This is a genomic window from Mesorhizobium sp. WSM4836 (assembly GCF_055811815.1).
This window is the reverse complement of the sequence record NZ_JBVVQF010000026.1, coordinates 1-57,671: the sequence shown is the minus strand read 5'-3', so window position 1 is coordinate 57,671 and position 57,671 is coordinate 1. Positions and strand designations below refer to the sequence as shown.

Genomic DNA, 57,671 nt, shown 5'->3' with positions numbered 1-57,671 from the left:
GATGCCGTCCGACTATCTGGGTGATGGGCTTCGGTTTCAGAAGTTCGCCTTCGAAGGCGTTGGCGAAATCGACTTCATCGTTGCCGGAGCGCTGACAACGACGCCTTTCGAGACCCGTGTGGTGGAAGGCAGGACGGTGCGTCTCGAGACCATTCCGGAAATTGTCGCCAAGAAGGTCTATTACCGGGGATCGGAAGCCAAACCGCGCGACATCTTCGACATCGCCGCCGCAGCCCGGTCGCAACTGGACGAGGTCGTCAACGCTCTGCGTGCGCTTCCAGAACAGGTCGCTCGCACCAGACAGCGAATGGAAAAACTCAACCCGGAATTCGTCGGCCGCGCGATCGCGCAGCTGATGATCATGCCTGACTACGAAGCGTCGGCCGCCGACAGTCTGGACGCAGCGCTCGCTGTGCTCGACGAGGCGTTGTCATCACCTCAAAGAACCTGACCGCCTCACCAGTTCAACCGGCGAGGGGAGGGGGCTTTTTAGAGCCCGGACGCTTTGGTGAGGTTGACCCGGAAGCGGTCACGCCGCCGCTGATACCTGCGGGTCATCTCGGCGCTGGTATGGCCGAGTTGCTTTTGCACATAGCGCTCATCGACTTCGGCTGAGGAGGCGAGGCCGGCGCGCAGCGAATGGCCGGCAAACAGCTTTCCGCGTTCGCCTTCCGGCAGGTCGCCGCGCACGCCCGCCGCCAGCGCAGTCCGCTTGACGAGGCGCGCGACCTCCTGGTCGTTGAGCCGATTGGCGCCGACCGCCTTACCCTGGCCGGCAACGCGCCGGAACAGCGGTCCGTGTGCGATGCGGGCGAGCTTGAGCCAGGTCTGCACCGCGACAACCGGGCAGGTGGCATCGGACGAGCCGCGCCCGACTTCGACCTCCCGCCAGCCGGTCTTGCCGCGAAGGGAAACGAGCATGCCCTTGTCGAGGATCTCGATCCAGCCGCGGCCGTCCTCGGTCTGGTCGCGGCCGATGTCCAAAGCCACGATCTCGGAGCGGCGCAGGCCGCCGGCAAAGCCAAGCAGCAGCATGGCGCGGTCGCGCAGGCCGCGTAAACTTCCGCGTTCGAGTGTCTCCAGCATGGCTATCAGATCCTCGGGCAGGATCGCCTCCTTCTGCCGCGGCGGGGCGGCGTGCTTGTTGCGGATGCCGGCCATGACGGTGGCGATATGGCGGTCTTTTCTGTCCAGCGATTGACCGCGCTGGGCGTAGTTCCAGGTCAGCGAGGACAGCCGGCGTTCGATCGTCGACACGGAGTTTGGCGTCTTATCCCCGGTGGCCGTGCCGGACGCGCAAGCGGTGATGTATAGCCCGACGACTTGCGGATCGGGCGGAAACACCTCGACGCTTTGGCGTCGGCACCAGCTCCCGAAATGCTTCCAGTCACCGGCATAGGCGCGGCGGGTGTTGGCCGCGCTCGCCGCCTCGACATAGTCGCGGGCGCGGCCGGCAAGCGCGTCGAGATGCGCCGGCAGGCGGGGATTGGCGACGGCCGGGAGAGGGGGGGACGCTTCGGCCGCCGGTTCGTCCGGCGTCCTGCCCATCTCCAGGACGACGTCGATGATGTCAGGGAGATCGCCGGCATCAAGCGCGGCGGTTTCGGCCGACGGCTGCGCGGCCAGAATGTCATCCCCGGTGCCCGTGCTGTGTGGCGGTCCGCAAGCTTGCTCGGCGTGATTTTTGGGCTTCTGCTCGACGAAAACGGCCATTTCTTCTATAAAGGGCAAAATGAACGATAATGCAACATTATCATTCGTTGTATGTTGCCGACAGGCGCGGCGGATTTTACGCAATTAAATTGCCACAAGCGCCGTCATGATTCATCGTGTTGTCGATGATTCTGCGCCCCACACTCGCCCTTCGCCACCATGGCACGCCAGCCGGCGTTGCCACAGCCGCCCCGTTGGCGTCTGTGCCGAGCTGGCTGCGCCGCGCGATGCTAGACGCGCAAAGCCTTACCAGCCAGAGCATTGAAGATGTGGCGATCACTACAGGCGCCGCCATCGGCGCGCTCGATGCGGTGGTTCGCCAGCAGGAGCGGTGGGCCGGCGCCTGGCGGCAGCGCCTGGCGCTTGTCGCTGCTGCGGTAACGGCAAAGCAGGCAGGCCGCGTCGAGGATGAAAATGCGCTGCGCGACGCCGTGCTGCTCACACGCCCGGGCGATTTTTTGTCCGTCGGCCCAGCCGGATCAATGCTGCTTGCCTGGCGCCGGCTGGCCGGCACGCCTGCCGAGAAACTGCTGACCGAGGCGAGCATCGGCGCGGCGCTGGATGACCTCGGTCTCCGCCGCGACGACGACGCAGTCAGCGATCTGGCGGACGATCTTCGACAGCTTTCCGCGGGCATCGGAATGGTCGGCATGCTGACCGGCGCGTTCACGGCTGCCGAAAGATATGGCTTCGCACGAGCCTTCGGATGCTGGCTCGCCGACGCCCTGCTGGCGCAACGACTGGGTTGGGCCCACGCGGTGCCGCTGCTGGGCGGCGAGGCAGCCTTAGGGACCAGCGCCCGCCCGCGTCGATCGGCAGCCAGCTCTGTGGCGACAGGCATTGAGACAGATCCTGACCGTGCCAAAAGCCTGCTGGCCGCACAGGCGCGCGCCGCGCTGCGCGCCATTGATCTTTGCACCGAGCTTGAGCGCCGCGCGGGCCGGCTGCTTGCTGTTGCCCCGAAACTCAGGGCCAAGGCGGCGGATGCTGTTGTCGACAAGCTCTTGTCCGACGACGCGGTCGTTGCCTCGGAAAAGATCGCCGGCATGAGCGACCGCGGCCTGCGCCGCCTGTTCGACCGGCTGGTCGAGCTCGGTGCCGTGCGCGAACTCTCCGGCCGCGCTACCTTCCGCATCTACGGGCTGTGAAGACAATGGCGGAGAGTGCACGTAGGCGAGGAGGGAGCCGGCCAGATGACCGTCGATCAGCTGACCAGCTGTTTGACCGGGAGCTGGATCACCTGCCGCCGGAGGCGAGATGGCGCGAATGGATGCAGCGCGTCGAGGCGACCATCTTTGCCGCCAGCGAGCCGGTCGGCCGCGAGACGCTGGCACGGATCGTCGGCAAGACCTGCAGCATTGACCTTCTGATCGACGACATCCGCGAGGAGCTGCGCGGCCGCCCTTACGATCTGGTTTCGGTCGCCGGCGGCTGGAAACATTTGACCCGGCCTGCCTATGCAGACGCCATCCGTGCTGCTGTAGGTGGAAGTGGGAAGACAGCCGACCTTACGCAGTCGGAGATTTTGGTGCTGATGTGCATCGGCTACTTCCAGCCGATCACCCGCGCCGAACTGTCGTCTTTCTTCGGCAAGGAGATCAGTCGCGATTTTATTGGTCATCTGCGCGGTGCCGGCCTGATCGCTTCCGGTCCGCGCAGCCCAACGCCGGGCGCGCCCTACACCTATGTGACGACAAAAGAATTCCTGCTGGAGTTCGGGCTCGACACGCTGCGCGACCTGCCGGATTTCGAAGCGCTCGAGGACGCGGGGCTACTTTCCAAGGAGAGGCTGCTGGCAGGCGATATTCCGGCCGGGTTGGGAAGCGGGGAGCACGACGAGGGCGAGGAAGAGGAAGAGCCAAAAGGACAGATCGTCGAAGATGAAATATCTCTGAGCGGCGGTCTGGGTAGGGACTCGCTTTAGGGGTCAGAACGAGAGCAGTTCAAAAATTGATGGGATGGAAGGCTCTCTCCCGGTGCTAGGTGAGCGAGCTTGGCGTCCGCGAAACGACGGGTAGGGACGGTATAGAGGATGGGGAGTTCTTGAGGCAATGGGGCAGGCAAAACAGCGAGCTGTGGCGAAGAAACAGTGGTACGAAACATTGACGGCGAGTGAGTGCGTCATCGCTGATGTGGCAGAGCGTCTTTTCAATAGATTCATCAAGCCGGCCGAGTCGACCGGCATGTGCTATCGGATGACGTTCTTCCTGCACCTGTATCTTGCTGACAAAGGCGTTCAGACGGTTCCAGTTGTGGGCTACATCAACGATGGGTCCGATGACGTTATGATATCGCACGCATGGCTTGAGTTTGGCGGCAAGAAAACCGATCTGACACTTGGCATAACCGAGGACCCCGATCTCAATCCGGTCGGAAACGTCATCATTCTGGATCAAATCTTGTTCCCCGGTCTGACCTACACCTATCACCTGGAGAAGTCGGCTGAGGGCGCCGCGATTGAGGCCCAGTGGTCACAGGATGCGAAAATAGGTCCTCTCGTCCGACGGAAGGAGATTGAACATGCTGCGATGAGCGGCAGGGCAAATAATCCCGAGCATATGCGCAGCTTTTTAGACGCGGCGCCAGATGGCCTTGATTACAATAAGCTGCGGGCAATCATCGACATTCAAGGGCTCGTGTCCCCCTAGGCACCGTAGAAATACGGGTTTGCGAACGTAGGTGCCACGAAGTGGATCCGACTCGTTTAGAGTGCTGAAGCGCCAGGGGAGGCTGATAGTGCAGAACTACTCGTTGTATGCACGCATGCGAGAGCATGGAACTCTCGCCGAGAAGGCCACCGACGTACCCGACGTGCGTTTCGCACTGCCTTCAACAATTAACTGGATTCGCTCGCTGGCGATTCTCGTTGACAGCCTGAAGCTCGATTTCCAAGCCGCCCGACGATTCTATGGCAATGTACAACGCAGGTCGATTACTGAAAGAGAGCTCAACTCGATTTTTGAGCAGCTCCTTTTTTCGCTGCATCAAATCGCTGCTTTGCAGGCAATCGCAGATGTTCCGAACAAGGCGGATGTCGCTCGGGTAGGAATAGTGACTTGGTACTACGGCGTCTATGGAGCGGCATCGGCGATGATCGCGGCATGCGATGGATCGTTCCCAGATAATCACGCCGCAACCGCACAACAGTGGGATCGCCAGTTTCCAGCAAACGGTCTCGCTATGGCGCCTTTCGGAGACCGCCTCTCCAACCTGTTGGAAAGCACGTTGAAGCGCGAGCTCGCACCTATCAGGGCTCGCGGAAAGCATTCGTTGACAACAGTACCGGCCACGCCTGAGCAAGCCTGGGGCTGCTGCGCCGAGTACCTATCTGGCACCGCGGGTTGGGAACAGTGGAATATTCAAGAGAGGTTAGTGGACGATCGTGAGTTCAAGGCGCTGGGCGTCGACAACTTTCGGACCCTCCCCGCCAGGCAGATACGTGATGCGTGGTACGCGAAACGGGGCCTAGCATTCCTGCACCAGGCCTCTCGATATCGTGGAAAAGCAAATTACCGCGACGCCATATTTCTCGCTTACGGCAAATCCGTAGCGCGGCTTCTGGAAGGCTTCATCCACGACCTAGCGGATGTGTTGAAGTCATTCTCCGCCATGGCGGCCGGCTATGCCTCAATGAGGATGGGACGGGAACGATGGTCAGCGTTTATCGACGATTTGGATGAGAAAAGGTCCATCTCGATATCGCCCAAGACAATTTGGATGTAGCTGATGGCTCTCTTTTCAGCGACCGGGAAGCCTGATGGATCGGATCGGACCCAGAACACTGAACTGGAGGCGATGGCCAAAGCCCTGAATTCGAGTGGCCGATATCGTGTGCTTCGTCGGCTCGAGCCGAGATTGGCCGCAGTCCCTCCAGAAGGCACTGAAACGCGAATCGGGCTGTTCGTGGACGTCGAGACAACGGGCCTCGATCCGACCAGTGACGAGATTATCGAACTCGCCATGTTGCCCTTCACCTATGGGCTCGACGGAACGATATTCAATGTTGGGATGCCATTTCAGCAGTTCGGCGAGCCGAGCCAACCTATCCCAGCGGCGATTTCGGCGCTGACGGGAATTACCGACGAGATGGTGGCTGGGAATGCGATTGCTGCAGCGGAGGTGGCCGCGTTCGTGAGCCCGGCATCGCTTGTAATTGCACACAATGCTGCCTTCGATCGCAGATTTCTCGAACGACTGAGCGACGCCTTCATCACCAAACCGTGGGCCTGCTCAATGACCCAAATTGATTGGGCAGGGGAAGGGTTCGAAGGTACGAAGCTGGCTTACCTGGCGACGGGTGCCGGCTTTTTCTACGAGCGCCACCGCGCCTTTCAGGACTGTGCGGCCGCGGTTGAGCTGCTCTCACTATCGTTGCCAAAGGCGGCAATGCCCGCAATGAGCCGCTTGTTGGAGCGCGCGCGCCTTTCAAACTGGAGGATATGGGCCGACAATTCTCCATTCGGTCTGAAGGACGTGCTGAAAGCGCGGGGCTATCGGTGGAATGCCGAGGGCAGCCAGAGCCCACGCTCTTGGTACATCGATGTCGATGACGATGCGAAGGAGTCGGAACTCTCGTATTTGCGTACGGAGATTTACCGGCGTGAAGTTGATATAAAGACACGCAAAATTACCGCCTACGATAGGTTCTCCGACCGGTCATAAGGCAGAGCAAAAACAAGTCCGGGGGGCACTGTGCACATATCTAAACTTCAGCTCGTGAACTATCGCAATTTTCAGAGGGCAAACATCGTCTTCAGGAAAGGCATCAACACGATCATAGGGGAGAACGGGTCGGGAAAGACCAATCTCTTTCGGGCTATTCGGCTTCTTCTCGACGAAAGTATGCTGCGCTCTGCGCTGCGGCTAGAGGAGCGAGATTTTCATCGAGGTTTGGCCAACTGGCGTGGCCACTGGATTATTGTCAGTCTAGAATTCGACGAAGTCTCCGACGACGAGACGATACAAACCCTCTTCTTACATGGATCGGGGAATATCGAAGACGGAGCGATCGGTCGGGCAACCTACAATTTGATATTTCGGCCGAAGGCCGTGGTTCGCAGCCGACTGTCTCAGCTTGATGAGGGGGATAAAGCCGGCCTGGACGCCATTCTTTTGACCCTCACAACCGATGACTATGAGACCGTCCTTACCGGCAAAAGCACGGCCGATTTTACCGATCCCGCTGTTTACACCGCCCTGGTCGGTGATTTTGAAAACGTCAGATTCAGCGCGGATCTCGATCCACCAGAAATCGGCGGCAAGATCCCGGGCATTTTCTCGATAACGAGAGAAGTCTCTTTTACCTTCGTGCAGGCCTTGCGCGATGTCGTCGCCGACTTCCACAACAATAGAACGAACCCCCTGCTGACGTTGCTGAAGAGCAAGAGCGGGGAGATTAATCCCGCAGAGTTTGCGCCCATCACCACGCAGGTGAAGGGTCTCAACACAGCAATCGAGGGCCTCTCGGACGTAAGGGAGGTTCGCTCCGATATCCGCAAGACGATAAACGACACGGTCGGCGATACGTATTCGCCAACATCCCTCTCTATCCGCTCCGATCTATCTGACGAAGCGGATCGGCTCTTTCAATCCCTGAAACTGTTCGTTGGCGAATCTGAAGAGGGTTACGAGGGCGGGATCCAGGAGCTCAGTCTGGGCGGCGCCAATCTTATCTACCTGACCCTCAAGCTGCTTGAATTCAAATACCAGAGGGTCAAGCAGTCGATTGCAAACTTTCTGCTCATCGAAGAACCGGAAGCGCATATCCACACGCATATTCAGAAGACATTGTTCGACAAGCTCAATTATCCCAACACACAGGTGATTTACTCGACCCATTCGCCGCATATCTCCGAAGTCAGCAACGTCGAGAACATTAACATCCTCGGCCGGGTAGGCGGCCGATGCGAGGCATTTCAGCCTGCCACAAGGTTGACGCCTTTGGAGGTGGGAAACATCCAACGGTATCTCGATGCGGTTCGCAGCAACCTGCTTTTTGCCAAGAGCGTGATCTTAGTCGAAGGCGATGCCGAAGAACTCTTGATGCCGATCATCATCAAAAAGGTGCTGGGCGTCAGTCTGGACGAGCTTGGAGTGAGCCTGATCAATATCCGCAGCACCGGGTTCGAAAACGTCGCCGTTCTGTTCCATGATCAGCGCATCCGCAAGCGATGTAGTATTGTGACCGACCTCGATGCTGCTTTCATCGACACGGATCCGAATCCGGATGATGCTCCAGCATTGGCCACAGCTAAGAAGCGAGCTCTGGGATCGCAAAAAGCCGGCATTGCGAGGAAAGCTGGTCTCGGCGAGTTCACCAAAGACAATCCTTGGGTCAAGCCCTTCTTCGCCTCGCATACCTTTGAGGTCGACTTTGTTGCCGCCGGCAACGGTGCCAAGGTCGTCTCGGTGGTGAACGAAGTCTACAAAGACCCCGCAACGATCACGCTAGCCAAGGCAGAACTTGAATCAAATGACATCGCGGCATTTGGCTCGCGCGTTTTGACGATGGCTGGAAACGCTGGCAAAGGCTGGTTTGCCATTCGCGTCGGCAGGGTGATCGATCACCACACAATTATCCCGGACTATCTTCTAAAGGCACTTTTCTTCGCACAAGGTTCGCTCAGCCAGCCTGTGGCTTTCAATATTCTCAGCCATCGGATCGATCACATCGCGAAGAGTGACGGCGTTGATGCGGCCGCTGTCGCAACGTTCCGGGACAATCTCCAGGCATTCCGCGACGGGGGGCTGGACTTCCCAGGCGTTCGCGCTGCCATGCTGCAAGCTTTTCCGGCTGACGAGATCAACAACATTCTTGCCGGGGTGTGAATCGTGTTCGTCTGGAACAAAGGCGATCTTAACGACGAGCAGGAAGCTGCGGTCAACGAAGAGAAGAATGTCTTTCTGGTCGCGTGTCCGGGCAGCGGGAAAACGCGGGCGCTTACCTATAAGATTGCCAGCCAGCTGTCAAAACTCGAATCCGAAAAGCAATGGGTCGTGGCGATCACCTATACTCATCGAGCGGCGGATGAAATTCACGAACGCATCGAGAACCTTGGGGTCGACACTAGTCAGCTTTGGATCGGAACGATTCACTCGTTCTGCCTGGAGTGGATCCTGAAACCCTACGCCATCTATCACGATGCGTTGAAGTATGGGTTTCGGGTGATAAACTCGCACGATACGGAACGAATTCTGTCCGAGGTCTGTTCCCCCTATCGTTACCCGAACATCACCCATTGGGATTGCAATCACTACTACACTCCCGCGGGCCGTGTTCTGACGTGCCACGCCCCCAGGCGCGTAAACGTGGCCTCGGCGCTCGATCAGTATCACGCGCTGCTTCTGCAAAATCGCCAGATAGATTTCGAACTTATCCTGCACTTTGCGCACGAGCTGATCATAAGTCAGCCGACAATCAGCAAGCTCCTGAGTTCACTTTTCTCGTACATCCTGGTCGACGAGTATCAGGACACGAAAGAAATCCAGTACGCAATTCTCGCCTCGATCCTGAGGGCTGGCGGAGGCAAGGTCGGGGCCTTCATCGTTGGGGATCCAAACCAGGCGATCTACGGATCGCTTGGAGGATACGCAATTACTGCCGCTGAATTTAGCGAGATGGCGGGGGTCGATTTCAAAGAGATGGATCTGTCGCGCAATTATCGAAGTTCGGAGCGGATCGTTGGATATTTCGGCAACTACAATGTCTACGCCACGAAAATCTCCGCTGAGGGCAAGGATAGGCAATATGCCAGTCTGATATCGTTCGACCCGGTGACGGCCCGAGATGGTCTGGAAGAGGAGCTGGTCCGGCTGGTCCGATACAGTATTGAAACGGCGGGAATCGCGCCGAACGAGATTTGCATTCTCGCGCCTCAATGGGTCCATCTAGCCAGCATGACCAGGCGACTCGTCGCGGCCTTGCCGGAGTATGGGTTCGATGGACCGGGTATGGTGCCATTCGCGCGCGACATCGACAATTTTTGGTACAAGCTCTCGAAGATCGTCCTAACCCAAGCATCGCCTCACATGTATGTCCGCCGTTTTCGCTGGATTGGCGACGTGTTGGGCGCGTTGGGCGATGCCGGAGTAGACATTGGAAAGCTTACCCGAAAATCCCTGCTGAGGACGTGTAATTCAATCACGATTGGCGAGCAGGACGGGCTCGCTTATCTGGAACAGTTTTTTGACGCCTTGTTCGCCACTATCGGCGTTGATTTCAGGGCATTTCCGGCCCTGGCTGAGCATCATGATGCGTTTTTTGAGAGCTCGCGCGCTCGCATTCAACGACTTCAGACGGAAGGCGCGGAATATATCGGCGAGATTGCAACGTTCAAGCGGGTATTTGAAGGGCGGAAAGGCATCACTGTCTCGACGATCCACGGCGTAAAGGGAGCGGAGTACGACACTGTGATCAGTTATGCGCTGCTTGAGGGCATGGTGCCAAACTTTAACGACCCGACTCCCGCTGAGAGCGCCTGCAAGCTACTTTATGTCATCGGCTCCAGAGCAAGAAAAAACCTGCATTTGCTCTCCGAGCGCGGTCGGCAGCGGGGCGGCGGATGGGGAGAGTATCAACCGACGACCGTGCTTGCCGATTGCCAGTTTGCCTATGACAAGGTGCCATGACGTGCCGCACGGCTGTCGTCTCCGGTGCGAGCCCAGGCAGCCCCAGGTATCAACTCGATAAATTTGGTAAACACGTCTCGGAATGAGGTCCTGGTCGAGTCGTCTGTCAAAAGCGCGGGTTTGCGAGTTTGGCGAGCATACGCTCCTCTGCCTGAGCCCGAGAAATCGCCTGAGCAGACGACCCAAGGTATTGGCCTAAGAGCTCGATAGCATGCTTGGCATCCAGCCCTTCAAATGTTCCCAGCGCATGAGCAAGGTTGTATAGATCGCGACACTTGTCGCGCTGGAGCAGCGCTCGCAGTTTCGTCGCCAGGATTTCCTCTCGCGAGAATGTTGGCACATTGGTCTTGCCGGTGAACCAAGGGTCGAACTCGCGCTGATGCATGCAAGCCAAAGGCTAGGGAAGCTGGGCATGTCCGGATACACAAGCTGCCGCCAACGCCATCCGTGGAAGCAGTTGACATAGACGAGCTGATCTCGCAGCTTCTTCGCCAATGAAGCGTGAAATGACTGTCGTCATCGCAGGGCTGGAGACCGAGAGCGAGAAGATCCGCGCGCTGTTGCACGAAGGCTACATGCGGACGGAGGTCGCGGACTTCCTCAACATCCGGTACCAACACGTCCGCAAGGTGGCCGTCGACGCCGGCATCGAAGGCGGCCTCCAGCGCGGCCTCGTCGTTGTTCCCAAGTCAAAGCCTATCCCGAAGGTTCGCGCCGATGTCGCGATCGACGTGCTCGCGGACGCCGGATTCGAGCGTCTGGGTATGTGGGTGGCCGACGGCGCAGGCGGCATCGGGCTCGACACCTCCGCACCGCGTGACGCCGGCGTCTACGTGTTCGTGGTCGACGGTCTCATCAAGTACATCGGCGTGAGTCGGGCTGGCATCCGCAGCCGCATGTCAAACTACCGGCTCGGCCAGGCCGGACAAAAAACCAGCGCCCGCGTGAACCAGATCATCAACGAACACGTAACAGCCGGCACAGTCGTCGAGATCTACATCGCGATGCCCCCTGCGCTCGAGTGGAACGGCTTGCCGGTGATCACGGCCGCTGGGCTAGAAGCCGGGCTGATCAAAATGATCCAGCCACCGTGGAACAAGATGGGTGTGGAGAGTTAGATGGCTAGGCGGTGGCGACGCGTCGCTATGGATGCGGACATTATGGATTTCGGCGGCTCGGCTATCATCAGGATTTCGCGCGGGACGAACGGCGATCCCATGGCGAGCGTCGAACGCATGGAATGGTTCGAACCTGACGGCCATGAACACACAGGTTACGCGGATGCGGTGACGGACCGGCGACGGCCGGCAGCGGAGGTGCTCGCCGAATATCGAAAAACGACGGCTGTGGTTGCGGTCGAGAGCGAGGACTTGTGGGACGCGGCCTGGGGAGAATTGGACAGCGAGCATCGCTAGAGGACGTTCAAGCTTCCGCGAATGAAGGCATCAGCATGCCTTGGTTTGCGAGGTCGGGCTCAGTTCTCTTGGCGTGAGGCTTTCTTGGCGTACCAGGTGCGAGGTTCGGCTGCGTCGGTCCTGAGGCCGACGAACACCGCCGTGACACCTGTTGTTTCATCATACTCCTGCGTCGATCCGTATTTTGAAAACTTGATTGAGTAAACGAGCCGCTTGCCAAGCAGGGAAAGTGTGCGGTCGAGCCACGCGGGCGCGGCCCACAGAATCTCGCCGTCATTGTGATGGTCGACCTGCCGTTGCCCTGGAGCCGGCTCCCAATTGCCCCACACCTGACTTCTGAGCGCGAGGTATCCATCCCTATCGTACCATTCTCGGGCATCGGAATTGAGCCTTAACCCAAGCTGTTCGGTGAGCTCGATGCCAAGCCGCGGCCTTCCGGCAGGGCCTTGAGCCGCGATTTTGTCTCCGACGTCGATGCCAAGGCCATGGGCGTCCGGTGCCCAGACAAATGGAAAAAAGGGATTTGTATGGCTGCGCCGGCGCTCGTACCGGCCCTGGTCCCAGAACATTGGCAGCCAGAGTTCATGGTCGCTCAGCTTGGAAAACGCCTTGCATCTGCCGATGGATCCTCGGCGCGGCGACAGTGCAGATACGATGCGCACGTACACGCCGTCTGACGAGACCCAGCTCCCATAGATAGGAACGAGACCTTCAACCCTTTCGGTAACGAGTCCCAGACCCTGCAGCAGGGTGCCCTGGTCTTTAAGCGTTTCCTGCTGGCCAATCCTGCGGCCGAGCAGCTTCGCTTTCGCAGCGGCTGGGACTGTATCCTTTCGATCCGAAAGCCAGGATCCGTCCGCAAAGGTGATGTCGTAGCGATGTAGCCAGTCTGCCCAAGGTGAGCCATCATCTGCGTCATCGTAACGATGCTTCACAATCGGCAAAGTCGCGACAAGGGTGGTAGCCGCACTAAATAAGGCATGTCTTTGGATATGCTCCCGGTAGAACTCATACCGCTCGTCTCCGTCCCGGCCATATCGGTCGCGACCTGGGAAATAGTTCAGGCTCGTCGCCTTCGGCCATCGCTTCGTTATCTCTGCCGCGATAGCGTCGGTGACTGCCTCGTTTGCCAACCCGAAAAGCCTGGCCAGACGGGCAACCTCCGACTTGGCAAAGTCATAGTCGAATGAAAATCCCGACTTGGACTCCACGGCGGCGGGCCAGTCATCCCTCTCGATGAAGCCGTGTGAGGGTCCGTCTATCGCCTCCCTTAGCGCGTCGAGTTCCAGGTCCTGTGCCCCTTTGTCCCGAATGTGCTCCAGACATCTGGCGATATGGAGTTTATGCACCACATGGATGTCGGGCCGCATGGCAAGCGCCACTAACTTGGGTCGAAGATGGCGGAGCTTCACTGGATGGGAGAGAGTCGCTCGCGCCAAACCCATCAGGAACCATTGCTGGGAATTCTGAAACGATAGTCTGGTTTCCGGGGAAACCAGTGCCGCGACCTCGGTTTGATCAAAGCCGTCGAGAAGAACGTTGAACTCCTCGATTAGGCCCAGATCGGCCAACGTTCCCAGGCTTCTCGCCACTGCCCACCTGATATAGGCGTCGTCATCCCCGAGCAGATGCCAGATGATCCCGCCAATGAATTTTGCCTGGTTGTTTCCTGACTCGAATTCCTCTCGCCAAGCGCCCTCGCCAATCTCATCCGCCATCCGCGCCGACGATCCGGACAAGAGGGTCTCCAGTGCTTCCAGACTTGCCTTGGCGGAGGCCTCCCGGCAGAGACCGGTTGCCAGTTGAAGCCATTCATCGCCGTCAAGTTCGAGCTGCTCCCGGGCCACGGTGCGCAGAACCTGACCCAAGACGAACCCAGGGTCCTTGCAGAAGTTCGAAAGTGTGCTGATATGGCGGGTGACATTCGAGAATCTAAGATCAAAAAGCTCCGATCCTTTGTACTCGAATAGCTTCTCGACAACGTGCTTTGCACTTGTGCGCAGGTGAGCAACGGCTTCGTCCCATAAGGCGACGGACGCCACGATCAAATCGGTCGTGCGGTCAAACTCGAGTTCAGAGCACTCGCAAAGGGCGAGCACAAAGCTCAAACGGTCGTCAAACGGGCACTGCTCAACAAGGCCATCGAGAAAGCGCTTCCTCGCATAGTAGGGCAGCGACTTGTCGTCCGCGACTTTTCGTAAGGCTTCATCGATCGCGAGCGCGGAAGTCGGATCGCAGGCGTCGACGAGCTGGGCGATACGGCTATCGACTTCAGCGTCCGAGCTCTTGCCCCTTGCAACTGCCAGTACCGATCTCTCTTCAGAGCTGTTCCGGCTATTGAATTCGTCCTGCTTGCGTGCGTCGTCGGACTTGAGAAGTAACAGCGCCGCCCGATCTACTTCATCGAGGCTGCCGGGGAACCGGTCACCAGCCTTTAGAATACTCTCCCAGAGAGATGGCCAGGCGCCAAAGGGCCGTTCTGCCTTGAGTTTGTTGAGAATGGTCAGCAGGATTGGTCGCCGATCACCTGGCTCGGCGACACCAAGGAGGTCACCGAGGCCGTCGCCAACCTGCCACTCATGCCACCCGTGATCCTCGCAGATCGAAACAAGGACCGCGCCCCGTCGTGCGTCGAGAGCCCCATTCTTGGCAAGGAAGCACGCCAGTTGCGGCAGGCCGTACGAGTAGTCGGCAACGTCTTGATCGTCCCACCGCAAGAGTTTGTGTGCCGCCGCGAGCCCGATCGACTTCGCTGCCGCGCGCGCGAATAGTGGCCACCCAAATTTACCAGAGTCTTGATGCACCACCGTCTGGCACAGATTCATCATGCGCTGCGCCAGGTCCGGTCGAACGAACCCTCCCGGTTGGACAGAGGCATAGTGCAGCAGCGAGTAGATTCTGTCGTGGTCTTCGCCACCCATCTGGTCGAGCTGCGCTAGACCCTGGCGGTAGTAATGCCGCGCTTCTCCCAGACTCATTGGAACCAGCGACGAGGCGAGCTCGGCGTAGGATTCCCCTCGCTGCTCCACATTGTCATCTTTGCCAATGTGCTCGGCTATGTGGCGCGCGAACCGGCCGGCGAGATCGTGCAGATTAGAACGCTCAGCGAGAAGGCTCAGCACTCCAGTCTTCTGACCAATGAAAAAGCGGTCATTGGAAATCAGCTCGATCAGTGCTTGGGCATCGTCGGCCAGCACGTCGTCGGCATGCCTAAGCAAGAGTCGAGCGCACCCAATCCCAATTGTACGGGACAAGAAGTCCGTCGGGCGCTCGGCCATGCGATGCACATCGGTGCGGAGCCGTTCCTTCCAGATCGCGATGAAGCTACTGACACTTTTGGCCGAGACACCCGTCCTCGTCAGTACCGCATCCTCGATCGGCCCTATCAGCGCGAGCACGAGCCCGATGCCGCTGCCGATCCCGTCACGCTCCTGGTCGGTGAAACGCGACTTCGCACGTTGTTTGGCCCGACCGCGCCGGGCGTCTGGGGGCTGCGCCGCACGAAGCTGACCGAGGAAGGCAACCAGATCCTTTTGGCTCTCAATGGCCTTGGCCTGGCGCGTTACCTTTACCTCGGAGGGCAGAAGGTGGTGGTAGCGAACGCGCTTGCCGCCTGACCACGCCCGCACACAGGCTCGCAGGATAGGCCCCCATGCTTTCGAAGGCCCGTAGCGTTCCCTGTAGTCGTAACTTGACGGGCGCGCCGCGATCGACGAACTGAGAATGCGCCCAGCGGCTGCGCGAGAACTAAACAATAGCGCGGTCAAGGCGGCCTGGACTGCATCGTTCTCAATCGCCTGCCCAGGTTCATCCTCCACCTCGCTGATTGTCACCTCCAGTTGTTTGGGGGTAGGGGCAGCAGCTCGCGCGAGCAACTTCGCCTGTGCTGCGCTCAGCCGATTCTGTCTAGCCAATAGCGAGACCTTGAGCGCGAACGCGTTGCACTTCTCGCTCGATGCGAACCCTATGAAGTTGTCCAATACAACGCCGCTGTGGCGCTCGTACAGGTTCAGCAACTCTATAATCTCGCGGGACACCGACACGGAGAAGCTGCTGTCCCACCGTGACAGGTTGCGGTCGACGACACCGTATTCACCGGCGAGCACGCATTGAAAAAAGACCGCAGCGAGATCAGCGGCGGAAGGGGCCTGACGATCCCTGTTCCCCTCTTCTTGGGCCTGTTCCCAGTGCCATCTAATCCATCGGATCGTGCTCTCCCGTTGAATGAGCGCCTCTGCCTCTTCGCCAGCAAAACCATGCGCGACCGTCAGCCGTGCATTTCTGGCACCACGCCAGCCCGATCGGTCGTTGAACAGCCTGCGATAGGCGTCCGGGTCGCCCAGCATCGTCGCGAGCGCCGGCGAACGGCGAATAAATTGGTCACCCCGGACATTGGCCGCGGCAATTTGCGACAAGCGCATGGTCAGTCCCAATACGCGATCGATGTCGTTCGCGTTCACCGCAAGTCGAAAAGCAGCATTGAGTCTTGCGAGCGTCAGCCGCCGACGGCCAAAATCGGATTGTATTGTGGTCGGGAACTGGTTGGAATCCGCTAGCGCAAAAGCCCGATCGCTATCGTCGATGACGACGAGGAAGTGCGGAAGCGCCTCCGCGGCGTAGGCTGATGTGCTCTGCGCTCCTAGCAGCCGCTCGGCGATTGCCTGTTGTGCGGCCGTTTCACGCGAATATTGCTCTCGCACATAGGATTCGGTCGGCTCGTCGCGAAATATGGCACCGTGCGGGACGAGTTCCAGCATCGGCACCAAATCGCCTGCCGCCGTACTCACCTGAGACTTTGGCCACCCGAGCGCGGTCGCGAGCTCTTCCAAGGGGATGGGTGGGGGCAGAAGCGAGAGTGCAGCAAAGAACTCGACCACCTCGGCGTCCCGCCAACCAGCGATCCTCAGGTCGGCGAAGATCTTGTCGCATCGCTGCGCGATAATTTCTCGCACGGTAATCGGGGTTTTGGGCGCGTTGCCGCGCACATTGCTCTCCCAGGTTTGCACAAGGTAGTCGAGGACCCGTGCGTTGCGGCCCGATCGCGCCACGGCGGTTATGAATTCGATATTGGAGAGGGTCTTACGCCGGTCCTCGAGGAACTGGCGCGCCTCAGCCTCGGAGAACGGCCCCAACTCAAATGGCTCGACCTTTGTCCGACCCACGACATCGGGCATACGGTGCGTCCGCGCCGTGAGGAGCAATTTCACGCCTTCGAGTGCCTCGTTGTCGAGTGATGACAGCAGTAGTTTCGGAAAGGCATCCTGCTTTCGGTTGTCTGCCTCCAGCTGTGCGTTGTCGGCGGCGTCGATAACGATCAGAATCCCGCTCTTGTTGGATTGTTCCCTCACTGCCTTCGCGGCCTGAGCGAAGCGCTTACGCGCAGCCTTGACGAGGCCGATGCGGTCACTATCGCCGGGCAACAACGGATCACACAGGCCCCGCGAGGCCAACTCATTGGCAATCTGCACCAGTCCGACAGTGGGCAGATGCCGTGCCTGATCTTCCGACCGGTAGGCGCCGCCCCCGAAGCAGTCGAAAACGACGACTTCGAATTGCCTTGTCAGCCTTGCCGCCAAGCCTTGGATGAACACTGTCTTTCCAACACCACCCTCGGCGTGGACAAAGACCGGCAGCGTCGAATTTCTGACCAGCTCTCCTACGACGCGGAGCTCGGCGCGCTCGACAACGGCACCCACATCAATGAAGCGCGTATCGGCCGGGAACAGATCCTCTGGGTCGCAGTCCAGGGCATCGAGAACGTCCTCACGCCGAATAAGATTGTTGTTCTGTCCGCCCGGGCCAGCCTTTTTCAGGATGAGTTCCTGCAGGCCAAACAATCGCAATCTTGCAGGCCCGTCGGCTCCGCTGGACCAATCCGTCAGGATCCGGCGCAGGGTGTTGCTCTGTCCCGGCAGGCTCTTCTCACCCGCCCGGAAGTCGATTCTCGAGAACAGACGACGAGAATCTTCCACCTTGTGAGCCTTGCACAGCGACATCAGGTACCGGATTGGCTCAGCATCGGTGCTATCGGCTGACGTCCGCCCCACCTTCAGAGCCTCGATCGCCTCCCATAAGCCGTCTGAGAATTCAGCCGTCGTGACGAAGGAAAACGAAAGCTTCGCCTCGACCTCGTCGCGTGAGAATTTTTTCTCGTAGCCGACAAGGGTGCCGCAGAACTTCACGATGGTCTTTTTGAGATAGGACGCCGTAACCGGGGCCCCCTCTCCTTGTACTTGAACTGGACGGTCTCCTGCCTATCGCACGAGGCGAACTCGTTTCCCTCGCCGTAGTAGAGGACCAGGTCCGCTACATCTTCGGCCTCGGCACCGGGGTTCGCTGTTTCGGTTGACGAAATGCCTTCAACGGCAATTGCGAAGAGCCGGTCCTTAGGAAAAATCAGCTGCAGGGCACGCCGTGCGGCCCAACGTTCGTGGAACGTATGGCCGGCCCTCGAGGAGCGGACCTTGTCGATGCTGTCGTCTATTTTCGGCATTCTGCCCCAGTGAAAGGTCTAGACAAAGATGTTCCAGGAACGCAGACGGACTTGGAATAGCAAGTCTTGTTGATATGCGCTGCAATCAGCGCGGCCGACAAGCGCAGGATCGCGATATCCGCTCCACCATAGCCTGCCACTGCCGGAGGTGCTCAAGAATGGCCCCTCCGCGCAACATTTCGTCGATTAAGCCCCAAGAGCGGCGGAGACCTCGACGCTTCACCGTCCGCTGTTTGTTGCAAGACCGGTCGTGCCGGAGGATGTTCTGTGCTCGAAGCGAAACAATGGAAAACCAATGAGAAGCGCTTGAGCAAGCTGTGGCAACGAACGCTGATCGAGTGGAAGCGACCGGCCTCATATGTGTCGCCGCTCTCGACTTGGTTGCGTCCCGGACTAAACAAGAAGGGCATCCGCCATCTGCAGAAGCTCGGTGAAAAGGATCTGGCGTGGGATGATTCCGATTGGCTGAAGCTCACCCAGCGGGTGCTCGATGACGACGTCGATGACGTCACCGCTATCCTCTCGGACGCCTTGTCCTTCGCCCGAGTGAGGGCTTTCCATGGCTGCCGCACTGCCGATCCCGGGTCGTACCATCAAAACGGCCTTCGGCTTAACGATCCAAGCGTGCTCGCGGCAAATCTGAGGGCCTTGGTCTTCACCGAGGAAGGGCTGGCGTTCTATCAGCCGAATATTGACCGGATGATTGCCCAGTTCGAAAATCGCGACCGCGACAGCGGCCAGGTCCATCTCGCGCTCGACGACCGGACGCAGACAAATGATGCGGGGCACTACCTGCTCTATGGCAGCGAATGGATGCAATGCATCCTGGGCTTCGGCGCCCACAATGCGCTGCTGAAGTGGGGCTACCCGACCATTGTCCTGGTGGATCTCCCCCTCAACATGGTGACCTCCGGCACCCGGAACGAACTCGCCCGAGCGCTCCTGCAAGAGTGGACCCGGATCAAGGTCAATCGCCCGGATTGGGTGCCTGAGCGCGATTTCACATTCACCCTCGCCACGGCAATCCCTCCTGATCTCGTCGTCGGTCACGAACATCCCGCTTGGATCCGCGATCCCTACTACGGCGGCACCAGGAGGCAGAACGACAGGCTGGTCTGTCCATCCTGCAGCACCGGGGTCACTGCGGAATAGCCTTCCAAACGACCTTCCCCTCGGCCTCGTCTAGCCGGCAATGGGCAACGGTCCCAATGGTCACCTAGAATGGTCCGAGCGCCTGTATCGGACCCACCTTCACTATGAAAACGAAGCCGAAGTTGCCGAACAGGTTGACTCAGCGCTCGGATGCACCGCGGTTCGAGGATAGGTGATGCAATCCAGTGAGACCACTCAATGAGCGATGAATATCCCGGCGCGAACCGCACCGTTGCAGACGATGAGGCGCGTCAACTAATCATGGCTCAGATCGAGGCGCACAACGGTGGCCTTTTGGAAGTGCTGCGCAAATACGAGCGGGGCAACGCCATACGCGTCTGGCACGGCACTGTTCGTGCCATCGAGGAATTCATCAACGTCCCGTTGTTTGCGATCGACGATGACGATGTCGTTCAATGGTTGCTGTCGGTGAGGCTCGACGAGTCACTTCTTCGAAACCCCGCCCGGGTCTGGGTGCAAGTGAAGGCAGCTCTTGATATCCATGTCGATGGCGGAACGGTGGACCGCATATGTCAACTGATGGTTCAGCTGGCCGCCATCAGGTCAGGCTTCCTCATGCACGGTCAACGCAGTTTTGAGCCTGGCATCACGCTCGATACAGTCGGGAATGCCGTCGAATACCTGCAGTCCCGCCGTCGCCATTTTGTGGCCCTGCTTTACCTCATGCCCAGCGCCTGCCAGGGAACAGAAAAGCTGGTAGCCCTCGACACCCTTAACGTCTTTCTCCCCCATGTCGAGCACAGCTGCACCACGATCACCGGCCTCTATCTGCAGCTCGCGCTCATCGACGCACTTCCCGAATTCACCCTTCAGGTCGATGACACGGGCGCGCTCGGAAGCCATTGGCTACAGACGCTCGATGCGGGGTACCTCGATCCCGAACGCGCCTCAATCATGACCATAAATGAGCTTCGCCGCGACCAGATCGCTCCGGCCGAGCTCGAGGTCATCAATCCCAGGAAGGTGTTTTCCGCTGCAGAACTGCGGAACAGCGTCAAGCTGCTCAGCGCGACCTATGAAGCATTCGGATTGAAGGATTCGGACTTTGCGGCGATGGCTGCGGTGGTCACCAGCCTCTCGCGCCGGTGCCAGGATGACTACGTCATTGCCATCGGCAAGGACAAGCTACGGGCGCTCCTGACGTCCCAAGGCGGCATTGCTCCCAACGAGTTCCAGCGGCTGCTGGTAAACCGGTCGGCCAGCGACTACGCGCCCAATACCAATGCCTTCGAGCCTTTCATCGATGTGGGCAACGCCGTCGTCTCAAACGTCAATCTGCTGTCCCGCTTTCTCTACGCCTTCAAAAACATCCATCTAGGGAGCCGCCGGCGTTTCCAGATCCATGCCGGTTTCATCTTCGAGGACATGGTGAAACGAGACGTTGAGAGGCTCGGCCTTACCGTTACCGAAATCAAGCGGATCAATCGCAAGGAGTTCGACGTCGTAGCGACCCGTCACGACGTCATCTACAACCTCCAGTGCAAGAATAATTGGATCGACCTGGGCAAGGTCGAGTCAAACCGTGGCCTCTATGTCCGTTACAATCGCAAGCTTACCAACTACTACATTAGAGCCTTGGCTAAGGAGGAGCGGCGAGAACAGCTTCTCAAAGACAGGCTCGGGCTCGACAGAATCGAGCATCGCGTCATCAGCAGGTTCCCCGTGATCACGACTGATAGCCGGATCGTCAACTACAATCGGATCAGCGATTTGGCCGTGGTTCTTGGCAGCGCTTAGTGCGGGCACGGCTCGGGAAGAGCCTGGTCGAGCCCGTAAAGCCGATCTCAAGCGGCGACAGGTATTACACGCGTAAGCGGGCAAGACTTGTCGTCGCGGCCTTGATCGGCCAGGCCGTAGACATAACGCCACGGTCGCGATCGGTCGGCCGGTACGGCATACAGCCAGAACGCATCGCGCACCACACGTCAGGGGCGATGAAGCTCACCATGGTGGACCCGGCTTAGATCCACGCAGCGTGACGAAGAGCTTCAGGCCGGGCGATCTCGTCGACCCGACATTGACGGCGGAGCCGATTGATGTGAATACACCCGATATTAAATAGCTTGCATTCATATAAATTGTTGTGTATTTAAAAAAATGTAAATCTAAACTACGTTGGCGGAAGACATGAGCGATGCCGCTTAGCCTGACGAACGCCGAAGCCCGCGGCCGAACCTATGCCGCAGCCCGCATGTTGGCCGGGCTAGACCAAGCCGCGCTTGCAGCAGACGCTGGCGTGTCCGCGGCGACGGTTTCCAATGTGGAGCGAGGACGGGAAGGCCGGCCTGCAACACTTAAGGCTATCAGGAAGGCCCTGACACGCCAGGGCGTGCTTGTCGGCTTCAGTCCAATCAACGGACTTGCGTCCGTATCCATCTCGTTTGCCACCGATGACGAAGAGGAAGAGTGAGAGATGAGGTACTTCGGAGAATTCAACCGGGTCATCCGCGACAACATCCGCATCGCGGCGAGAATGTTGCGCAGGCTGGGGCTTAAGGCGCAAGTCCTGCCGCACAAGACCTCGCTCGTGATCGAGCGTCCGCGTGGCATGTCATGGTCCGATTTTACGGCGGCTGTAGCGGCTGTCCTTCAGCCCCGGCGCGGCTCGGTCATGCTGTCGAGCCAAGCTACCGGGAACACCTACATCTGCAACAATCGTGGCAATCGCCCGGGTCGCTTCATCCGCCAGTAGACGCTGACGTTGACGGCGCGCCAATCGACCACGCTGACCGAACGGGAGGACATATTGGCCATCACTGCCAAAGACGTCGAGGAACTGCATACCTACGCCGAGGGCGTCATGGGCCGCGCCGACCATCATGCCGGTGCGGTGAAGGGCATCGCGCTCGCCATCCTGGGCGGGATCATCTGGCGCGGCGAACCCGATTCCATCCGAATTCGCAGCTTCGCCGGCACCCCCGCCAATATGCTCTGGGCCAAGATCGGCGGGAATACCTACGTGTTTGCCTACAACCACGAGACAGAGAAGATCGAGATCAGAGACCGCACCCAGACTGGCGCCGTCCTTCATAGTTTCGACAACGGCACGCCTGTCGCTGACGTCGAATCCGCCTTCAGGGCCTTGTGACCATGTTGGTTGCCCGCGCACAACTCGATTTCATCAAGACCCTCGTCGCGCAGTTCGAGCGGTCGAGCAATATCATGCAGCCCATCATCGTGTTCCAGTCGCAGTACATCGCCATCATCACCCTTCTGAGGTCCGTCGGGCATGTCTTCGAGAAGGTCGACTGCAACACCCCCAAACGCAAAACATGGGCCGATGCCAAGTGGAAAGAGTGGAAACGGGCTCCGATCTTCGAAACTTTCATTGAACCCACGCGCAACGACTTGGTCAAGCAGTTCAAAGGCGGCCTTGAGCTACGCGATGACGCCTTCGAGTCGCCGGCCGTTGTGGCTGATCCTTCGATGCCCGATATGGTATCGATTGTGACGACCATGGATGCCCGGAGGCTCAGGAACGCCGAGGGCCGTCTCGTGATGCCGGACATTCACGAGGCGATCGCATTTTGGAACCTCCGCCTCCTTGATGCCGAGGCGGTTTTCCAAGAGCCGCTCAACTAGCCGCTGTCACAAGTCGCTTTGAGGAATCCAACATGTCGGGCGAAGAACGCGCGCAAACACCGATGACGCTGACGCAACGGCTCAGCGCCATCGAGAAGCTGGAGACAGAGCTCGTCGAAAAGGCGCATGCCATCCTTCCGAAGGGTGCAGTCAACGTCGTGGATTTCTTCATCCTCGGTGCCACGCAGCGCACGCTTTCGCAGTCGACCGCCTTCCGGACCTTGATCAAGGCGCGCAACTTTCCTTCGGCAACGGTCCTCCTGCGTACGCAGATCGATACCGCCATGCGGATCAATGGCCTCAGGATGATGAGCAACGTCGACGAGGATGTTCAGCGGATCTTCAAGGGCGAACGCACCTTCGACCGCCTGATGTCGCGTCCCGTCGTCCCGGGCGGTAAGGCCGAGCGCCTCACCGATGCCTTCCTCAAGAAGAAACTCGCCGAGGATAATCCCTGGATCGAGCCGCTCTACGAGCAGACGTCCGACTTCGTTCACCTCAGCTTTCGCCATCTGTTTACAGCGATCACCGAGACCGATGCGGCAACACAGATGGCGACTATGGCGATCAGCGGCACCGATCCCAAGCAGGATGAGAGCGTGTACTACGAAGTGTGCGATGCATTCTTCCGCGTCTCTCGACTGACCTCCATGACCATTCTCGCCGTGATGATGGCTAGGCATCAGGGGGAGAGGGTCATGGCCGCCGGCGCCGCGCTGGAAGCCAACGGGAATGAGTGACGCTCGACGCCCGACGATCGAACTCGATCGGCCCGAGGCGTGGCCCTCCGATCTCCTTGACGTGCTCACTTCCAATCGCGATGCGCTCCGCTCGCGTGAGAGGGGTCCGTTGAGTGACCGTTTCGATGCTGCGGTCTACGCGGTGGTTGAGGCGTTGCAGCCTTACAGCGTCGTCGGTTGGCATTGCACGCGTCTCGCCGATCACGAGATCGAAGACATCAGAGCCGACGGCATGGCACTGCTCGATGTCGATCTCGTGTCCCGTCGAATCGATGCGGCAATCCGGCACGAACTGATCTCGTCGAACCATGGCGAGCGCCTAAAGGCAGTCAACCAAGCCGCTGAGCGACACCGTGCTGGTATGCTGTGGTTCTGCTTCTTCATCCCAGCTCGCGCGGGCGAGGGTGGTATCGGAGATCTTGTCCGCTATTGGGGTGGCGAAGCGGTCTACAATTCGCATGACCGTCACCCGGAAATGGGCAAGGTCATCGCGGGGATCGGGCGGCCCGCAATCGTCGAAGCGGAAATCCCCATCGCGTGGTGTGGTCGCAATCGCGGCCTGCGGCTGGCGATGAACATTGGGCAAAGATACATCATCGCCCAGGGAACGCGGAGTCCGAACTCGATCGATGTCGAAGACAACATCAAGTGGCCGCTCCCTGCAGAGTTGGTCCGGGCGGTACATGTCTTCCCATCCCCCGAATTCCTGCAGCTGTCTGGCTGCTTGGATTGGCATCATCCTCTCTGATCTGATGGCTCGGCGATGAGCGATCCAGCCCGGAACGGACGCAGCAGCTCTCCCTGCGGCTTGGTGAGATAGAGCCAGGCGGCCAAGTACGCAGCTGCAGCACGACCACCTATCGTCAGCCGCGACATTTTGGGGTCAGAATATGCCCTCGTGGTCCAGCCCCGCGGGTTACTCCCCCGGCAGGGCAAGGTGCCGCTCGCCATCACCACGGTAGATAGCCGCCGTGTGCGCCGGCAGGTTCAGATGAGCGTGCGAGGGCGCATCTCGATGGCAAACCAACTGACCGGCAGGCTCGCAATAGGCCTCCCCATTTGCTTACCCTTTCGGTTGAGCGGGGCGCCTGGCCGCCGCCATTGCATCGCGGAACGCGAGCGTCACGGAATCCCGTCCCTGATCGCTCCTCTGTCCTCTCTCCGTTAGGACGGCTCTCATCTCATTGGTAGTGGTCAGGATATTGGACATCGAACTGGCGTGCGCGATTGCTGGTTCGCTTCCCACGAATTTCATGTCCTTTTGCAACAAATAGCCTTGGTAACGATACACTTGCGCCACGATATCGCCAGCGCTGCCGTTGTTAACAGCATCCACGCCCTCGAACTCGATCGGCTCGTCGAGATTGCGGATGGGAAGAACTCTCCCATCGAGTTGCCGGAAGAGGATTCCCGCTCCACGTGCCGGGTCGGACATATGCCCAATGTGATAGCTTTCGTTCTGCCGAAGCGGCCCAAAGAACTGACCATCCTCGCCGCGTTGAGCAATCGGCTGGATGACGCGAACGGCCGCCTTTAGGAGAGGGTAGTTCACAATCGGGTGCGCAATTTTGCGCGTCTTCGCATAACCCCGAAACGCCACACGCCCGGCGAGTTCTCCATCGACGTACCGGTCGATCTGCTCTGGATGCCAAAAGCCGCAGCCATCAGAGAAGGCATAGTCGCTCGACGCGTTGAACAGGATAATGTCGTTTACCCTGAGCGCAAAGCAGCTCGGCTGGTGCTGGAAAATCAAGCTCTCTATGCCGAACGCATTCAGCCCTCTCCCTTGCCCATCAAGAGTGTAGAGGTAGAGCAGGCGATCCTTCGTACCGATCCGGTTACCAACGTGCAGGTGAGGGTCGATGGCCTCCATTGCCTTCTGCAGAATCAGCTGGTTCAGCCAAAGGCAGACACGAACCTTGTCGAGCCAATCGAGAAGCAAGAAATATTGGCGCGATGTGAGGGGCTGCCGCTCCAGCAGCACCAGCAAAATTGGCTTAACCGCGCTTTCCAGTGTGCTGTATTCCACATTGCAAACCTCGCAGGCAGGCATGACCAGAGCGGACCAGGCGAACTTGATTGGTTCACCCGATTGCGGTTCGAAAGCCATCGTCACGACTCGACTTGGGTCACCCGTCAGTTTGAGTAGCCATTTGGGAAGGATATGCTCCCGATTTTTGTTCGCTGCCGCTTGGCCGCAGAAAACACAATGTCGCCTTTTCAAACTCAATTGCCACCTCGTGTTCCGACTTTCTGGTCCTGGCCGCCTCGGCTGGCGCCGGTAGCGCAAGACGGCGTGCTTGCGCCGCATCTCTACCAAAAAGAGCTCAATTTCGAGGTTGCCTAAAAACCAGACATTTCGGATTTCGATCACGCGGCGGCATGCTGCAAGACCTCGTCAACACCATGGCTTGAAAGCCCTACCCCAACGTTGAGGCGTCGTTGCACACTGTGGGTGCAGCAGATCCATCATTCGGCGTCACGAAACCGCGCTTTGAACTGTTCCAGCCAAGCATTAGCCATCGACGAATAGGCTTCGCCATCGCCTGTCGCAGCTTTTAGTTCGGCCAACGTGCGATCTCGCAATAGTCTTAGTTTCGATGCAATGCCTTCCGCCGGAGTGCCAACAAGGGCAGTGGCCACAGGCAGCGCCTCCAAATCCTCAATTGAGCCTGCGAGTTCAAGTACCAAATCACCAAGGAATTCAAGCCGTCTTAACAAACGGGTCCGATCTTGAACCAGCTTCAGTCGATTAAGGCCGTATATCTGAATCGATGTCGCGCCGCGCACTTTCTGACCGGCGTCACCCTTAGGCACGATTAGCCCAGCAGGGTGCGCCGGATCGAAGCTGTACATAAGGCTGGCCTTGGGATCGTCGCGGCAGGGGTCGATCAACAGAGCGTGTTCACCGGTAAAATCGGTTGCCTGATAGACCGCGCGCGCGCCAATCGCCGCCAGTGGAAAACTGTCCTTCTTTCCGGCTTGGCCAGCAACCGGTTTGGCATTTGCGGCTGAAGCAGCGAGACTTTCCGAGACGACAAATAGCTTCTGTCCTCTTCGCCTATTGCAATCGATACAGCTTGGAAGAAGGTTCTCCCAGTCCATCGCTATCCACCAATAGCCGCCATGCGCCTCGTCTTCTGCAACGGCGCCTTTGGGTCGGTAGTGCTCAACATCGACTGGCGCGGATGCAGCGTATGAGGTTTCGCAATACGCACATTTGCCGTGGAATAGCGCCTCGAGCGCCGCCTGGACATCGGCTCTCTTGTAGACGCGATACTTGAATGCCTTCTTTTCGGGGTCGGGATTATCCCGATGCGCTCTGGCGGCCTCCAATTCCTCCTCTCCCGCCGCACCCGGGAGCAGCGATTTCGGGGTGTCGACCGCTGATCTTTTGACGCGCCGCACGATCAGAGCGCCTCGAGCGCCGCGAGGATTTCGGCCTTGGCTTTGTCGCGCAATCGTTTGAGCGTCACGCTGCTGGCAATGCGTCGACGCTGGAGGTATTCCGCGACCGCCTCCTGCACTATTCGGTGAACTTCGCTTGAGCCGACCGGGATCGCTGTAGCTATGTCGGTTTCGAACTGCCGAAGGATCTGTTGGTCGCTATCGGTAAGCCGTTCACCTTCAGCTTTCGCCCTGATGAGATCTCCGATTTGCGCGAGCCGACGGTCCGATGCGGCATCGTCGCTGGACAGAAGTTGGAAGAAATCGGAAGTCAGCAACTGATCGATCCTTAGATCTGCGACGGACGGTAGTCCCTCTACCTTTTCCACAACGATTGGCATCTGGGTTTCGCGGCTGCTGTCAGCGGCGGCCACGCGTTGCAGTACGACCACCTCTCCTTCGCCCATGCCTCGCAGGCAAAGCGGATCGTGGGTCGTGACTATGAACGACATGCCGGGGAGTGCTGCACGCAGGCTAGTCATGACTTGAACCTTCCAACGCGGATGAAGATGCGCCTCGATTTCGTCGATCAGCGCAACGCCCTGAGCTGTCTGGAAACTCTCGAACCCCTCATAGACTTGTGGGTCGAGCAAGCCACGCATGATATCGCACAGCATCGCCAGCATCGACCGATAGCCTGACGAAACCGACTGCAGCGGGGCGCGGCTATAGCGGACCTGGCCGTTCGGTTCGGTGATTGAAGTGACCATGCGCAGTTGGCGCGTACCGCGCTCGCGCTGGATAACGTCGAAATCGCCCTCGATCGACAAAAGATCGCGCAGCGTTCGAATGACCATGTTGAAGCGATCTTGCGGCAGCGATTTCAACCAGGGCTCGGGGTTGGACAGTGTACTGCCATCAAACAGATTTCGGATATGCTTGTGTGGGGCCGGCCGCCTGCTGGCCGTGTGGAAGCGTCGGAACGCGCCATAGGCGAACACCGGCACCTGCTGGTTTCCGAGCTCGCTGCGCACGACAGCGGCTCCCTGTTCTATCGCCAGACTAACGGATTGCCCGGTCGCGAGCGCGACCTGGACCCTGGCGTGCCTTTGGCCGCCGCGCGTGCGCTCCTGACCAAGTTGTGTGGGGTCGAGCACAAAACGCGACCATAAAATATCAAGTGCGGTGCGCGCGGCCGGCGTGGTGACCGCAAGTGCGATCGCCTCGAGGATCGAGCTTTTACCGGTCGCATTCTCGCCGAGAATGATGAGCGATGGTGCCCGCCGATAGGACATACCCCCAGGTGTCTCGACCGGTTTTGCGAAACTCAGTTCGAGCTGCTCTATCGCCTTGAAATTGGTGATTTGGACAGAAGCAATCGGTGCCCGGACAGAATAGACTGATTCGACCGTCCAACGACCGGCACGCAGGCCATTGTCTTCCCGCGCGATCGCTTCGAGCGCGGATTCGAGACGTTGCTCGGCGTCGGGCTCACTGGCCATCCTGAGAAAGAACGCGCGGATCTGCGTTCGCGAGCTGCGCACACGCACGCCGCTCGAACCGCCGATCCAGCGCGCGAGCCGGCGCAGCAAGAGGAACCAGGTGCCGCCGAATTCCGTTGCTGCGAAGTCGAACAGCTCCTGCCAGTCCGGATGCTCCCTTTGCAGGTCAGGTGAAGCAATAAGCCGGGTCAACCGACCGATCAGCATCTGGTAGGCGTGGTAGCGCTGGTTGCGACGATCAGAGCGGTTCAGATTAAAGACGAGGACCGTAGTCTCGCCCTTTTTCGATTCGCCGATCAATTCGCCGTCGAGTTTGGGCAAAAGATGCTTTTCGAACTCACGATCGCGGCACGGATCGAGCAGCAATATATCTTCCTTGGGCGGAAAGGATGGCCACAATCCGTTGGCATTCTTGACATAGGTGTCGATCTGCCGAAGCACCGGGACAGGCGCGCGAGAAGCAACGACTGGAAATTGCGGCTCTGGCGGAATACAGCCCGTGCAGATCGGGTAGAGGTTCTGCCAGGCATCGACGAGCCAGAGATAGTAGAGATGTGCATCACTCGACGAGGGCAGCGGCAGCGCATTTCCCGCTGGGCGGAAGCGATGGACGAGAAGCTTGTCGCTCGCTTCGCAAAAGGCGCAGCGACCCCCAGTCAACGCGCTCACCGCGTCGACGACCTGTTCGTCGTTCGCCGGTATGCTTGGTGCAGGCACGCTCGTCTGGGAGCGACGCTGTCGTTCGAGCGCCCAAAACTCGCGCATCCGTCGCCGCGCGTCCTCGGCTACTTGAGAGCGCAGGATCAGAGGGGCTTGTTCGGGGCGGTCAATTCTCTGCATTTGCCAACCCGCCAATTGAGCGATCCGAAGAAGGCATCGCCTCGAACTGCCGGACGCGATCGACAACTTGCGAAAGCGTCCAGGAATGCAGATCACCATCAGTGATTGCGTGTTGAAAGGCGCGAGCGCGTATATAATCGCGATAGCGCGGCTCGGGATGAAGCTCGGCGATCTCGAGAATCGCCCGGTAAGTCAGCTCGCCGGGAATTTCCGTCAGCATCGCTAATAGACGCTCGCGCGCATCTTGCGCGTCGTCACGAAGTGTCGGCGAATAGACCCCCTTTCCGGCTCGATCGATGTCATCGGCGACCGGGACGACGCGGTGCATGACCAGATAAAGGTCCTTTAAGTAGGTCGGGGCGCGAAAATTCCCGAAGATGGGGCTATTTTCACGGCGGCCGCCGAGCAGCCCGACGACGAATTCAAGCGCAAACTGCGTCCGGTCTGCAAGGGTGCCAGATGCCAAAAGCTTGGCGAGCGCAGCAATCGCCGGCGCCGGTTCGCAGTCCGCCCACACCGCGTACCAGGTTGGTTGCTGGCTCTCCGGAACCGTGACGTCGCCGATCTTGCGGCGAGCGAGCGCCGCCAACTCAGAAGGCGTGGCCCCACCGCCGACGATGATGGTACGGCAGTAGCGAAGGCAGTCCTGGTTCGGCGGATGATGGTTCTCAAGCCAGTTATACAGCAGCGGCCCGATTTCAGTGTGAAGCCAGGAGCCATAGTACACCAGGTCGCTCAGGACATAATGAAGCGGCTCGTCGGCGGGGCTGTTCGCAAGCTCCCATTCGACCTCCTTCCAGATGAAAGCGCGGCCGACCTTGGGCCAGGCACGGTAGAGTGCTTCGAACCAGCGCGGGAAACCGTTGAGCTCCCATATGGCATAGCGAAATGCACGGCGAGCGTTGCGCAGCTCGAGTTTCGGCTTCGAATCGTCGCCAAGTTCGATGTCGAGGCCAGCCATGGCAAATATGAGAGCATACGGGATCGAAGTGGTGTTGCTACCTTCTGATCGCAGGCCGGGCTTATATGCGCGCCATTGGGCAACAGCTGCATCGCGATAAGCCTCGGCCACCTCGGGGCCAAGCTCTGGGATCAGAGATTGCCAGTCTGCTCCGCGGGCCCGGCTTCCGCTCATGCCGTCGCCCTCGATCATCCGCAGCAGATTATATTGACCATTGCTCAGCTTCCCTGGCCTTACGCCGGGCGGAGCACGAATGATTTCGGGATCGGCGATGACCTCGGCCACGAAACGAGCCCTGTTGCTTGCTAGCGTCCGGTCGCGGTTCTCGCGCTCGATGCGATATTTACGCTCTTCCTCCTGGTGGCTGCGTGATTTTTCCGAAATCGGTGGGTTGAGCCTTGCCTCGAGCGCCGCCTCAAGCACCGGATCGCCGGCCACCGCGTCTCGGAGTTGGCCGAGCCAGACAGGAGGGCGACCATTCTGTTCATAGGTCCGGAACGTGCGCGAAAGTGCCACAAGACGGTCATCGGCGAGATCGCGTTGCCTGATCCACGCAAGTGTTCGCGCAAAACTCGAGGCATCGAAAAGCCAGAAATGACCCACCCAGCTGATCGGCCAGTCATCGTCAAGCACCCCGCCGGTAGCCGTCTCGGCGGCACGATACTCAATGACGGTCCACCAAAAGAGGCTATCATTCAGTTCGGCCCACGCCGGAACGAGCTCGCCAACCGAGGATTTGCGATCCTGGTAGATGTCTGAATGCCAGAAGCGCAAGGCAGGCGCAGCGGCAAGTATGGCGAGCGATGGTTGCGCCAGGGCGGCTGGCGACCTCGCAACTGTGAGGCGCTCGATGCCGTACAGCGCCGGGCCCATCAGCCACCGACATTCCTTTGATACTCGGCATTCGCCGCGTTCAATATGCGGTTCGCGCGAGAGGAACAGCTGAAAGCCGGCGACGAGTGACGCAAGTGGCCCACTGTCTGGTTCGCCAGGATCGAGAGGAAGGCGGCCCACGAAGCTGTTAAGCCCTTGGGTAAGCCCGGTAACCTCGAATTCTGTCCGAGCTTCGAGCCGTTCGATTGACGCGAGCAGAAGTCGAACCGTAACGGCGTCTGCCGGCGCATGGACGGCGAATTCCGCCAGCAGCCGGCGGGGCAACGTCTCCTCATTTGCGTTGACCTCCCGCCACAGCCGATACAGTTGCTTGGCTGTCCCGACCCTTGCCACCGCGCGGATCGAAACGAGGCGGGAATAAATGCCACGCGCCGGATCGGACGCGATCTTGGCCAGGGCATCGACACATCCAGCCATCTCGCCCTGCCATGCAAGACGGCCCAGTACGAAGAGCGCATCATCATTGGTTCTATGTCGATCGATCAGTGCGAGCACCTGATCTTCGAGATCGCGCTGGGCAATTCGCGCTATTGCGCTATTGTCCAATCCCCGCAGGCTGGAGGTCGGCGCGATCACCTGATCGATCAACGTCGCAAGCAACTTTTGGCGGACCGCAAGCGGCAGCAGGGCAGCATCGCCTCCTTCGATCGCGATTTCAGGGTTCGTTGCCAAGACGCGGTCGCGTGTTACGCTGTCGAACAGAATGAGCCAAGGAAGAAGCGGTCGTAGTCTCGGCGGCAAGATGTCCTCACCATACTGAGTGCGGTAAAGAAGCACGTCAAAGTGCCCCCGACCACCCACGCGGCCAAACAGGTCAGCCGCCCATTCGGCGGCTAACAATTCGCGGACTTCACGATGTCGGAAGCGGACTTCACCGTAGATTGGGTCACCGAATACGCCGGTCGTCAGTAGCGCTTCGATTTCCGGCTTTTCCCAACTTGGCAGCAGGGCTTCGGCGTCGAGCGCCCCTGTTGCGGTTGACCTTGGCAGCCGGATATTGGGGACGCCGGTCAGTATCGCGGCGATCGCGATAAGGCGGATGGCGCTGGAGGCTCGTTCGAAATTGAGCGCCGGCGCACCGACTGCGGCCCAGTCACGCAAGAACTGCCGACGGACCCCGCCTTGCAGGATCGCCAGCCGACTGGCGAGGGCTCCGGTCTCGAGCCATGTCGCAATGAGATCCTGGAGGTCGAAGGGCAAGCGCGCTAACGGCAGCAGGCCCCCGCGTTCGAGCGTGTCGAGGAAGGCATCGATGTTGCCGACCCCCAGATACGCAGCGAACTGGCGAATGTCGGCCTCGTCGAGCGCCGCGAGGATGTAGAGGTGGAAGGCCGGTGGATTTGGTGTGTCACCGGACTTGCTTTGAGTCTCGACCTTCAGCGCTTTTTCGTCAGTTTGACTGGCCTCACCGGTGTCCTCTTGGCGCTGTGCCTCAAACGGCAGAACTTCATCGATGAGCGCACGATCAACGACGGCTCGCCAGGCATAGGGTCGGCTCGATATGTAAATGTGTGCGCGATGGCGCGCGTTGCGGATTCTCGCCGCGAATGCGCGTATGGCGACCTCGAACGCGCGCTGCTCCGACAGTCGTATCTCGTCGACGGAATCGAGGAAAAACCAAGCCTCGCCGGAGTCGACAAGCCAGGCATTGAATGCCTCCTCGGTTCCAACCTCGAAGGCTTTTCCAAAAGTCTCGTCAATATCTTCGATGCGAATGAAGAACGCGGGTTTGCCGTCGGCCGCAAGGCGCTCGGCCGACGCCCTCAGTTCATGGGTTTTGCCAGCACCGGCATCGGCGAGGATGACAACTCGGTATTGACCGACAAGGCTATCCCAGCCGCTACGATCACCTTGTCCAAGGCTTGGCAAAACCTCGTCGAGTGGCACGTCGTCGCGTTGGTAAGGCTCGGGGATAATCGTGAATTTGCGCGTTAACGGGACAGACCGCATTATCGGGCGATTTCCGCATCTATTGTCGGTTGCTCATCATCAACGTGGATGCGCGCTTCGAACCAAGCAGGAGAGAACCTGAATCGCATGTTACCTCCAAAAGCCATTTGTGGCGTCTTCTGATGACGAGACGACGGAAAATTTGATGTTTGGCACCGCGATCTTAGGGAGCAACTATTCGACTAAAGTCAAGTTTGCCTGAGCAAGATCATCTGCATAGCTGCGGTTGGTCGGCGAAAGGTAAACATCTGCAATGGCGCAACGTGGTCATTGCAACAGATCCTTAATTAACAGTGGTCGATCGGCAGACAAAATCGCCTCGATGTGAATCAATCCTTCGCATTGCGTTCTCGTCTCAGTGGCACTTCCGAGTAGACCGGCCATGAACATGGCGGCTTTCCGATCGCGTTTCCGAAAGCTCGGTCCGCTGCCTGCCCTATCGTCGCCATCAATAGTACTCGCCGGAGCGGCGGAACGGAGCCAGGGATAAACGCACATGTTCGCCTTTTGTGCTTCGAAAGTCGCATAATTCGAAAGTCGCTGTGACGTCCGGAATTATTTGGCCTTTCACGGGGTTTACCAGTCCGGAATTATGGGTCGCTTGTGGGTGGCCTATGCGATTGAAAACAGGAGTGTTTTCTGGCTGAAGGTAGGAGTTTCCGATCCAAAGATCGAGTTTACCAATGGCCTCAATGACAGTTAATTCTGGATTGGCATTAAGTTATTGGATTTGCGTGAATATAGCCGCCCTTATTGGTAAACCCGCTCACGGTCGACAACGGATTGGTCAACCCAAGACGACAGGATTGGTAAACCGAAGCAGCCCTTTCGACCAAGGTCCAGCCGTGCGCCTTCAGGCGCGCCTTGCAGGCTGCGTGGCGATGCCAGGTGCGATTGTCACGACAGATATAACTCCAGCTGTTACTCGGTGGTTCTGTTCTGCCGCTAGGGAATAGCGCACGATGTCGAGGAAAGAGTACGTGCCACTCAACCTGCTCGCCAAGTTGGCAGGAATCTCTCGACAGGCAATTTGGAAGGCCTGCCTGCGCGGCAACTGGCGAGGGCACTCGCTGGAGGTGCGCGTCATTCAACCGACGCGGGAGGATCGGCGCCGAACACAAGGTTGAGGGAGCCGACGCATACGAAGCGATTGTTATCCACGGTGAGAACACCTCCCTTCGCGCGCTTTGGCACCTCCTCCATAGCTGCGCTGCCGTTACCAACGGCGTTGGCAGCATTGTCTTTCCCGAATCGAGACCACGCTTCGTGTCATGTCGTGCGGCAGCGATGCGCTCAAGCTTTTGCACGAGCGCGGAAACGACTTCGGAAGATCGGCTTAATTCCGGACACGCCAGATAATTCTGAACGGCACAGTGGTATGCCGTCCAGAATTATCTGTCGTTGGTGAGACTTCAAGAAAGCGCCGGCTTTTCCGGTTGGCACAAGCGTTGCAGAGCTATTTGCGAGAACATTTCACCTAATGGATGGGAACGCATGAATTGCTGCAAAAAGCTGCCTGACATCGGCCGCCGTCAATCTCTAAGGGGAGGAACGTTTGCCGATGCAGGAATGGCCATAGCTGTGGCACTGCCTGCGCAGACTCAGACAAAGTCTGCACCGGGGCTGGCACTCATCGAATACAACAGGCTGAAGCCGAACGAACCCTCGACGTCAGTTACCAGACGGTGCGGGACCGGACGGCGACATTGTCGGATTCTCGACCACGTGCCCGCACAAGGGATTCCCATTGAACTACAACGGCGACGACCACTCCTTCAATTATTCCGGCCAATACTCACATTTTGACGCTGATGCCGGAGGGCAGCAGATCTGGGGACAGTCGACGGCCAATATTCCCCAATACGCGCGCTGCACGTCTGAACTCTACGCCGAGGGGGTCGACGAGCTCCTTTACGGCCGGCTGAGCAACGTACTTCAAGAGAGGATTGGATCATGACTTATAAACATATCGACCGCCTGCCGTATCTCCAATCGGGGAATGCTTGCGTGAAATATCTGTTCGTCGGTGCCACAGTGGTTTTGGCGTTACTGCCTCCGGTCGCGCGGACCCAGGATATCGAGGCCGGAAAGACAGTCTTCAAAAAGTGTGCCGCCTGCCACAGCGCTGATACCGAAGCGAACAAAGTCGGGCCAACCTTGAAAGGCGTCGTGGGCCGGACAGCGGGGACCGTCCTTGGCTATTCTTATTCGAAAGCCATGAAGGATGTGGGCTCTGCGGGCCTCGTATGGGATGAGCCGAACCTGATGGAATATCTGGCAAATCCCAAGGCGAAAGTGCCGGCGAACAAAATGGGGTTCCCTGGTCTCCAGAATCCCGAGGACGTCAAAAACGTCATCGCCTATCTCAAGAGCGTGTCAGGTTAGAAACCTTTGGCCGTTGCCTTTCGAGAACAACGCAAAGGAGAGAGCGATCGAATTTCACGCCGCCAAACCTGGTTTGAAAGCCGACTGTTCTGCCGGGCAGAGTGGCGAAGCTATCCCGTTCGAGACGGCGGTAGCCAAAGCCATCGCGCTCGCCAAACCTGTTCGACATAGGGAAACGGTCTCGCTCGTCGGTGCATTGGGGAGGGTTTGCGCGGCCGATATATGCTCGCCTATTTCGCTGCCTCCGTTCGATAATTCGGCCATGGACGGATTTGCCGTTCGAACGGCGGATTTCGATGGGGAAGGGCCTTGGATTTTTTGTGTCGCTGAACGGGTGGTCGCCGGCGATGTACGCGTTCTTGAGAACCTCGACCCCCGAACTGCACCCAGGATATTCACGGGAGCACCCGTTCCGTGGACCTTCGACGCCGTGGTCATGCAAGAGGGCTGCGAGCGAATTGGCGACACCGTCACGGTATATGAGCGGCCCCGTCGTGGCCATCACATCCGTTTTGCTGGCGAGGACGTCAGCGCTGACTCGGAACTGATAAGGCGGGGCAAGGGCCTCTCCGCCAGGGATCTAACCTTGTTGGCAGCGGCGGGGATCGTCGACGTCCAGGTGCTTCGAAAAATCCGGATAGGACTGCTCTCGACAGGAACCGAATTGAAAGAACCGGGTGAACCCCTTGAGCACGGTCAGATTTACAATTCCAATCAGATCATGCTGAGCTCGTTGCTGGCGGGTATCCTTGGGCGGATATCGTCGACTTCGGCATGGTCCCCGACAGCCTGGGGCTCCTCAAAGACGTTGTCGCTCCGCGCCGTCACGTCCTGTGATGCCCTGGTTACCAGAGGCGGGGTCTCGGCAGGCGAGGAAGACCATACGGTGGCGGCTGTTCAGGCTCATGGAGCCGACCTTGACATCCTCAACGTCGCGATGCGGCCGGGCAAGCCGCTGAAGGTCGGAAGGATCAGGAAAACAGCCTTTGCAGGGTTGCCGGGCAATCCCAACGCGGCGCTCATAGCGTTCCGGCAGATTGTCCGGCCTGCCTTGCGAAGGCTGGCAGGCCTCGCCGAGACCCAGCCGCAATGGTTCCCGGCGGTGGCTGGCTTCAACTGCGAAAAGCGGCAAGGTCAAACCGAGTTTGTGCCCGTTCGCATATCCGGCCGCACCGAAAGGGGTGAACCTGTGCTGGAGATGCTTGAACGTGGATCCTCGCCCAATTTGATGGCCATTGCGTTGGCCGACGGCATCGCACTCCTGCCGCCTGAGGCCGCCGAAATCAAATACAGCATGCCGCTACGCTACGAGCCGTTTGGGACCTAGCATTGGGCGAGTCTGCGGGGAGAGGTCAGCCTGCCACCGCAAATCCTGATGCCGCGCCCGAGTTGCGATAAGCAGGCAGGTCTCGTCAGCATGTGTTCCTAGTCGCGCTAGCGGCGAACCGATAAATAGATCGGAACAAAACAAGAACACGTATGTCAACTCCATTGCGACTGACTCCACAGCAAGGTCTCAAAGCTAAAGCTAGGGAGTTCGAATGAGTCGCACCCGACCGGGCTGCGCAACCCCGACCAGCTGACGCCCGATCGGGCACTCACGTCGGCGCCAGGAAGTGCGTCGCTGTCGCATTTCTAACTTGCTGGACCCTGCCCCCTCGCAAACGTAGGGTGCGACATTTCTACTTTGCAGAGCCGGCGACATTTCTACATCGCCGCCACATCTTCGGTCAAAGTTATTATTTGTTGTATTGCAAGATATGAATCTCGCTACATGCAAGTCGTTTCGATCATAATCTAAGATACAATCGATCAGTATTGCAGCGGTATACTTACTTTAAGTCTCAGTCATACAGATCGATGTTACTTACACAACCCGTCTCATTAAAACTGGGCGGGAGACTCTGAACTATTCTGAGCCGCCGGCGCCCCATGAGGCCAATCATTATGCACCGATTGGGATGCGGACCTTGACGACAGTGCCCGCTCCGGGTTTGCTATCGATGAAAAGCCTACCATTGAGTGTGGCGACCATCTGAGAACAGCCGGTGAGGCCCAGGCCGACGTGATTCCCGGCCCGGGTCGAAAAGAAGGGCGTCTTTGCTTTGCGCAGGACTTCTGGCGTCATGCCAACACCGTTGTCTGCGACTTCCAGGAACAGAACGTTGCGGCGAAAAATAGGCCGGTGCACGACCGACGCCTTTACGACAACGCTCGGCCTGTCGGTGTTTTCGACCGCCGTGAGCGCGTTCTGCACGAGCTCGCTCAGCACCAGTTGAAACTGGGTTGCCGGCACGGCTTGTGTTCCCGCCTCGGAATCGACTGACAGCTGCACGATGCCGTCCCGATCTTTGAGGTCCAGCAAAAGCTTGGCGAGCGGCAGGACATGCGAATCTCGTTGCAAAAAGGCGATCTTGAGCAAACCGTCATTGATGGATTCGAGCTCATTCGCCGCACTGCGGGCAGCCTTCAACATCTCTTCTCTCGGAGGTTGCTCCGAACCGGTGCCCTCCAGAAACAGTCGCAAAGCGGTGACGCGGGAGCGGGTCATATGCGCGAACAGCGAGGCGAATGAGCGCATGTGTCGATCGCGACGGCTGACGTAAGCGTGACGCTGATGGGTTATGAGATAGAAGATCGCGACCAGTCCCAGCGCAATCGCGAACATGAACCAGTTGCGGGATGCGGCTATATCGATTTGAGCAGTTTCCTGGAGCGTCGTGCTGTGATCAACGGTGGCGCTAGAGATCTCGTACATGTCCTGTTCGAGATTGGTCATGTGGTCGAGGGCATCCGCATAGTTGGAACCAGCTTCGACGATCGGCGCGACGTTTCGCTCGACTGTCCGACGCACGTTTTCCAGGAGTTCGATGTCTTTCTGCGGAAAGAAATGCTGCAGGTACGGCAGCGCCAGAAGCTGAGCGATGTTGACGCTCACAAGAGCCATTTGCCGGTTGATGTCAGGATCGAGCTTGCCGGCTTCGTCGGCGAGACGGATATAGCCATGGACCCTGACAAGCCGCTCGCGCACCTGGGTCGCACGCCACTGAATCTCGTAGGTCTGGTTGAGGATCTCGTCCGTCTCTTGCCTGTAGCGGTCCGATCGGACGAATGCCCAAGTGCTGAGGAGGAGGGCGAGCGCCAGCCCGAGATAAGGCAAGGCAGCAAAAAAGCGGCTGGTTCCGAATCTCATTGGTCCGCGCGCAGCACCACCGGGAAGAAGACCCAGATAGCATTACGGGCTGGGACATAGGAGGTGGGCAGGCGATCGAAGGGCCAGACCATGAAGATCGGACCTTTCTCGTTCATGGTGATGGGGCGGAACTGCTGATCGCCTTTGCATCGTCCTTGGCTGCGGTCATCCTTTGTACATTGGCGCTCGACCGCCAGGATAGGCGCATATGACTGAATCTCGTCCATGCGGAGTTCAGACACGAAGTCGTCGTAGGCGACCACCTTGACTTTAGCGACGTTGGCGAGCCCGGTTTTCGCCCATATGTCCTTCAGCAGGGGCCCCCGATAGACGATCTTCTCGTCCTCTTTCGTCCAGGGCGTGCGCGTATCGTAGGTCTGTTGCGGAAATTCGGTCTTCAACTGCTCGACGGTAAGGGTTTGGATGGCCTTGCCCGATGCATCTTCGAGTGTGAGTGTATCGGGATCCGCGAGGGCGCCCTTGCCGGCCGTTGGCCCGACAACAGTCATGGCGACTGCGAAGGCAAGACAAGAAGCAAGAGTATCAAGCCGCATCTGATTCAACCTCTTCATATTCGCGTGGGCCGTCGTCCTTGGCGAAAAGCACGCACGGTCCGCGGGACCCGCGGGGATCATACGCATAGCCTTTTAGCGCCAATGCCTGGGTGATATCGCGGATTCCGTCCAGGCCATACAAGTGATCATGCAGCTCTAGGTAGACGCGCTCTATGCCTGGGAGCTTGGCGTGCTGCAAGAGTTCCCTTTCGGCGCCTTCTATGTCCATAACAAGGACGTTGGCGCCGTGCTGGACGATGAAGTCGTCGGCGTCAGTCGAGACAATTATCATTTCGCGCTCGTAAGGCCCCTGATCTTTGTCCATCGAGGACATCCAGAGGTCCTTGCGGAGATAAAAGGTGAATGGGCGTGGCGGACCGGCTGCAAGAATCCCTTTCAGTAGCACGACGTTGTCCAGATCGTTGGCGTCGACGACGCGCTTGGCAAGGGCAACCGACGCCGGATTTGCTTCGAAGGCCCACACCTGAACGTCCGGGATCTGAGCGATAAGCGAGGTGATGATGCCGATGCCTGACCCGAGTTCCAGAACGCGATCACCGGGCTTCACGGCCTTCGATATCCACTTGGCTTCCTTGGCTTCATAGGTTTCGTTGTCGAGGGCCTGCCAGATGACAGGTGAGACGTCGTCAGGGCGCAGGGGCACCTTGACCCCATGGACGGTCATCAATGACATCTGATCAAAGACCCTGCGGTAGCCTGTGTCCGTTCTTCATCAATTTTGCCCGCGCCTGTTTGTAATATTTTTCCGCCGAGCTGGGATCGATGCCAAGGCGATCCGCCATTACCTGATAAAACTGCGTACGCGTCATGCCTGGCTCGCGACGGGTCATCATGTCGATAATTTCCTGTTCTCTTGGCGTCAGTACGGAATACCGAACGTCGGGCATGGTCATCGCCACACGCGAAAGCCGAACTGCAAATCCGTTGGTGGAAATGTCGTCGAGCACGTCATTAAACACCCCGGGCTCCAGCCCGGTCTTGCCGAGATAGCCGGCCGCGCCGATTTGACGAAAAATTTCGGCCTCAGAATCGCTGTCTGAGCCTGTCACGACGATGTGGATCGCGCTTGGCGAGGCTTCGATGATTGTGCCGACGACGGCAACGCGATCAGCGTCCAGCGTCGGATCGAAGCCGGGAAGTCCCGGATCAATGACGACCAGATCGAACTCTGCGCTCCGAAGCTCTCGCGCAGCGATTTCCAATGTCTCGGCGCCAAGGACAACGCAATTTCCGAGACTCGCCCGAATCTGGTCCATAAGCGCCAGCCGCATCAGATTCTGATCTTCGACAACGAGCGCGCGAAACACTGGCGGCAGGTCCTCACTGATCACTTGGCAGGCAGGTTTTCATCTTTTGCGACGGAAAAATAGGGATGCCATCATCCCTTTTTTCCGCGGCGGGACCGGGACAGTCTTGTTATGCGGGAGGAGCCGAACCACTCGGAGCAGTCGATGCCGATCCAACTTGTGTGCAGCAGCAATGGCGAGCCACGAGAGGCGGATGGAGTCGTGGATCTGATCGCGGCGCATCGCCATGCCGTGGCAAAGGTGGAGAGTCTCGGAAAACGGTTGATGCAGGCCGAAGAGGCCGAGGCCGCGCTGATCGGACCACGGCTTGACGCCGTGATGGCGGACGAGGCGCTTGTCCGCCGCCAGGCAGCGATGGCGCCGGTTGCCGATGTTTGCGAGCTGAAAATGAAGGCCGCATATTTCGCGCGGCTCATGAACGACGGTTGGTGCGACGTGGATGCGGATGACTTGCATGAGCTGCTGCGATCTTTCGTGGACTTTCAAATCTAAGAAAAGAGGGCGGACATCCAAGACGCGAACGCGTGCCATGCGGCACAGGCCAGCGCCGGCACCGCAATGATGGCAACGAATACGACCGCCCCGGCTATCGCACCGTCTGTGCGACCCTCGACAGGGTAGTAGTAGCGGTTCGATTGATCCTCGTGGTTCATTGATTGCGCTCCCCTGCCCCCTTCAGCAGAAGTTCGATGGGATGTTGAAACCTTATCGCCCAAAGACCATCCGCTTTCATCTTCGCGTTGACCTCGGCCACGAGGTAGTTGCCGTTGACGGCGTTGCCTTTCGCGTCGGTGGCGGCGAACGCGTAACCGGCCGCAATGAGGGCCGTCCCAACGTCGATCGTATTGCCGTCGAGTTTCGCGCCACACACGACAAAAGTCGCATTGTCCAGGGCCATGGCGATAGGCTGACAAGTTACGGCCGCCGTCGAAAAAAGGGCGGCCAGGTGGGCGAGCGAGACGTTGCCGCAATCGAGCTCCTTGCCCTTCGCATCCAGGGCGATCGTGCCCCGCAAGCATGATTGCACGCCATAAAGCCGGTAGAGCTTGCCGCGGTCGCGCCACGTATCTCCGGTCAGCAGTTCGACGCTTTTCGACACGAGGAAGGGAGCGGCTGTCGCGCTTGCTGGCGCGTCGCCTTCGGCGCTCACGGCGTGAGCACTCGCGAGTGTGATAAGCGCGGCGAGGCTAGTTCGCTTCATCGGTCTGGAACTGCTTGCCGAGATCTAAGGCATGTTCGAGATCCGGCCGCAGGGACCTGCCCTCCTTGTTGCGGCCGATCGCAGCCATGTCGAAGAAGACCATGGAATCGTCGTCGTAAGAGACCGAATAGGGATCGTTGGCATTGCCGGCCCCGACGAGCGCAAAACACGAAACCGGGTCCGGAACGCCGGGCTGGCTTTTCAGGACCAGCGTCTTGCACAACACGACGGATGCGCGGGTGTTATAGACAGCGTCGTCGTAGTCCCGCACGGCCTTCGTGCAATCCCACTCCTCAGCCTTGTAGGTGATCTTGGGCTTCGGGCAGGCCGTGAGGCCCCGCAGCCTATAGGTGACGCCGTTGATGACGCGTTCGGTCGCGGACTTGATCTCCACCGGCTTGGTTAGTGCTGTTACGTCGCGCTGAAAAAGGCCTCCGCGTGCGTCGTAGCGCTCGTAGACGAAGGTCTTTTCGCCAGGTTTGGCGAACTTCTGCAGATACGCGGTCGACGGCTGCTCGAATGGATGCGGCTCGTTCGTGCCCAGATCGGCGGCGCCTAGGACGGTGCTGTGGACCAACAATGCCGCGAGGAAGAAAAACTGCTTCATCGGAAAAATGGCCTCGACTCTGCTTCTCGTCTTGACACTTTACTTTGGCACCATGTACCCATAGTAAAGTGTCAAAATTGGTGGCGCAATGAAAAACCGGGTCGCCCTTGCGCTTTCTCTCTCAGCCGCCATGGCGCCATTCGGCGCACATGCGGATAACACGACCTCGACGCGCATAGCGGCGGCGTTTGCTCTGCCGGCCCGCCCGGCCGTCTCGACCTTTTCGGACACTGATCACGGTTCGACAATCGGCGGCGGGTGTGCGCCAGCAGATCGCGGGCGGGCCGCGGCCTTGGTGCGCCAGATCGCCGAACAAGAAGGCTTCGATCCCGATCTGACCGAAGCGGTTGCCTGGGCAGAAAGCGACATGGGCGGCAATCAAGGGCCCTCTCGCGCGGGCGCTCTCGGCATCATGCAGCTCATGCCGGCCACAGCGTCTCGTCTCGGTGTAACGGACAGATGTGACGCCAAAGCCAACATCCGTGCCGGCGTCCGCTATCTGAAAACGCTTTATGACGAGTTCCATGATCCGCTGTTGATGCTGGCGGCCTACAATGCAGGCGAGCAGAACGTTTACAAAGCCAACGGCATTCCGGTGAACGACGAGACCACGAAATACGTGGTCAAGGTGCTCAATCGCTGGAAGCTCCGCAAGCTGATCAAGGCCCCCATTCCCAACCCTGTTGATGATCGTCCTGCAGCCGCGACCGGCGCGGTCGATGGCGTCGCCTGGCAAGACGGACACGTCATGGATTTTGGCAACTGAAAAAGGAGAGAGACGAGGATGGATTATAAAAAGGCGGGCAAGTTCGCCGTCCAGTTTATGGCCGCCGCGGCGATCGGCACGGCGCTCGCGCCGGCCAGCGCATACGCGCAATCAGCCGCCCCGGTCGAGGGCGTGCTGGAATGGTTCGTCGGTGTGCTGCAGGGCAGCATTGCCCGATCTTTCGGGATCATAGCAGTTTGCTTTCTCGGCTTCCTCGCCATGACCGGCAGGCTGGTGTGGATGATGGCGCTTTCCATCATCATCGGTATCGCTCTGGTCTTTGGCGCCGCAGCTCTGGTCGATTCCATTCGGTCCACCGCTGGAGCCGCGTGAGCCGATGGAGGACGAAGAGGTCTATGTCGAGCCGGTCAGCCTGCCTCTAACGCGCCCGCCGATGAAATGGGGTGTGCGCTACGAGGTGTTCGCGCTTAACGGCATGGCTGCCGTCATCGGATTCATTGCGACCAGCAGCTTCACGCTCGGCCTCGGTCTATTTAGCGCGACCCATTTGATCAGCGCCTATCTGTGCCAGCGCGACCCGTACATCTTCCACATAGTCGAACGCCGACTGTCGAAACGGGACGCGGTCGCAAACGCGGGCTTTTGGGGCGCGAGGAGCTATTCGCCGTGAGCGTGAACGCCGACCTGAAATTCGCGAAAGCACGCAAACGGGAAAAGCCTGTCGAGGCCCATGTCCCCTATTTGCGCCATGTCGACGACAACCTGGTCGTCACCAAAAGCGGCTTTCTCCTCGGGGTCATTCAGCTTAGCGGCCTGCCCTTCCAAACGATGGATCAGGCAGAGCTCAACAGCCGCATGTTCAATCGCAACACGACATTCCGCAACCTCTCCACGTCCCGCTTTGCCGCCTATGCGACCATCATTCGCCGCCATATGACGCCAGAGATCGAAGGAGATTTCGAAAACCCTTTCGTGGCGGAGCTCGATGCCCGCTACATGGACGAGTTGGGCTCGAAGAATCTTTTCGTCAACGAAGCTTTCCTGACGCTCATCCGCCGCCCGATGGTCGGGCGCGTCGGCTGGGTCGACAAGGCGCTCAACGCGTTCCGCATCAGCACGGCCGGCGAAGAGACTCGTGAAGAGGCCATGGCCGAATTGCACGATGTCCTCAATGGCGTCACCAAGGACTTTTCCGCCTATGGCGCGCGGCTCCTGGGCGTGGTGACGCGACGCGACAGTGTGTTTTCCGAACCTGCCGAGTTCATCGCCAAGATCCTTGCCGGCGGCGCGGATGTGGAAATGCCGCTGCCGCGCATGAGTTTGGCGAGTTCCTGTGGGACCCGGCAAATCTTCTTTGGCAAGTCCGCTCTGGAGATCAAGGGGGCACAGGCGAGCAAGATCGGGGCCATGGTGTCGATCAAGGAATACCCGCCCTTCACCGCACCCGGCTCGCTTGATGGCCTGTTGCGGCTGCCGCATGAATTCATTCTCACGCAATCATTCGCGATTGAAGATCGCGTGACGGCCATGCGCCGCATCAACACCATCTCGAACCAGGTCAGCGGTTCGGATGAGGCCGGAACCACGGTCGAGGATTCCGTGCACGCCGGCGCCGACAAGCTTGCCGGTGGCGAGGTCATTTTCGGGCAGCACCACATGACGGTGATGGCGCTGGCTGCCGACGTACCAGGGCTCAACCGCTCCTTGTCCGACATCACCGCCGAACTGTCGCGCATGTCGATCGTCCCGGTGCGGGAAACGCTTAACACCGAACTTGCGTTTTGGGCACAGCTGCCCGGCAATTTCAGCTACATTGCGCGCCGCGCCCTGATCTCGTCGCTGAACTTTGCCGGGCTGTTCTCGGGCCACAATTTTCCCTCAGGCCAGCGTGAGGGACTGCACTGGAAGCGGCCGATCGCGCTCCTCGAGACGACAAGCCAGACAGCCTATTATTTCAACTTTCACGTCCACGACGTCGGCCATTTCACGGTTTTCGGTCCGACCGGTTCGGGCAAGACGGTCGTGCTGTCATTCCTGATGGCGCAGGCAATGCGGATTTCGCCGCGACCGCGATGCGTCTACTTCGACTACATGCGCGGCGCCGAGCTCTTCATCCGCGCGCTCGGCGGCCGCTACGAAGTCATGGAGCCGATGCAGGCCACCGGCTTTGCCCCCCTCCAGTTGGAAGACACCGCAGAAAACCGCACGTTTCTCGAAGGGCTGCTGCGCTACATCCTCACCCCTGACGACGGTTCGCTCGACATGGCGGAAATGCGCGTGATCAACACGGCCGTCGACAAGGTCTACAAGATCCCGCGCCAACAGCGCACGTTCGAGCTGCTGCCAGAAGTGCTGCGCGGCTCGCTGGCGCCGGGGATGAACGATCTCGCGGCGCGAATTGAACCGTGGCTCGATCCTGGCGACAAGGGCTGGCTCTTCAACAACCCCGTCGATCTCGTCGATTTCTCGAAGCCGGTGGTCGGGTTCGACATGACAAAAATCCTGGCCGACAAAAAATTGCGCTCGGCCGCCCTGCTTTACATCTTCCATCGGCTCGAAGAGATCATCGACGGCACGCCGCTTCTCATGTTCCTCGATGAAGGCTGGAAGCTGCTCGATGACGAGGTGTTTGCCGCCTTCATTAACGAGACGCTGAAAACGATCCGACGGCGCAATGGTGTCGTCGGCTTTGGCACCCAGACGGCCGAGGATGTGGTGAACTCGACGATCTCGTCCTCGCTGATCGAGCAGACGAAGACCAACATCTTTTTCCCCAATCCGAAGGCGAGCAAGGACTCCTACATGGCGCGCTTCTCGCTGACGGCGAAGGAGTTCGAGTTCGTGCGCCGCACCGCCAAGGAAACACGCACCTTCCTGGTCAAGCACGACAGCGATTCCATCGTGGCCAAGCTCGATTTGTCGGGCATGCCCGATCTCATCAAGGTTCTCTCGACCAACGAAGCCAGCATCAAGGAATGCGAACGGCTGCGCGAGATTTACGGGCAAGAGCCGGAAGCGTGGCTGCCATACCTTTGCGGATGGGAGAGCGAGCATGAAGAAGCGGCTTAGCAGCGCGATCGCCGCGGCCGCGATCATGCCGGGGCAGATGGCGGCCCTCCCGGCGCTGGCCCAGATCGCCGTCATCGACAATTCCAATCTGGGTAAGCGCGCGCAGGACGAAGAGCACAGCACAAAATCGCAAGAAACCAAATCCGACGAGCAGGAGAAGAAAAAGAGCCTCGTCTGCACCTATACGAACAAGTACAGGTCGCAAATGTTCAGCCGCTCGCCTGGCGAGGCGCTGAGCCGCGACGCTGAAAACGCAAAGCTAATCCGCTACTATGCGCAAAAATATGGCGTTCCGGAGGGCCTTGCGCTGTCGGTCGCCTACCAGGAATCCCGCTTGGACAGCTGTGCCGGCTCGCACACCGGCGTCAAGGGCGTGATGCAGCTGACAAAGGGAACGGGCAGGCAGCTCGGGTTCGATCGCGACATCAACGAGCAAAACATCGAGGGCGGCGTCAAGTATCTCGGCAAAGGCGTCGCGCAGTGTGGCGCCAGCAATTATAGCTGCCTGGCGAGTTTCTATAATGGTTCGAATGCCGCCGAACAGGCTGAGTGGGCCTCAGGCGTCGGCCGCTGGCACGGCACCTTCGACAGTTACGTCTCCAGCGGAGAGGCGCCGGCGGCGGCCCCACCGGCGATCAGCATCGTGACATCGAGCGGACCGGGCGGGTCTGCCCAAAGCGGCGCTCTCGATTCGGCTTCCAAAGCCGCGGCCGACCTCGACACCAGCTCCGCGCAGATGACGGCCAATTCCTCGCGGATTGACGCGCTCGCCGGCGGCCTCGGACAAGTTGGCGAATACAAGGACGCCTGGGAGCTCAACTCATCCGCTCGAAGTCTCAATGCCGACGTGACCGGCCAATATATCAACCAGGCCTCGGACTTCACCGCCCTGCTCGGACAGTTCCTGTCGTTGAACAACGTCGGAGCGTCGCAGACCGCGCGGGCCATCACGCCACCGCAAGGTGGATCCCCAAATCCATTTTCATGCGACCCGGCCGAGCTGCAACGGCTGCGGCTCGATCGCAGCCATTGGCTACCCTGCGCGAGCCGGAGCGCTGGGAGCGTCTCTCAGGACGCGCCGTCCGTGCAGATCAACGCCGATCCAAGCGGCGCGGCGCGCACGATCGAAGCAATCCAGGAATAGGAGGTCTGAGAGTGAGAAAAGTCTTTATCGCAGCGGGGGCGGCACTTCTGGCGAGCGCCGCTCATGCGCAAATCGCCGTCATCGACAATGCGAATTTGGACATTGCCCGCCAGAATGCGGACAACACCAATTCGATCATGGGCTCCAACAAGGATATCCTCGAGAAGAGCAATCAGATCCTGCAAGCCCTGACGGGCAGCCGCAACGGCTCTCTCGGCATCGGCCAAATGGGCCTGGGCGGCAACATGTCGATTGCGCAGGCGCCGAGCTTCGGCTCGATCCTCAATGGCGGCGCCCTCTCCTTCGGCGGGCTGTCGCCGGAAATCCAGAAGATCGCCGGAGCGGTGATCAACGGCCTGCAGCTGGTCAAACAGCTCCAGCAAATCACCGGCAATGGCAGCAGTGCCGTCAATACAGCCTATAGCGGCAGCGTCAACGTCGCCTCGCTGTTGAGCGCCCTCACCTCTCAGGCCTCCCAAGGCGTCGCGCAACGCGAGCAGTCGTTGCAGTCGGCCAGCGGCCAGATCGGACAGTCCGAGGATGTCAAAGGCTCGGTCGATCAAAACACGCGCATGCAGCTTGAGAACGCGCGTGCGGTCAACGAGCTCATCGGCGTGCAGAATGGTGCGGTCGCCGCACTCAACGAGGAAATGAAGACCCGGCTTTTGCGGCAAAGCCAGGTGCAAAAGCTCATGACGCCGGCGCAAGTCAATCCGTTCCAGAACTTCGGCACAAGCGGGAACTGATCGTTGAGGGCGCGAGCGAAACGGATGCCAGCTTGGTGGCGGCGGATCGGCGTGGTCGCCGTCACGCTCGCGAGCATCATGGTGAGCGGCTGCGCCCGGCCAGGTCGCGAGCTCAAGGCGCCGTGCGCGCCGCTGGCTTATGTGGGCAACGCAAGCTGTGGACCCTTGAAGCCGGTCAACGCTGCGCCCTTCGATCGTGTTGTCGAGGCTGGATGAACGGGCTAGCGACAAGCATTCTGGGCGGCATCGATGACGTCGGACGGGGCTTTGTCTCCAGCGTCTACATGCAGCTCGGCTATGCGCTGGGGAATGTCTACGCGCTCATGCTCACCGTCTACATGATCTGGTGGGGCTACTCGATCCTCAGCGGCCGCGAGGCGATTTCTCCGATCGAGTCCGGCTACCGCCTCGGTCGGGCGGTGGTCATCTATCTGCTGCTGAATGGGTGGGGCACGTTCTCCGAGACGATCTATAAGCTCGTGCAGGCGGTGCCCAGCGAAATCGGCAAGATCATCGTCGGGGCCGTCTCGCGCGCCACCGGCAACCAGCTCTCGGATCAAGATGCCATTCCAGCCCTGATCGACAATCTCTACCGAGGTGCCCAGGACGTTGCCAATCAGGTCTACAGCGGCACTTTTTACGACATATTCGGTGCGCTGCTTTCCACCATCGTGCTACTGGCCGCCATCATTTTTTCGGCGCTTGCGATCGCCGCAATCATCGCTGCCAAGATCATGCTGTTCATCACTTTGGCGCTGGCGCCGGTCTGGATCGTGCTTTGGCTCTACCGGTGGTCAACGCGGATGAGCGAGGGCTTCATTTCGCTCACCACCTATCTGATTATCCAGCAAATCCTCATCTACGGCTTCCTGGGCTTCTATTTTTCGCTGGTCAATCTTGCCTTGAACACTGCCACGTCGGGAGGCGCCAGCGTCGACAACAAGATGTCGATGGTCCTGCCGCTCGTCCTGGTCACGATCATCGGCATCTATGTGCTCATGCAAATCCCGGCGATCGCCTCGATCCTGAACGGCGGCGGCTATCTCAGCACAGTCGGCGCATACCGCTCTTATGGCAATGTACCTGGCAATGTCGCCCGCTATTCCGGAGCGCGGTTTGTCGCAAACCGGTGGCAGCGGCTGAGATCATCCCGCAGCAGCGAGGCGGCTCGATCATCCATTCAGCAGGCGGCGCGCGATAACGCGAGACCCCTGGCATAGACCGCAGGCATCCGCTTGAGAAGCGCGGCTTCAGGCTGCAGTGGGAGTTTGGCAATGAGGCTAAAGTAAAGTGACGACAATGCAGGCAAGCACCCCCGCCGAGCCCGGCAGACTCGTTGACGAGCGCTACTATCAGGCCGGCGCGACATGGGAGGACGACACGCACAGGTCTCTGAGACGTTCGCGCACGCTGGCCTGGCTCGTCAGCGGCGTCGCGAGTGTGGTTGCGGGGCTCTCGTTGCTGACGCTCGTGCTCATCCTCCCGCTCAAGCAATTCGAGCCCTATGTGATCGAGGTCGACAAGACGACCGGATATCTCGAAGTTGCGCGCGCGCTGAAACCCGGCGATCTGTCGCAGAATGAGGCGGTCACGGCCGCCAATCTCGTCCGCTATATCCGCGCCCGTGAAACCTATGACCCGCGCGAGATCAAGCAGAACTACGATCTTGCGCAGCTTTATTCGACGGGAACGGCGTCCAGGGATTTCACTTGGGCTTACACGCCGTCCAACGCGCAATCCCTCGACAAGGTCTACGGGCGCAACGTCACCATTTCCGTCGACGTCAAGTCGGTGTCCCTGCTCAACAGCACGACGGCGTCGGTGCGGTTTTCGACCACGACGCGTCGCGAGAACTCTTCCACGGCCGACAATTGGGTGGCCGTGGTCAAGTTCCGTTACACGACGACGCCGATCAAAAACGAATGGCGCTTCGACAATCCGCTTGGCTTCCAGGTGATCGAATACCGTCGCGATCAGGAGTCCGCACCAACGGCCGGGAGCGCGCAATGAAGGCCCACATTCGCGCCGCTCTCTCCCTGCTGATTTTGCTTGGCTCGACCAGCTACGCTGTCGGGCGCGACTATCGTATCCGCTACGTGCCTTTCGACAACGACAATGTGACGACGGTCAATGCCGCGCTCGGCGTCTCCACCATGATCGAGCTCAGCCCGTCCGAGGTGATCGAAACAGTTTCAGCCGGCGACACGAAGGGCTGGTCGATTGTGCCCAAACGCGGCTCGCGCTTTCTGTTCATCAAGCCGCTCGAACGGGACGCCTGGACGAATGTCAACGTCATTACCGACCGGCGCGTCTATTCGCTCTTGCTCAAAGCCACCGACAGCGATCGCGACCGTGCGTCGTTCCAGGTCCGGTTCAGATATGCGGATGAGGTTCAAGACGCGCGCCTGCTTTCCGAGGCCCAGAAAAGTGCTGCCGATCCCGACCTCAAGAACCTCAACTATGCCGATCTCAACTACGATTACGTCTATGCCGGCGATGATGGCCTGAAGCCGCGCGTTGCTTTCGACGACGGCACCAAGATGTTCCTGGAGTTCACCGGCGACATCCCGGCCATCTTCGTCGTCGACGAAAAAGGCCAGGAATCGCTGGTCAATCAGCGCACCCAGGGAAAATACACGATCGTTGACAAGATCGGCCGGCAATTCACGCTGAGGGCCGACGGCAAAACGCTCTGCCTCTACAATCGAGCCCGGCCGTCGAAGATGGATCCTGTCTCTGTCGTCTACGGACCGAGGAAGCTGGTGCGCGGGGCCGGCCCCTTCTCCTCCCCGAGCGCGAGGGGACGATAGATGAGCAACATCGACTATAACGAGCTTGATGGCGGGCCTACCGTCGCCAGGCGCTATGCCGGAGTGGGCAGCAAAGTCGCCATGGTCGCCGCGGGGCTGATTGTTGCGATCGCGCTGATCTGGATCAATTGGCCCCGCGAGCCGCGCTCTCGTGATGCGGCCTCGGATGCGAGCGACAATTTCAACCCGCCTGAATTTCGCCCGCCGGCGCTGGCCGAGACGCCACAGGCGGCCGACAAGACAATCGACCAGATCGTCGTTCCGCCGCCCGCGGCAGGCGAAGCCAACAAGCAACAGGCCGACAATGTCGATCAGACGGTTGAGCAGGGCGCCGATCTCGATGCGCAGCGGCGCGCCATCGAAGCCCAATTGGCGGCCGAGCAGGCGCGCCGCAAAGCCGAGGAGGAAGAGGCGCGCCGCAAGCAAGCGGCCGACGAGGAGGCCCGCAGGAAGGCCGAGGAGGCGGAGCGGCAAAAAGCAATGTGGGAGCGCCTGCGGTCGGACCAGATGATTACGAGTGAGCAACCAAACTCGGCCGCCGGGCACGATCAGCCGGCGCAGGCGCAGATCGCCGCTGACGGTCAGCTTATCCCGGTGCCGGGCGCCGACAACGACCCGAACAAGGCTTTCCTCGCGCAGTCGGAAACACATTCGAACGCGATGGCGAAGGCGCGGGTTTTCCGCCGCACCGATGCGTTGATCCCGGAAGGCACGATGATCCGCGGATTTCTGGAAACCGCCATCAACACCGATCTGCCCGGCATGGTTCGCGCGGTGGCGCGCGAAGACGTCTATTCGCTCGACGGCCGTCGCATTCTGATCCCGAAGGGGTCTCGGCTAACCGGCGAATATCGTTCGGGGATTGCGCGCGGGCAAAAGCGTGTGTTCATCGTCTGGAACCGCGTCATCCGTTCCGACGGCGTCTCGGTCGACATCGCCTCACCTGGCGCCGACCGTCTCGGACGGGGCGGTCTCGGCGGCCGCGTCGATACGCATTGGCTTGAACGCTACGGCAATGCGATCATGCTTTCGGTCGTTGGCGGCGTTTCGGAGTACCTGTCCTCCCTAGCCGACAATCGCAGCGACAGCCAGCAACGGCAGGTGACGACCGTTGACCCGGTGACAGGGCAGACCGTCACGAGCACCTATGGCGGCTCCGGTTCGCAACGCGACGCCCGCGGCATCGCCTTCGACAAATCATCGACGGCGCTGCAGCAGCTGGCACAAGAGGCGTTCCGCGACACACAGAACATCCCGCCGACCATCTATGTCGACCAGGGCACGCCGATCGTCGTCTTCGTGCGCCGGGATCTGGATTTCTCCGAGCTCTACGTGGATCCGGTGGAAGAGGAGCTGGCTCGTTTGAAGCGCGGCGGCAAGGCGGCAAAGGCGGTCGATCCGACGCCGCTCTTCATGGCGCCGACGTCGGGGGCTGATTCCTACTATCCAGGCTAGGGGACTCCGGTGAGATGAATGTGCAGCCTGTGCCGAACCCCTGGGCGCGCGCACCGGTGCTGCGCGCCGAACTGGAACCGATCTGGCCCTACATGGAGGAAGAATCGGTTTCCGAAATCGCCGTCAACCGACCCGGCGAAGTTTTCATCGAGCGCCTGGGTACAAAGGAGATGGAGCACGTCGTCAAACGCGAGCTCACCAGAAACTGGATTCGCTCGGTCTCGGTCGGCGTTGCTTCGGCCACCAACCAGGTCGTCAACGAGGTCACCCCGGTACTGTCGGCAGCTCTCCCCTCAGGCGAGCGCTTTCAATGCGTGCTGCCGCCGGCGGCCCCCGATGGCGGCGCGATCTCCATCCGCAAGCAGGTCATCATGGACATGACCCTTGGCGACTACGCCAAGATGGGCGCCTTCGAACAGACCGAGATGGGCAGCGGCCTGGCGCTCTCGGCCGAAGAAAAGCAGCTCGCCGAGATGCTCAACGACACCTCGCCGTTGGAATTTCTGCGATACGCGGTGCGCAATCGGATTTCCCTCATTGTCTCCGGCGGCACGTCGACCGGCAAGACAACCTTCCTCAATGCGTTGTTGAAGATCATCCCCTCTCATGAGCGCATCATAACCATCGAGGATACGCGCGAGCTCAAGCCGGCGACTGGCAACACCGTGACGTTGCTTGCCTCGAAAGGCGACCAGGGGCTTGCCCGGGTTACGCCGCAACAGCTGCTCGAGGCGTCGCTGCGCATGCGGCCCGACCGGCTGCTGATCGGCGAGCTACGCGGTGCCGAGACATTCTCCTTCCTGCAAGCCATCAACACCGGCCATCCTGGTTCGCTGACATCCGTTCACGCCAATTCGGCCCGCTCGGCTTATGAGCGCCTGGCCCTCATGGTCATGCAAAGCAATGTCGGGCTCTCTCGCAGCGAGATCCTTGACTACCTGCGCGAGGTGATCCCGGTCGTCGTGCAGATGGTGCGCGGCGAAGGCGGGCGCCGATCGATCAGCGAAATCAAGTTCACGAAGGCTGAGACGATCTGACGAGGTCGCATGATGGAAAAGATCGCCGGCAGGATTTTTCTGGCCTTGATGGCTGTGGCGCTGGGCGCGTTGCTGTTTGTGGTCGCATACGCGGCGACCGACTGGTACAGGACCGGTTCGCACTTTCTCTTCGATAGCTTGAATGCGGACCCGCGGCCAGTCTTCGGCTACGCCTGGACGGACCTGAAAGCTGGAAGCTTCGCAAAGCTTCAGTATGCCGGCGCCGCAGCCCTATTCGGCTTCGTCCTGCCGTTAGTTATCGCATTCTTGATGCGGCCGCCCAAGCGTAACGACGCGAAGTTCATGTCGATGACGGACGTTCGCCGCGCCGGCTTGCTGAAGCCGAGGGGGATCTTCATCGGACGCGCCGGCGGCAGACTGGTCAACGTCTTTGCCCCCCACCGCGATCGGCGCACGGGCAAATTGCGCCTGACGCGCCCAAGAGTTCGCGGTGGCAAGAAACTATGGATCGACGGCGATGACGTTGGCGGCTTCGTCATTGGACCGCCAAGGTCGGGCAAGGGCGCGGCGCTGATCATTCCGAACGCGCTGATGTGGCCCCATTCGCTGGTCGTGCTCGATCTGCGCGGCGAGACCTATGAAGCTACGGCCGGCCACCGGGCCACCTTCAGTCAGGTCGTCCGCTTCGCGCCGGCCGACCGCGACGGCAACACCGCCTTCTATAATCCGATGGATTTTATTTCGCTTGATTCGGCTCAGCGGGACATCGACCTGCGCAACATGGCGGCCGCGCTCTTTCCGCGGCCGCCTGCGAATGCCGATCCTTACTGGGTCAACGATGCCCGCCTCCTCTTCACCGGCATTGCCTCTTACGTCATGGACTCCCCGCGGATCGCCGACGAGAACCGCAGCTTCGCCACCATCCTCAAGATCATGAACGGCGCCGACGAGCCGATCCTGGAGTTCCTGGCGAGCCTGCGCGACACCCGCCGGCACGAAGTGTCCGATTTCACGCTGCAGACGCTTCTGCCCTATGCGGATATGGCGGAGAAGCAGTTTTCCGGTCTCTATGCCGGCGTGCGCACCGGCATGGCGCCCTTCCTGAACGAGCGATTGATGCGGGCCACCTCGCGCAGCTCCTTCGACATCCGCAATCTCAAGAGCGAGCGGGTCTCGCTCTATCTCGATTTTCGGCGCGAGCAGATGGCTTCGCTGGGCCCGCTTTTCAATGTGCTCATCACGCAGATGATGAACTTCATGTCCGAATCGATGCCACGCCCCGGCGAGCACCAGGTGCTTGTCCTGCTCGATGAATTTCAGAACCTCGGCAAGCTCGAGAAGGTGACGGACATGGCGACCGTCCTTGGCGGCCACGGCGTGCCGATGTGGTTTTTCGTGCAGTCGCTCAAATCGGTCGACGAGATCTACCGGAAAGAAAGCCGCGAAACGCTGATCAACGCTGCCCGAGTCCAGATCTTCTTCGGCGCCCAGGAGACCGACGATCTGCGCTACGTCTCCGAGCAGATGGGCGAAACGTCCGAACCGCAGAAGGACGTCACCAGGACGCAGGCCAGCCTTTTCGACACCTATTACACGCGCTCCGTTCACAGCAAGCAAGTGCGTCGGCCGTTGATGCGTCCGGACGAAATTCGCACCATGGACAAGAGCAAGGTCGTCATTCTGCCGCGCGGCGAAAATGCAATCCTTGCGACTCGCAATTTCTATTTCGCTGATCGGGAGCTCTCCAAGCGGGCTTTCATGACGCTCCCGGAAAGGGCGAACGCAAAGCACGCCAAACCGGTCGCTGCCGCCGCTCCCCTCCCCTCCCCGTCCGTCCAGTCGATCGTGCCGGTCGGGCCTCGTTACCGCTCCGGCATCACACACTCGCGACTGCAGCGCGGTGCGACCTTCGCTGCAAAAATCGGACGTGCCGAGCGGCCAGTCGCTCGCCGTCGCTTGCCCGCCTCGCAAAACGCAGCCGGGATTGAGGCGAGCCTCATCCCGCCGGCAGCGGCGCCCGCAGCAGCCAACGCCATCGATTTTTCGGTTTTGGCGGCCCGCGCGGCGGCGACCAGGATCTCGCCGCAAAAAGAGGCTGTGATTGCGGCCATTCTCTCTGAGGCTAAATCTTTCCATCCGCAGTCGGCCGATGCCCAGACATTCGACCGCAATCTAAGCGTCGTCGCGGAAGAATTGCCGGACGTTCTGGATGACTAATCCGCCTGACAAGCGTAGCGCTGTCAATCCAAAGGCGGGGGTTGATCCCGCACGGTCGGAGTCCGGCATAACCATGGCGCCTGCAACTACGCGATCGGCCAACGAGCACCCGGGCTCGTTGCAGCCCCTCATCTGCAAGATCACGAGCCGAAATCCTGTAGCTACGCACGATTGGTTAAGATGGACGGCGACGGATTACTATGATGCCGGCCGAAGCAATAAGGGCGATGCCAAGCGTGGACACCGCGTCCAACCGTTCGGACGCAACCTAAGGAGTAAAGCCACGAGTGGAACCATCACGACCTTCGCGCACCCGGTACCCGCTCAGGTCAGGGATAACATTGGCGATGCTGACTGCCAATTCGGCTATAAAGTCTGAGAACGGAGCGCCCCCCGCGTCAAGATTCACGAACACAAAACCTGCCAGAAAGCCCACCTGTACAGGCTTGAGGCAGAGGCCCGAACCCATGAATTTCTTGTCTTCGCCACTTTCCCTCGCGGCCGCTAGCCGCCCGGCAAGATCGAAGTTCCAACTATGATATGGACAGGCTTATCTTCCCCTGACCACGTCCTTACTTACCAAGCCGGATTTGATGCTGCAGTTCGCACGCCGCCGCCGCGTTTCTGCAGGAGGTGCGGCTGGTGTGGCGCCGCCCAAGACAGAGAAGGAAAGATGCTGGCCGCCGTCTGGGTGATCAACTCCCGAAAATCTCAGTTAAGTAGTCAATGAACACTCGAACCTTCTGCGGCGTGTGCCGCCGTTGCGGATAAAAGGCGTAAATTGGCTGGTCCACGGGTTCGTAGTTTGGCAGCAGCTGCACCAGGCGGTTTTCTGCAAGATCCTTTGCAATCATGAAATCCGCTAGCAAGGAATAGCCGTAGCCTGTCAGGCACGCATTCTTCACGGCGCGGGCGGAGTTCATTGTAAAGTGTTGCCCTATTTCAAAATCGACAATTTCTCCTAAATGTCTAAACTGGTGTATTCTGCCCCATTCTCCGCTTATTTGCGTGACCGATGGATAGCGCCTGATTTCGTCGAATGATTTTGGCATACCAAACCTTCCGCAAAACGCGGGAGAGGCGACAAACAATATTTTTTGTGAAGAAATCCTCTGGGCGACCATCGACGAATCCCGTAACGGGCCGACCCGAATTGCAACATCGTAATGTTCTTCGATAAGGTCAACGAAGCGGTTGCCAAGCTCAAGGGAGATGGCCAGCTGAGGAAACCTTTGCAAAAACTCAGGCAGCGCCGGCGCTAGGCATTCGTTGCCAAAAGCCGTAACGCACGATACACGCAGTTGCCCGCGCGGAGTGTCGTGGCGCTCTCGGACCACGCTTCGCATGTTATCCAGTTCCTCAAGTATGCCAGAACTCTTTTGCACAAACTCGAGACCAGCGTCAGTCAGGTCGAGTTGACGGGTCGTGCGGTTGAAGAGACGGACCCCTAAATCGGCCTCCAACTCCCCCATAATCCGGCTCACTGAGGGCGCGGAAAGCCTCAACTCCCTGCTTGCTGCGGTAAAACTGCCGAGGCGCGCGACTTCGATGGCGATGCGCATTGCCGTGATTATGTCCATCGTCCCACTCTTGCAAAATGCAAAACAATGTCTCTCAGAGCGGGCGTATTATCACGAAATGCAATCTATTCCATAAGAGGAAAAGCAGTTCGGTGGAAGAGGGGCTTCGAGGGACGGAGCCCGCCCCCAAACTCGGACGTGCGGCTCGTAAGGAGGCCCCCATGATCAGAAATCCTAGCTGGGTACTTCGGAGTTATCCCTCGGGAATGCCGACGGTCGGCAACTGGATGTTGGAAGATCGCCCGATCCCAGAAGCCACAAAAGGAGAGTTGCTAGCCAAAACATTGTGGCTTTCCGTGGATCCGTACATGCGCGGGAGGATCAGTCAGGCGAAAAACTACGCCGCTGGCTTTGGAGTGGGGGGTCTGATGTCAGGGGG

Annotated in this window: 49 protein-coding genes and 1 pseudogene (1 of these 50 running past the window's edge); 35 read left to right on the top strand and 15 right to left on the bottom strand. The window is 59.4% G+C overall.

The features are described from left to right. Positions 1-451 carry the 3' portion of a nucleotidyl transferase AbiEii/AbiGii toxin family protein gene (locus tag AC0L2P_RS26070; RefSeq protein ID WP_473505344.1) on the top strand. It extends 242 nt beyond the left edge of the window, so the window shows 451 of its 693 coding nt (coding positions 243-693); the start codon falls outside the window, past its left edge; its stop codon occupies positions 449-451. 38 nt (positions 452-489) lie between these two features. Here AC0L2P_RS26070 and AC0L2P_RS26065 read toward each other — a convergent pair whose 3' ends face one another. Next, positions 490-1,713, bottom strand: coding sequence for a site-specific integrase (locus AC0L2P_RS26065; RefSeq protein ID WP_473505342.1), 1,224 nt, complete (start codon positions 1,711-1,713; stop codon positions 490-492). Positions 1,714-1,838: 125 nt separating this feature from the next. Between AC0L2P_RS26065 and AC0L2P_RS26060 the strand changes: the two genes are divergently transcribed. The 7 genes from AC0L2P_RS26060 (at position 1,839) to AC0L2P_RS26030 (ending at position 10,341) form a co-directional block, all read left to right on the top strand. After that, complete coding sequence (locus tag AC0L2P_RS26060) at positions 1,839-2,861, top strand: DUF1403 family protein (protein ID WP_473505340.1); 1,023 nt, start codon at positions 1,839-1,841, stop codon at positions 2,859-2,861. Positions 2,862-2,866: 5 nt separating this feature from the next. Further along, a complete protein-coding gene (scpB, locus tag AC0L2P_RS26055) occupies positions 2,867-3,637 on the top strand; it encodes an SMC-Scp complex subunit ScpB (RefSeq protein ID WP_473505338.1) in 771 nt (256 codons plus the stop codon). Positions 3,638-3,764: 127 nt separating this feature from the next. Continuing rightward, a complete protein-coding gene (locus AC0L2P_RS26050; RefSeq protein WP_473505336.1) occupies positions 3,765-4,361 on the top strand; it encodes a hypothetical protein in 597 nt (198 codons plus the stop codon). 88 nt (positions 4,362-4,449) lie between these two features. Continuing rightward, positions 4,450-5,436: a hypothetical protein gene (locus AC0L2P_RS26045; RefSeq protein ID WP_473505335.1), complete on the top strand. Its 987-nt coding sequence runs from the start codon at positions 4,450-4,452 to the stop codon at positions 5,434-5,436. A gap of 3 nt (positions 5,437-5,439) precedes the next feature. Continuing rightward, entirely contained in the window at positions 5,440-6,375 is a 936-nt protein-coding gene (locus AC0L2P_RS26040) for a 3'-5' exonuclease (RefSeq protein WP_473505334.1), read from the top strand. 30 nt (positions 6,376-6,405) lie between these two features. Continuing rightward, positions 6,406-8,541, top strand: coding sequence for an ATP-dependent nuclease (locus tag AC0L2P_RS26035; RefSeq protein WP_473505332.1), 2,136 nt, complete (start codon positions 6,406-6,408; stop codon positions 8,539-8,541). A 3-nt stretch (positions 8,542-8,544) separates the two neighbouring features. Beyond that, positions 8,545-10,341, top strand: a complete 1,797-nt coding sequence (locus tag AC0L2P_RS26030; protein WP_473505330.1) for a UvrD-helicase domain-containing protein — start codon at positions 8,545-8,547, stop codon at positions 10,339-10,341. A 106-nt stretch (positions 10,342-10,447) separates the two neighbouring features. Here the strand turns inward: AC0L2P_RS26030 and AC0L2P_RS26025 are convergent, their stop codons facing one another. Then, a complete protein-coding gene (locus AC0L2P_RS26025; protein WP_473505329.1) occupies positions 10,448-10,726 on the bottom strand; it encodes a nucleotidyl transferase AbiEii/AbiGii toxin family protein in 279 nt (92 codons plus the stop codon). A gap of 121 nt (positions 10,727-10,847) precedes the next feature. Here AC0L2P_RS26025 and AC0L2P_RS26020 point away from each other — a divergent pair, with 121 nt between their 5' ends. Beyond that, positions 10,848-11,459, top strand: coding sequence for a GIY-YIG nuclease family protein (locus AC0L2P_RS26020; protein WP_473505327.1), 612 nt, complete (start codon positions 10,848-10,850; stop codon positions 11,457-11,459). A 42-nt stretch (positions 11,460-11,501) separates the two neighbouring features. Next, positions 11,502-11,756, top strand: coding sequence for a hypothetical protein (locus AC0L2P_RS26015; protein WP_473505326.1), 255 nt, complete (start codon positions 11,502-11,504; stop codon positions 11,754-11,756). Between the two features lie 59 nt (positions 11,757-11,815). Here AC0L2P_RS26015 and AC0L2P_RS26010 read toward each other — a convergent pair whose 3' ends face one another. Next, complete coding sequence (locus tag AC0L2P_RS26010) at positions 11,816-17,938, bottom strand: NACHT domain-containing protein (RefSeq protein WP_473505324.1); 6,123 nt, start codon at positions 17,936-17,938, stop codon at positions 11,816-11,818. Between the two features lie 578 nt (positions 17,939-18,516). Between AC0L2P_RS26010 and AC0L2P_RS26005 the strand changes: the two genes are divergently transcribed. The 8 genes from AC0L2P_RS26005 to AC0L2P_RS25970 all read left to right on the top strand — a co-directional run bounded on the left by AC0L2P_RS26005 (position 18,517) and on the right by AC0L2P_RS25970 (position 24,492). Then, positions 18,517-19,401: a hypothetical protein gene (locus AC0L2P_RS26005; protein ID WP_473505322.1), complete on the top strand. Its 885-nt coding sequence runs from the start codon at positions 18,517-18,519 to the stop codon at positions 19,399-19,401. A gap of 198 nt (positions 19,402-19,599) precedes the next feature. Further along, positions 19,600-21,159: a hypothetical protein gene (locus AC0L2P_RS26000; protein WP_473505320.1), complete on the top strand. Its 1,560-nt coding sequence runs from the start codon at positions 19,600-19,602 to the stop codon at positions 21,157-21,159. A 397-nt stretch (positions 21,160-21,556) separates the two neighbouring features. Next, positions 21,557-21,832, top strand: a complete 276-nt coding sequence (locus AC0L2P_RS25995; RefSeq protein WP_352906192.1) for a helix-turn-helix domain-containing protein — start codon at positions 21,557-21,559, stop codon at positions 21,830-21,832. 3 nt (positions 21,833-21,835) lie between these two features. Next, a complete protein-coding gene (locus AC0L2P_RS25990) occupies positions 21,836-22,114 on the top strand; it encodes a hypothetical protein (RefSeq protein WP_473505318.1) in 279 nt (92 codons plus the stop codon). 54 nt (positions 22,115-22,168) lie between these two features. Continuing rightward, on the top strand, positions 22,169-22,510 hold the full coding sequence (locus tag AC0L2P_RS25985; RefSeq protein WP_352449766.1) for a hypothetical protein: 342 nt from the start codon (positions 22,169-22,171) through the stop codon (positions 22,508-22,510). Positions 22,511-22,512: 2 nt separating this feature from the next. After that, entirely contained in the window at positions 22,513-23,004 is a 492-nt protein-coding gene (locus AC0L2P_RS25980) for a hypothetical protein (RefSeq protein WP_473505316.1), read from the top strand. Between the two features lie 32 nt (positions 23,005-23,036). Continuing rightward, positions 23,037-23,744, top strand: coding sequence for a hypothetical protein (locus AC0L2P_RS25975; protein ID WP_352449764.1), 708 nt, complete (start codon positions 23,037-23,039; stop codon positions 23,742-23,744). 109 nt (positions 23,745-23,853) lie between these two features. Then, a complete protein-coding gene (locus tag AC0L2P_RS25970; protein WP_473505315.1) occupies positions 23,854-24,492 on the top strand; it encodes a hypothetical protein in 639 nt (212 codons plus the stop codon). 315 nt (positions 24,493-24,807) lie between these two features. Here AC0L2P_RS25970 and AC0L2P_RS25965 read toward each other — a convergent pair whose 3' ends face one another. From AC0L2P_RS25965 to AC0L2P_RS25950, 4 genes are all read right to left on the bottom strand, one after another. Further along, positions 24,808-26,118 (bottom strand): hypothetical protein, encoded by a 1,311-nt coding sequence (locus tag AC0L2P_RS25965; protein ID WP_473505313.1) that lies wholly within the window; start codon positions 26,116-26,118, stop codon positions 24,808-24,810. Between the two features lie 95 nt (positions 26,119-26,213). Then, entirely contained in the window at positions 26,214-27,152 is a 939-nt protein-coding gene (locus tag AC0L2P_RS25960) for an HNH endonuclease family protein (protein WP_473505311.1), read from the bottom strand. A gap of 2 nt (positions 27,153-27,154) precedes the next feature. Then, the gene (locus AC0L2P_RS25955) at positions 27,155-29,473 is read right to left on the bottom strand and encodes an AAA family ATPase (RefSeq protein ID WP_473505309.1); all 2,319 of its coding nucleotides are present in this window, start codon (positions 29,471-29,473) and stop codon (positions 27,155-27,157) included. Further along, a complete protein-coding gene (locus tag AC0L2P_RS25950; protein ID WP_473505308.1) occupies positions 29,460-33,278 on the bottom strand; it encodes an NACHT domain-containing protein in 3,819 nt (1,272 codons plus the stop codon). Before AC0L2P_RS25950 ends, AC0L2P_RS25955 begins: the two co-directional genes overlap by 14 nt. A 1,705-nt stretch (positions 33,279-34,983) precedes the next feature. Between AC0L2P_RS25950 and AC0L2P_RS25945 the strand changes: the two genes are divergently transcribed. Genes AC0L2P_RS25945 through AC0L2P_RS25935 form a run of 3 tightly spaced genes read left to right on the top strand, consistent with a single transcriptional unit; the run spans position 34,984 to position 36,990 of the window. Then, entirely contained in the window at positions 34,984-35,235 is a 252-nt protein-coding gene (locus AC0L2P_RS25945) for a Rieske (2Fe-2S) protein (RefSeq protein ID WP_473505416.1), read from the top strand. Continuing rightward, positions 35,232-35,663 carry a c-type cytochrome gene (locus tag AC0L2P_RS25940; RefSeq protein ID WP_473505306.1) on the top strand — a complete coding sequence of 144 codons (432 nt, stop codon included), beginning with the start codon at positions 35,232-35,234 and terminating at the stop codon, positions 35,661-35,663. Before AC0L2P_RS25945 ends, AC0L2P_RS25940 begins: the two co-directional genes overlap by 4 nt. Positions 35,664-35,676: 13 nt before the next feature. Then, positions 35,677-36,990: a molybdopterin molybdotransferase MoeA gene (locus tag AC0L2P_RS25935; protein ID WP_473505304.1), complete on the top strand. Its 1,314-nt coding sequence runs from the start codon at positions 35,677-35,679 to the stop codon at positions 36,988-36,990. Positions 36,991-37,608: 618 nt separating this feature from the next. Here AC0L2P_RS25935 and AC0L2P_RS25930 read toward each other — a convergent pair. The 4 genes from AC0L2P_RS25930 to AC0L2P_RS25915 are packed head-to-tail and all read right to left on the bottom strand — an operon-like array spanning position 37,609 to position 40,738. Continuing rightward, positions 37,609-38,856, bottom strand: coding sequence for a sensor histidine kinase (locus AC0L2P_RS25930; protein WP_473505302.1), 1,248 nt, complete (start codon positions 38,854-38,856; stop codon positions 37,609-37,611). Next, positions 38,853-39,410, bottom strand: a complete 558-nt coding sequence (locus AC0L2P_RS25925) for a hypothetical protein (protein ID WP_473505300.1) — start codon at positions 39,408-39,410, stop codon at positions 38,853-38,855. The genes AC0L2P_RS25930 and AC0L2P_RS25925 overlap by 4 nt, the downstream gene beginning before the upstream one ends. Beyond that, a complete protein-coding gene (locus AC0L2P_RS25920) occupies positions 39,400-40,104 on the bottom strand; it encodes an FkbM family methyltransferase (protein WP_473505298.1) in 705 nt (234 codons plus the stop codon). Before AC0L2P_RS25920 ends, AC0L2P_RS25925 begins: the two co-directional genes overlap by 11 nt. A 4-nt stretch (positions 40,105-40,108) precedes the next feature. Beyond that, entirely contained in the window at positions 40,109-40,738 is a 630-nt protein-coding gene (locus tag AC0L2P_RS25915; RefSeq protein WP_127222541.1) for a response regulator, read from the bottom strand. 144 nt (positions 40,739-40,882) lie between these two features. On the opposite strand from AC0L2P_RS25915, the gene AC0L2P_RS25910 reads away from it, so the two are divergent. After that, entirely contained in the window at positions 40,883-41,230 is a 348-nt protein-coding gene (locus tag AC0L2P_RS25910) for a hypothetical protein (RefSeq protein WP_292626818.1), read from the top strand. On the opposite strand, the gene AC0L2P_RS25905 is transcribed toward AC0L2P_RS25910, so the two are convergent. From AC0L2P_RS25905 to AC0L2P_RS25895, 3 genes are read right to left on the bottom strand one after another with little or no spacing between them, the layout of a single operon-like run. Then, a complete protein-coding gene (locus tag AC0L2P_RS25905) occupies positions 41,227-41,391 on the bottom strand; it encodes a hypothetical protein (RefSeq protein ID WP_473505295.1) in 165 nt (54 codons plus the stop codon). The genes AC0L2P_RS25910 and AC0L2P_RS25905 overlap by 4 nt on opposite strands. Continuing rightward, positions 41,388-41,888, bottom strand: a complete 501-nt coding sequence (locus AC0L2P_RS25900) for a thermonuclease family protein (RefSeq protein WP_473505293.1) — start codon at positions 41,886-41,888, stop codon at positions 41,388-41,390. The genes AC0L2P_RS25905 and AC0L2P_RS25900 overlap by 4 nt, the downstream gene beginning before the upstream one ends. A gap of 37 nt (positions 41,889-41,925) precedes the next feature. Then, positions 41,926-42,546, bottom strand: a complete 621-nt coding sequence (locus AC0L2P_RS25895) for a cystatin family protein (protein ID WP_473505291.1) — start codon at positions 42,544-42,546, stop codon at positions 41,926-41,928. 88 nt (positions 42,547-42,634) lie between these two features. On the opposite strand from AC0L2P_RS25895, the gene AC0L2P_RS25890 reads away from it, so the two are divergent. From AC0L2P_RS25890 to AC0L2P_RS25835, 12 genes are all read left to right on the top strand, one after another. Further along, the gene (locus tag AC0L2P_RS25890; protein WP_473505290.1) at positions 42,635-43,312 is read left to right on the top strand and encodes a lytic transglycosylase domain-containing protein; all 678 of its coding nucleotides are present in this window, start codon (positions 42,635-42,637) and stop codon (positions 43,310-43,312) included. 18 nt (positions 43,313-43,330) lie between these two features. Further along, a complete protein-coding gene (locus AC0L2P_RS25885; RefSeq protein WP_473505288.1) occupies positions 43,331-43,645 on the top strand; it encodes a TrbC/VirB2 family type IV secretion system protein in 315 nt (104 codons plus the stop codon). A gap of 4 nt (positions 43,646-43,649) precedes the next feature. Next, on the top strand, positions 43,650-43,943 hold the full coding sequence (locus AC0L2P_RS25880; protein WP_473505286.1) for a VirB3 family type IV secretion system protein: 294 nt from the start codon (positions 43,650-43,652) through the stop codon (positions 43,941-43,943). After that, entirely contained in the window at positions 43,940-46,342 is a 2,403-nt protein-coding gene (locus AC0L2P_RS25875; protein WP_473505284.1) for a VirB4 family type IV secretion/conjugal transfer ATPase, read from the top strand. The genes AC0L2P_RS25880 and AC0L2P_RS25875 overlap by 4 nt, the downstream gene beginning before the upstream one ends. Then, positions 46,326-47,486 carry a transglycosylase SLT domain-containing protein gene (locus tag AC0L2P_RS25870; RefSeq protein ID WP_473505282.1) on the top strand — a complete coding sequence of 387 codons (1,161 nt, stop codon included), beginning with the start codon at positions 46,326-46,328 and terminating at the stop codon, positions 47,484-47,486. Before AC0L2P_RS25875 ends, AC0L2P_RS25870 begins: the two co-directional genes overlap by 17 nt. Positions 47,487-47,497: 11 nt before the next feature. Continuing rightward, positions 47,498-48,232 (top strand): type IV secretion system protein, encoded by a 735-nt coding sequence (locus tag AC0L2P_RS25865; RefSeq protein ID WP_473505280.1) that lies wholly within the window; start codon positions 47,498-47,500, stop codon positions 48,230-48,232. Positions 48,233-48,444: 212 nt separating this feature from the next. After that, on the top strand, positions 48,445-49,452 hold the full coding sequence (locus tag AC0L2P_RS25860; RefSeq protein ID WP_473505278.1) for a TrbL/VirB6 family protein: 1,008 nt from the start codon (positions 48,445-48,447) through the stop codon (positions 49,450-49,452). Between the two features lie 79 nt (positions 49,453-49,531). Then, complete coding sequence (locus AC0L2P_RS25855; RefSeq protein ID WP_473505276.1) at positions 49,532-50,242, top strand: VirB8 family type IV secretion system protein; 711 nt, start codon at positions 49,532-49,534, stop codon at positions 50,240-50,242. After that, positions 50,239-51,042 carry a TrbG/VirB9 family P-type conjugative transfer protein gene (locus AC0L2P_RS25850; RefSeq protein WP_473505274.1) on the top strand — a complete coding sequence of 268 codons (804 nt, stop codon included), beginning with the start codon at positions 50,239-50,241 and terminating at the stop codon, positions 51,040-51,042. The genes AC0L2P_RS25855 and AC0L2P_RS25850 overlap by 4 nt, the downstream gene beginning before the upstream one ends. Further along, complete coding sequence (gene virB10 / locus AC0L2P_RS25845; RefSeq protein WP_473505272.1) at positions 51,043-52,497, top strand: type IV secretion system protein VirB10; 1,455 nt, start codon at positions 51,043-51,045, stop codon at positions 52,495-52,497. A 14-nt stretch (positions 52,498-52,511) separates the two neighbouring features. Beyond that, entirely contained in the window at positions 52,512-53,534 is a 1,023-nt protein-coding gene (gene virB11, locus AC0L2P_RS25840) for a P-type DNA transfer ATPase VirB11 (RefSeq protein WP_473505270.1), read from the top strand. A gap of 9 nt (positions 53,535-53,543) precedes the next feature. Next, positions 53,544-55,712: a type IV secretory system conjugative DNA transfer family protein gene (locus AC0L2P_RS25835; protein ID WP_473505268.1), complete on the top strand. Its 2,169-nt coding sequence runs from the start codon at positions 53,544-53,546 to the stop codon at positions 55,710-55,712. Positions 55,713-56,407: 695 nt separating this feature from the next. Here AC0L2P_RS25835 and AC0L2P_RS25830 read toward each other — a convergent pair. Beyond that, the gene (locus AC0L2P_RS25830) at positions 56,408-57,292 is read right to left on the bottom strand and encodes a LysR family transcriptional regulator (protein WP_473505266.1); all 885 of its coding nucleotides are present in this window, start codon (positions 57,290-57,292) and stop codon (positions 56,408-56,410) included. 161 nt (positions 57,293-57,453) lie between these two features. Here AC0L2P_RS25830 and AC0L2P_RS25825 point away from each other — a divergent pair. After that, positions 57,454-57,671, top strand: a pseudogene (locus AC0L2P_RS25825) (NADP-dependent oxidoreductase); the annotation flags it as partial.

Excerpts from the sequence above, each read along its gene's own strand:
- AC0L2P_RS26050 (WP_473505336.1), top strand. The coding sequence starts at position 3,765 with ATGGGGCAGGCAAAACAGCGAGCTGTGGCGAAGAAACAGTGGTACGAA.
- AC0L2P_RS25940 (WP_473505306.1), top strand. The coding sequence starts at position 35,232 with ATGACTTATAAACATATCGACCGCCTGCCGTATCTCCAATCGGGGAAT.
- AC0L2P_RS25835 (WP_473505268.1), top strand. The coding sequence starts at position 53,544 with ATGATGGAAAAGATCGCCGGCAGGATTTTTCTGGCCTTGATGGCTGTG.
- scpB (WP_473505338.1), top strand. The coding sequence starts at position 2,867 with ATGGCGGAGAGTGCACGTAGGCGAGGAGGGAGCCGGCCAGATGACCGT.
- AC0L2P_RS26025 (WP_473505329.1), bottom strand. The coding sequence starts at position 10,726 with ATGCATCAGCGCGAGTTCGACCCTTGGTTCACCGGCAAGACCAATGTG.
- AC0L2P_RS25880 (WP_473505286.1), top strand. The coding sequence starts at position 43,650 with ATGGAGGACGAAGAGGTCTATGTCGAGCCGGTCAGCCTGCCTCTAACG.
- AC0L2P_RS26000 (WP_473505320.1), top strand. The coding sequence starts at position 19,600 with ATGAGCGATGAATATCCCGGCGCGAACCGCACCGTTGCAGACGATGAG.
- virB11 (WP_473505270.1), top strand. The coding sequence starts at position 52,512 with ATGAATGTGCAGCCTGTGCCGAACCCCTGGGCGCGCGCACCGGTGCTG.
- AC0L2P_RS25850 (WP_473505274.1), top strand. The coding sequence starts at position 50,239 with ATGAAGGCCCACATTCGCGCCGCTCTCTCCCTGCTGATTTTGCTTGGC.
- AC0L2P_RS25930 (WP_473505302.1), bottom strand. The coding sequence starts at position 38,856 with ATGAGATTCGGAACCAGCCGCTTTTTTGCTGCCTTGCCTTATCTCGGG.
- AC0L2P_RS25905 (WP_473505295.1), bottom strand. The coding sequence starts at position 41,391 with ATGAACCACGAGGATCAATCGAACCGCTACTACTACCCTGTCGAGGGT.
- AC0L2P_RS26015 (WP_473505326.1), top strand. The coding sequence starts at position 11,502 with ATGGATTTCGGCGGCTCGGCTATCATCAGGATTTCGCGCGGGACGAAC.
- AC0L2P_RS25950 (WP_473505308.1), bottom strand. The coding sequence starts at position 33,278 with ATGCGGTCTGTCCCGTTAACGCGCAAATTCACGATTATCCCCGAGCCT.
- AC0L2P_RS25995 (WP_352906192.1), top strand. The coding sequence starts at position 21,557 with ATGCCGCTTAGCCTGACGAACGCCGAAGCCCGCGGCCGAACCTATGCC.
- AC0L2P_RS25855 (WP_473505276.1), top strand. The coding sequence starts at position 49,532 with ATGCAGGCAAGCACCCCCGCCGAGCCCGGCAGACTCGTTGACGAGCGC.
- AC0L2P_RS26020 (WP_473505327.1), top strand. The coding sequence starts at position 10,848 with ATGACTGTCGTCATCGCAGGGCTGGAGACCGAGAGCGAGAAGATCCGC.
- AC0L2P_RS25830 (WP_473505266.1), bottom strand. The coding sequence starts at position 57,292 with ATGGACATAATCACGGCAATGCGCATCGCCATCGAAGTCGCGCGCCTC.
- AC0L2P_RS26060 (WP_473505340.1), top strand. The coding sequence starts at position 1,839 with ATGATTCTGCGCCCCACACTCGCCCTTCGCCACCATGGCACGCCAGCC.
- virB10 (WP_473505272.1), top strand. The coding sequence starts at position 51,043 with ATGAGCAACATCGACTATAACGAGCTTGATGGCGGGCCTACCGTCGCC.
- AC0L2P_RS26065 (WP_473505342.1), bottom strand. The coding sequence starts at position 1,713 with ATGGCCGTTTTCGTCGAGCAGAAGCCCAAAAATCACGCCGAGCAAGCT.
- AC0L2P_RS26040 (WP_473505334.1), top strand. The coding sequence starts at position 5,440 with ATGGCTCTCTTTTCAGCGACCGGGAAGCCTGATGGATCGGATCGGACC.
- AC0L2P_RS25895 (WP_473505291.1), bottom strand. The coding sequence starts at position 42,546 with ATGAAGCAGTTTTTCTTCCTCGCGGCATTGTTGGTCCACAGCACCGTC.
- AC0L2P_RS25980 (WP_473505316.1), top strand. The coding sequence starts at position 22,513 with ATGTTGGTTGCCCGCGCACAACTCGATTTCATCAAGACCCTCGTCGCG.
- AC0L2P_RS25870 (WP_473505282.1), top strand. The coding sequence starts at position 46,326 with ATGAAGAAGCGGCTTAGCAGCGCGATCGCCGCGGCCGCGATCATGCCG.
- AC0L2P_RS25860 (WP_473505278.1), top strand. The coding sequence starts at position 48,445 with ATGAACGGGCTAGCGACAAGCATTCTGGGCGGCATCGATGACGTCGGA.
- AC0L2P_RS25975 (WP_352449764.1), top strand. The coding sequence starts at position 23,037 with ATGTCGGGCGAAGAACGCGCGCAAACACCGATGACGCTGACGCAACGG.
- AC0L2P_RS25990 (WP_473505318.1), top strand. The coding sequence starts at position 21,836 with ATGAGGTACTTCGGAGAATTCAACCGGGTCATCCGCGACAACATCCGC.
- AC0L2P_RS25925 (WP_473505300.1), bottom strand. The coding sequence starts at position 39,410 with ATGCGGCTTGATACTCTTGCTTCTTGTCTTGCCTTCGCAGTCGCCATG.
- AC0L2P_RS25890 (WP_473505290.1), top strand. The coding sequence starts at position 42,635 with ATGAAAAACCGGGTCGCCCTTGCGCTTTCTCTCTCAGCCGCCATGGCG.
- AC0L2P_RS25910 (WP_292626818.1), top strand. The coding sequence starts at position 40,883 with ATGCCGATCCAACTTGTGTGCAGCAGCAATGGCGAGCCACGAGAGGCG.
- AC0L2P_RS25920 (WP_473505298.1), bottom strand. The coding sequence starts at position 40,104 with ATGTCATTGATGACCGTCCATGGGGTCAAGGTGCCCCTGCGCCCTGAC.
- AC0L2P_RS25955 (WP_473505309.1), bottom strand. The coding sequence starts at position 29,473 with ATGCAGAGAATTGACCGCCCCGAACAAGCCCCTCTGATCCTGCGCTCT.
- AC0L2P_RS25885 (WP_473505288.1), top strand. The coding sequence starts at position 43,331 with ATGGATTATAAAAAGGCGGGCAAGTTCGCCGTCCAGTTTATGGCCGCC.